Here is a 53,428-nt window from a genome sequence, read left to right on the forward strand (position 1 = left end):
GCAGACAGCCCCCCGGCGCTGGCCCCGGAAAACTCCCCCGCGATCATGAGCACCTGGCTCGTCTCGCTCGAAGGTACCGGCGCCGGTCACGACCTTGCGCTGGGTCTCGCACTCATGGCGGCCTTCCTGCACGCGGTCTTTGGCGCGTTGCAAAAGGGCCGACACGATCCCTGGCTCAGCCGGGGCGCCATCGACGGCGCCTACGCGCTGATGGCCGCACCCTTTGCTTTCTTCGTTGTCCCGTGGCCCGAGCCGCATATGTGGCCCATCTTCGCCACCGCCTGGCTGATCCATGTCTTCTACAAGCTGTTTCAGGCCATGGCCTATACCAAGGGCGCCTATACGGTGGTCTATCCGGTGGTGCGCGGCACCGGGCCACTTTTTACCGTGATCGGCGCCTATCTGCTCTTTGGCGAGACCTTCACCGGCCTGCAATGGCTGGGCGTCGGTGTCTTGCTGGCGGGAATCTTCGGGCTTGCCGTCTATAACATGGTCTTTCTCGACACCGCGCGCGAGACGCTGATGCCCGCGCTGGGTCTGGCGGCGATCACCGGCCTCTTCGTGGCGCTCTACACCACCTATGACGCCTATGGCATCCGGGCCACCGCCGATCCGTTCACCTTTCTGGCCTGGTTCTTCTTCATCGACGGGCTGGTGTTTCCGGTCATCGCGGGCCTGCGCTGGCGGTCGATGACCTTCCGCCCCGCCCCCGGTCCCCTGATCCTGCGCGGCTTTGCCGGGGGTATCACCGCCTTTCTCTCCTTCGGCGCCATCATGCTGGCCACGCGGCTCGACAAGGTGGGCGAGGCCGCGGTGCTGCGCGAGACCTCGACCGTGTTTGCCGCGCTCATCGGCTGGCTGGTGCTGAAAGAGACGGTCGGACCGCGCCGGATCGCTCTGATGGGGTTGATCGCAGCGGGTGCGGTGATAGTTGAGTTCGGAGGCTGAAGGAATGGACAGGAACGGCATGGCGGCGGAAAAGGACATCAACCCGATCATCAAGCAGGTGCTGGAACTGGGCCCGACGGTGGCCTTTTTCCTGATCTACCTCAGGCTCAAGGAAAAGACCTTTCAGATCGCCGGCGCCGAATACTCGGGGTTCATCGTGGCAACGCTGGTCTTCATCCCCATCCTGCTGGCGGCGATGGGGGTGCTCTGGGCCCTGACGGGCAAGCTCAGCCGGATGCAGATCTTCACCGCCTTCATGGTGATCTTCTTTGGTGGGCTGACCGCCTGGTTCAACGACGAGCGGTTCTTCAAGATGAAGACCACGCTGGTCTATGGCGTCTTCGCGATCCTGCTGGGCATCGGGCTGATGCGGGGACGCTCCTATCTGGCCTATGTATTGGGTGACGTGCTGCCCATGCGCGACGAAGGCTGGATGATCCTGACCCGTCGGCTGTGCGGCGCGTTCACCGGACTGGCGGTGGCCAACGAGCTTGTCTGGCGCAACATGTCCACCGATCTCTGGGTCAAGATCGAGACCTTCGGCTTTCCAATCCTGCTGATGGGCTTCATCATGCTGCAATTCGGCCTGTTGCAGGCCCATATGATCGACCCCGACCAGGATCAGGGCTGATCCACCGCGCCGCTTGAGTGTCGCTCATCCCCGGCTTAGGGTATTGACCTGAAGCCCGTGAAAGGTCCGCGACGCCATGATATCCCTGCCCGATACCGGCTTTCTGGCCGACGCCTCGCCAAGGCTGAAACAGATGCTGGCGGCCCAGGCCACCGAGATCGGGCTTGAGCGCGGCGCGGGGCTCTTCAAGCAGGGTGATCCGGGGGACGCGCTTTATGCCGTGCTGGCGGGTTCGATGGAAATATCGATCCTCTCGCTAGACGGGCGTAAGCTATCGCTCGATCTTGTCGGCCCCGGCGCTGTGTTCGGCGAGATCGCGCTGTTCGATCCCGGCCCGCGCACCGCGACGGTGACGGCGGTAGAGCCGTCGCGGGTGCTCAGGGTGCTCAGCGCCGACGTGATGGCCGAGCTTCACCGGCATCCGGAACTGGCCATCGACATGGTGCGGCTGGCCGGACAGCGCATGCGCTGGATGGGCGGACAACTCAACGAACAGGTGTTTCTGCCTGTTCCGACCCGGCTGGCGCGCAAGCTGCTGCACCTGGCACCGCATCACGACGCGGGCGGGGCAACGGTGCGACTGTCGCAGGCGGAACTGGCGGAATATGTCGGCGCGACGCGCGAGGCGATTTCCAAGACCCTGGCCACCTGGAAGCGGTTGGGCGTGATCGATGTCGGGCGCGGGACACTTGCGATCCGCGACCCGAATGCTCTGCGGGCGCTGGCCGACCCCGATCAGATCTGACCCGCGCCTGCGGCCTGGGAACCGTGGCCCCGGCACCGGATTTTCATCGCTTGTGACATGGGTCACAGACCCGAATCGTCACTGCCATCATACCTGTCCGTGGTTACCGTCCTGAGGTCGGGGAGCATCCCCAGTGTTCCGTCCCGTACTGACCTCTATTACCTCACTTGAGCCATGTGCCCTCGCACATGGCTCTTTTTCTCTGGCGCCTCAACCGACCGCGGGCGTGTCCTGACTGAACAGGTTGCGCCAGCCGCCCTCGCCATGCCGCCGCCAGATCGAGCTGACATACATCTCTTCGTCCGCCTTCCGCCCGACCCGGCGGTACCGTGCGCTATAACTCAGTACCGCACAGCCCGGAGCCAGTTCCAGCACCCGTGCCTGCGACAGGGTGAACCGTGCAACCGTCGGACCATTGGCAAGTTGCCCCGCATGTGCGTCGCGCCCGGCAAAGCCGTCCGGATAAACCCCCAGAAAACCCGGATCGAGCGCCGCGATATCGGCCGCGGCATCACCCGCGACGAGCGCTTGCCAGACCCGGGTTTCACATTCCAGAAGCGTTTCGAGCAAATCTCCCATCACGTCCTCTCGCCAAATGAAAAGCGGCCGGGATAACCGGCCGCCTTTTTGTCGTTGTTCGCGCGTGTCACTGATCGAGGCTCAAGGCCACGAATCTCGGCTCACCACCGCGCCGCACCAGCAGCAGCAGCGACTTGCGGCCCGCCTCGCGCGCCTCGTCGATACGGGTTTCCAGATCGGCCAGCGTGGCCACTTTCTGCTGCCCCGCCTCGGTGATCACATCGCCCGTGCGCAATCCCTTTTCAAAGGCTTCCGACGCTTCATCGACCGCGATGATTGCAAGCCCGGTCGCATCGTCGGCAAGGCCCAGCTCGGTTCGCATATCCGACGTCAGCACGCTGACCGTCAGACCCAGGAACTCTTTCTTGCTGGCTTCCGGCTCGGACTGGCCGCCATCGTTCTCGTCCTCGGTTCCCGAACCGGCGCGCTCGGCATCCTCGCGACGGCCAAGGGTCACCAGCACGGTCTGGGTGCCACCGTCGCGGAACACCACCACACGCACCGATTTGCCGACCTCGCTTTCGCCCACCCGGCGCACCAGGTCGCGGGTGTCGCGCACCTCGGCCCCATCAAAGCTCAGGATGACGTCACCGGCCTTGAGCCCGGCCTCCTTGGCGGGGCCGTCCGGCACATCGCTGATCAGCGCACCACCGGTCTTTTCCAGCCCCATCGCCTCGGCCATGTCCTCGGTCACATCCTGGATACGTACGCCCAGCCAGCCGCGGCGGGTCTCGCCATATTCGCGCAGTTGGCCCACCACCTTGGTGACCACGTTCGAGGCCATCGAGAAACCGATGCCGATCGAGCCGCCATTGGGCGACAGGATCGCGGTGTTCACCCCGATCACTTCGCCATCCATGTTGAACAGCGGACCGCCGGAATTGCCCCGGTTGATCGCCGCGTCGGTCTGGATGTAATCGTCATAGCTGCCGCTGAGCGCCCGGTTGCGGGCCGACACGATTCCGGCCGAAACCGAGAAGCCCTGCCCCAGCGGATTGCCCATCGCCATCACCCAATCGCCCACGCGGGCGGTGTCGGAATTGCCGAACTTGACATATTTCAGCGGCCCGTCCGCCTCGACCTTCAACAGCGCGATATCGGTGTTCTCGTCGGTGCCCACCACCTTGGCCGGCAATTCGCGCGCCGGCTGGCCGTCGCCGGGAAAGAACTCGATCAGGATCTCGTCGGCCTTGGCGATCACGTGATTGTTGGTGACGATATAGCCATCCTCGGAGATCACGAATCCCGAGCCCAGCGCCGAGCTGCGCCGGGGCCGGTCGCCACCGCCGTTGCGGTCCTGGAACTCGCGAAAGAAATCCTCGAAGGGCGAGCCTTCGGGCACGATTCCCTGCGGGCCGGTCGGGCCCTCGACCAGGGTCGAGGTGGTGATGTTGACCACCGCCGGGCTGACCTTGTCCGCCAGCGGCGCCAGGCTTTCCGGCCGGGCCTGGGCGATGAGGGTCTGGAGCAGCAGGAACAGCACGCTCAGTCCCGCCAACGCCATCAACCGGGCGTTGGTGATCATCCTGCTATCCTGCGTCCGGGCGATACTGCGTGCCTGTGGCTGCACTGGGGGTCTCCTTGTCACCTACCTGCCGACCGGGGGCGCCGCCTTGTCCGGTCACTGTCTCGACAACAATGTAGTCAGTTTGCCCCCGCCCGCAACTCGGGATCGCGGGGAAATGAGGGCGCAGGCACCCCGGCGCCCGCAAAACCTGTCAAAACCCGACCTGATAAGCGCCCCAGACCAGGATCAGACCGAACACCATGCTCAGCAGCCCGGTCTGCCGCCGCGCCGCCAGCGGCAGGCTGCGTAGAATCTCGAGCAGCCTTTCGACCATGCCGGGCGCCAGCGCATAGACCGCCCCCTCGGCGATCAGCACCAGCCCGAGGGCAAGCAAAACCAACCCGATCATATGTTTACGCCAGAACGTGTCCGAACACACAAGCTGGAATAGCTTCCCCCGCCAGCCGGATCGGGCACAAATACCGCAAGCATTTCGATGCATCGAAGCGCCCACGCATCAGCGCTGGATTGGCCGCACCTGAGCGATGTCCCAGCGACTACCGTCCTTCGGGCGCGCTGTGCCAAAGCGGTGTTACAGCTGTCGATCAAGCGCATATCAGGTTCCTACATCCGGTTTTGCCGTATTTGAGGGCATTCATAGCCACGGATCAAGGTGACTGTCAGAAGAACGCGAAAAGGGCCGGCACAGAGGCCGGCCCTTTCGGTATCCGTCGATGCCGCTTGGGTTATTTCGCGGCGCCCGAGGGCGATTTCAGATAGTTGAAGAACTCTGAGTCCGGGCTCATCACCATCGAGCTGTTGCCCCCTTGCAGCGCCTTTTCATAGGCCGAGAGCGAACGGTAGAATTCGAAGAACTCCGGGTCCTTGCCAAAGGCTTGAGCAAAGATGGCGTTTCTTTGCGCATCGGCCTCGCCTCGGACGATCTCGGCCTCGCGGCGCGCCTCGGAGACCAGTTCGACCACGGTCCGGTCGGCCTGCGCCCGGATCCGTTGCGCCGCCTCGTTACCGCGTGCCACCTCGTCGGCGGCTTCGCGTTCGCGCTCGGCCCGCATCCGGGCAAAGGTGGCGTTCAGGTTGGCTTCGGGCAGGTCGGTGCGTTTCAGGCGCACGTCGATCACCTCGAGCCCCAGATCGCGTGCCTCGGCGATGGCGCCGTTGCGGATGCGCAGCATCAGCGCGGCACGGTCGGAACTGAGGATGTCGTTCGAGCTGACCGAACCCAGGATCTCGCGGGTCTTGGCGCGCAGGATCGAGTCCAGACGCGTCTCGGCGGTTGCGATACCACCGGCACCCACCGCCTGACGGAACTGCCGCACATCGGTGATGCGATAGCGGGCAAAGGCGTCGACCACCAGTCGGCGGTCATCCAGCGGGGTGACTTCCAGCGGGCCGACCTCGCGGCTCAGGATGCGGTCGTCATAGCGCACCACTTCCTGGATCAGCGGGATCTTGAAGGCCAGTCCCGGCTCTTCCTTGACGTCGATCACACGACCGAATTGCAGCACCAGCGCCTTTTCGCGTTCATCCACGATGAACAGCGACGACAGGCCCAGCGCGACCAGCACCACGACGATGGGCAGGAGAAAGGTCGATTTCCGCATCAGTTGTTCTCCTTGTCGCCGGATTTGCGCAGTTCGTTGAGCGGCAGATAGGGCACCACGCCCTGGCTGCCCGCCCCGTCACTGTCCAGGATCACCTTGTCGATATCGCCCAGCACCTGCTCCATCCGCTCCAGATAGAGACGCTTGCGGGTCACGTCGGGCGCCTTGGAATATTCTTCGAGCACCGCCGAGAAGCGGCTGGCCTCACCCTGGGCCTCGTTGACCACGCGGGCGCGATAGCCTTCGGCCTCTTCCAGCACCTGCGCCGCTTCACCACGCGCACCGGCCAGAACCGTGTTGGCATAGGCATCGGCCTGTTTTTCCAGCCGGTCGCGTTCCTGACCCGCCGACTGAACCTCGCGGAAGGCATCCTTGACCGGCTCTGGCGGGTCGGCCCCGTCAAAGTTGACCCGGACGATGTTGATGCCCGAGTTATAGCTGTCCAGCGTCATCTGGATCAGCTCTTCGAGCCGCTCGGCGATGACCGCACGGTCCCGGTTGAGGATCGGCGCCAGTTCCGACTGCGCGATGATCTCGCGCATGGCCGATTCCGACACCGCCTGAATGGTCTGGCGCGGGTCGCGCAGGTTGAACAGGAAATTGGCCGGATCGGTGATGTTCCACACCACCTGGAAGTCGATATCGACGATGTTCTCGTCGCCGGTCAGCATCAGCCCGGCGTCGCTGCCGCGCCCGCCCGAGCCGATGGTCTCGGTCTGTTCGACCTTGACTGGGATCACCTCGGCGGTGACCAGCGGCCAGGGCGCAAAGTTCAGACCCTCGGTGCCGATGCCGGAAAACTCGCCCAGAAACAGTTCCACCGACTGTTCTTCGGGTTTGACGGTATAGAAACTTGCCATGCCCCAGAGACCGATCGCAACCACAAGGCCCAGACCCAGCGTGCCCCGGGTAAAGGCCGGACCACCGCCACCGCCGGTGCCGCGACCGTTGCCGCCGCCCCGATTGCCGGTACCGCCGCGCCCGCCCATCAGGACACGCAGCTGTTCCTGGCCCTTCTTGACCAATTCGTCGATCTCGGGGATCTGCGGGCCATCACCTTCGGGCGGCCGCTGACCGCCATTGTTTCCCCTGTTTCCGCCGCCACCGGAAGAGCCTCCGCCCCCCCAGGGGCCACCTGAGTTGCCCGCCATCTGGTTTCCGTCTCCTTGTTGTTCACACGGCCGTGACCGGCCTGTTCCTTAACCTGAGCATTTCGCTCCGTAAATCAAGCGCTGCGGACCGGTTGCCGCAGGGTGACCAGTTCTTCGGCCATTACCGGGTGAACCGCAACCGTCCGGTCGAAGTCCTCTTTGGTGGCGCCCATCTTGACCGCGATCCCGGCCAGCTGGATCATTTCGCCCGCGCCGGGTGCCACGATATGACAGCCCAATACCTTGCGCGTGGCCTTGGATACGATCAGTTTCATCAGCACCCGCTGGCTGCGCCCGGCAAAGGCGGTCTGCATCGGCTTGAACGAGGTCGCATAGATCTCGACCGGCTCCTGCGCCGCGGCGTCTTCCTCGCTCAACCCCACGGTGCCCATCTCGGGCTGGGTAAAGATCGCGGTCGGGATCAACTCGTGATCGACCGGTGTCGGCTTGCCCCGGAACACGGTGTCGACAAAGGCCATGCCTTCGCGGATCGCAACCGGCGTCAGGTTGACCCGGTCGGTCACATCCCCGATGGCATAGATCGAGGGCACGGCGGTCTGGCTGTAGTCATCCACCACGATCTGACCCTTGCGGCCCAGCTCGACGCCCAGCCCCTCAAGCCCCAGATCGTCGGCATTGGGCACCCGACCGGTGGCGAACATCACCTGGTCGAACAGCTCTTCGTCACCATTGGTGGCCTTGACCCGGATCCGGTCGCCCTCGCGTTCCATCTCCAGCACATTGGTGCCCAGATGCAGCCTGATGCCGTTCTGGCACATCTCCTCGCTGACCAGCCCGCGCGCCTCGTCATCGAAGCCGCGCAGGATCTGCGCGCCGCGATAGTACTGGGTCACCTCGACGCCCATGCCGTTCATGATGCCCGCAAATTCGCAGGCGATGTAACCGCCGCCGACGATCAGCATCCGTTCGGGCAGCTTTTCCAGATGGAAAATCTCGTTCGAGGTTATGCCCAGCTCTGCGCCCTTGATCTCGGGCTTGACCGGACGGCCGCCGGTGGCGATCAGGATATGTTTCGCGCTCTTGCGGGTGCCGTCGGACAGTTCGACCGTATGGGCATCGACCAGCCGCGCGCGGGTGTCGAAGGTCTCGACCCCGTTGTTCTTGAGGATGTTGCGATAGACGCCTTCCAGCCGGTCCAGCTCTTTGTACAGCTTGGTGCGAAACACGTCCCAGTCGAACGCGCCCGGCTGGATGTCCCAGCCATAGGCCTGCGCGTCCTCGACCATGCCGGCATATTCGCTGGCGAACACCATCAGCTTTTTCGGCACGCAGCCCCGGATCACGCAGGTGCCGCCATAGCGGTCCTCTTCGGCCAGTGCCACCTTGGCCCCGGTCTCGCCCGCCGCAACGCGCGCCGCGCGCACGCCGCCCGAACCGCCGCCGATGACAAAAAGGTCGTAGTCAAAACTCATCTGTTCGCCTCGTAGTCCCGCCGCTGCCCAGCCGGGCGGCAGCCTTTTGATCCTGTGCCGGCCCGCAGGCCCTGCATGAGTTGTTCACATATGGCCGACCCTGCCGAAAACAACGTCGATCACACCCGCGTGAGCGCTCGCTCAATCCGCCAGATCGGTAAAAAGGTTGTCGCTTTCGACAAAATCCAACCGGTCATGTTCCACCGTGCCCTGGTTGATGTCGCGGATTTCCACCCGCCCGTCACCATGGCCCACCACGACCGTGTCACAAATGTCGATGAACAGGCCATTTTCCACCACGCCGGGGATCTGGTTCAGCACCAGCGCCACCTGACGGGCATTGCCGATCCGTTGCAGGTGCAGGTCCAGGATATGGTTGCCCTCGTCGGTGATGAACGGTGTGTCGCCGTTCATCCGCAAGGTCGCCGTCCGCCCCAGCACGTCCATCGAGATCAGCGTCTCCTCCAAAAGCGCCTGGGTGGTCTGCCAGCCAAAGGGGATCACCTCGACCGGCAGGGGAAAGGCGCCCAGACGGCCCACTTCCTTGCCGACATCGGCAATCACCACCATCTGGTCCGAGGCTGTCGCCACGATCTTTTCGTGGAGCAGCGCGCCGCCGCCGCCCTTGATCAGGTTCAGATCGCCATCGAATTCGTCGGCTCCGTCGATGGTGATATCAAGCCAGCGCGCCTCGTCCAGCGTGATGATCTCGATCCCCACCTCGCGCGCCAGCTGCGCGGTGCGGGTCGAGGTCGGAACGCCGCGCATCTTCAACCCTTCCTTGCGCACCATCTCGCCTAGGCAGCGCACCAGCCAGGCGGCTGTGGACCCTGTCCCGAGGCCGACCCTCATACCATCCTCGACCAGATCCGCCGCCCGCTTGGCGGCAACGAATTTCGCCTTGTCGATGGGCGAGAGTTCTCCGGTCATGGCAGTATCCCCTGTCGATGATTGCCAGCGTTATACGCAACGCCCCGCCCAACTGCGAGACCAAATCCGGCCGTCAGCCCCAGACCCGCCCCTCAGCCCCGTTGCATATTGCCGATCACCCGGCGCATCAGTGAGATGAATGTCGCGCGCTCTGCCGCGTCCAGACCCGCCAGCGCCTGCGCATTCTGCGCCCCTGCCGCCGCCTTGGCCTCTGCCTCCATCGCGCGGGCGCGGTCGGTCAGATGGATCAGCCGGGCGCGGCGGTCCTCCTCGGAGGGCAAGCGCCGGATCAGCCCGTCCCGCTCCATCCGCTTGAGCGTATTGGCCATGGTCGCCTGCTCCACATCCAGCGCCGCCGTCAGGTCGGCCTGGGTACGCCCGTCGCTGTGCCACAGTTCCAACAGCACCATGAACTGTGCCGGGGCGAGCCCCAGCGGCTGGATGCGCCGCGCCAGCCCCGCCGCAAAGAGCCGCGCCATGTGATTGGCCAGATACCCGGCCGAATTGTGCTGAAACTGGTCCATGGCATCGGTTTACTCCTTGCATAGCGTGCTATTCAATATTATTTAAATAGCATGCTATACTAATAGGGATCTTGCCATGAAACTCAAACTGCACGCGCTGAGCGGCGGCATCGCCCTGCTCACCATTGCCTGTTTCTGGGCCGCGACCGCGCTGGTCGAGCTGTTTGGCTCCCATGGCCAGATCGCGCAGGTCAAGACCGCGATCCTTTACGGCATGGCGCTGCTGATCCCGGCCATGGCCACCGCGGGCGCCACCGGTGCGGCCTTGGGCAAAGGCTGGCGCCTGCCCGAGGTCGCCGCCAAATCGCGGCGGATGAAGTTGATCGCCGCCAACGGGTTGCTGGTCCTGCTGCCCAGCGCCGTGTTCCTCGCCCTCCGCGCCAATGCGGGCCAGTTCGACACGCTCTTTTATGCGGTGCAGGCGCTGGAACTTCTGGCTGGGGCCACCAACATCACCCTGCTGACGCTGAACCTGCGCGCCGGTCTGGCCTTGCGCCGCCGCCGCGCGGGGTGACACCGAACCGGGCAAGGCCCTGCCGGACCCCGCCGTTTTTGGGCCACTTCCCTGAATGTGCTATGGTCGCGGTAAGGGACCAAACGCATGCTGCAATTCGACGACGACACCGCCCGCATTCTGGAGGATGCCTATCAGGGTGCCGATATCACCCGCCGCCGCCGCGCCAGTTTCGACGCACTGGCCCCGGCCCCGGGCGAGCACCTGCTGGATCTGGGATGCGGCAACGGCCTCCTGACGCTCGACCTGTCCCGCGCGGTGGGCGACATCGGTCATGTGCTGGGTCTTGATCCCAGCACCGACATGCTCGACCTCGCGCGGGCCCGCTGCGCCGATCGCGGCAATGTCGCCTTCCTGGAGGGCCACGCCGAGGCCCTTCCTTGCGATGAAAACAGCCTCGACGGCGCGGCCTCGCTGCAAGTGTTCGAGTATTTCGACGACATGCGCCCACCGCTGGCCGAACTCTTTCGCGTTCTGAAACCCGGTGGCCGGCTGGTGATCGGCGACATGCATTGGGACACACTGACCTGGCACAGTGACCGGCCCGCGCGCATGGCCGAGATGTGCCGCATCTGGGACCGCCACCTTGCTTGCCGCGATGTGCCCGCGCGCCTCCCGGCGCTGCTGACCGAGGCCGGGTTTCGCGCGGTCAGCACGACGCCGCTTGCCTTTTGCGACACGCAACTGCGCCCGGACGGGCTTGCCGCGATGATGATCCGCCTGATGACCGCCTATGCCGTCCAGACAGACGCAATGCCCGAACCCGAGGCGCGATCCTGGGCACAGGAGCAGCAGGAGCTGGCACGCGCGGGGCGGTTCTTCTTTTCCCTGACCCATTTCGTCTGTCAGGCGCAGAAACCGTGACTCGCGGCAAGCTTACGCGTTTCCGATGGGAAACGTCGCAATCGGTGAATGCAGAATCGCCCGTGCATCTTATATCGGGGGCATGACCGCGCCCTATCGCCTGCATTACGCCCCTGACAACGCCTCGCTGGTGATCCGGCTGGCGCTGGAGGATATGGGTCTGCCCTATGAAACCATGCTGGTCGACCGCGCCAGCCGGGCACAGGACAGCGCCGCCTATCGCGCGCTCAACCCCGCCGGGCTGATCCCGGTGCTGGAGACCCCGCAAGGCCCGATCTTTGAAACCGCCGCCATCCTGCTCTGGCTTGCCGATACGCATGGCCAACTTGCCCCCGCGCCTGCCGATCCGGCACGCGGCGCCTTCCTGAAATGGCTGTTCTTCGCCTCGAACACGCTGCATGCGGATATGCGGATGTTGTTCTATCCCGACAAATACATCGCCGAGGCTCAGGTCGAGACGCTGCGCACGGGCCTGCGCCCGCGCCTGCGCACCCATCTGGCCCTGCTCGATGCCGTGGCGGCAGGGGCGCCGGACTGGCTGTCGCCCGCCACCCCGTCCATCCTGAGCTGGTATCTCGCCTGCCTGATGCGCTGGCTGGCGCTCTATCCGCAGGACAGCGACCGCTCCTGGTTCGCCGCCACCGACACGCCGCATCTGCACCGCATCCTCGCAGCGCTGGAAACCCGCCCCGCCACCCGTGCCGCTCAAGTGGCCGAGGGGCTGGGCGACACCCCGTTCACCGCCCCCCATCACGCAAACCCGCCAGAAGGTTCGGCTACCTGATATGTTCCTCTCCGTCTTCGACATGTTCAAAGTGGGCATCGGCCCGTCCTCGTCGCACACCATGGGGCCGATGGTGGCCGCCGCGCGCTTCCTTGACATGATGCGCGCCTCACCCTTCGAGTTTCATGGGGTCAAGGGCTCGCTACATGGCTCGCTGGCCTTTACCGGCGTGGGCCATGCCACCGACCGCGCCACCATCCTTGGCCTCGCGGGCTTTGTCCCCGATAGCTATGACAACGACAAGGCAGAGGAAGCGCTGGCCGCGATCCACGCGACACATACAGTGACGCCCGAGGGGCTGCCGGAGCTGGCCTTCGACCCCAAGCGCGACCTTGTCTTCGACTATGACCACACCCTTCCGGGCCATGCCAACGGCATGATCCTGATGGCCACCGACGCCCAGGGCGACGTGATCCTGCGGCAGGTGTTCTATTCCGTCGGCGGCGGCTTTGTCCTGACCGAAGAGGAACTGGCCCAGGGCAAGGACAGCAATGACGGCCCGCCGGTGCCCTATCCGTTCAAATCCGCAGCCGAGATGCTGGAGATGGCCGCCGCCTCGGGCAAGTCCATCGCCCAGATGAAACGCGCCAACGAAATCGCGCGTGGCTGCGAGACCTCCTTTGCCAAGGGCACCGCGCGGCTCTGGGAAGTGATGAACAACTGTATCGAACGCGGACTGGCCACCGATGGCATCCTGCCCGGGGGCCTCAATGTGCGCCGCCGCGCCAAGGGGATCCATGACGCGCTGGTGGCCGAACGCGGCATGAACCTGAACGCGCCGCACACGATCAACGACTGGATGAGCGTCTATGCCATGGCGGTGAACGAGGAAAACGCCGCTGGCGGCCAGGTTGTGACCGCCCCCACCAACGGTGCGGCGGGCACCCTGCCCGCGGTGCTGCGCTACTACCTCGACCACGTGCCGGGCGCGGCGCCCAGCCATGTCGAGGATTTCCTGCTGACCGCCGCCGCCATCGGCGGGCTGGTCAAGTACAATGCCTCGATCTCGGGCGCCGAAGCGGGATGTCAGGCCGAGGTCGGCAGCGCCGCCGCCATGGCGGCGGCAGGCCTCTGCGCGGTGATGGGCGGCACGCCCGAACAGGTGGAAAACGCCGCCGAAATCGCGCTGGAACATCACCTCGGCATGACCTGCGATCCGGTCAAGGGTCTGGTTCAGGTGCCCTGTATCGAACGCAACGGTCTGGCCGCGATCAAGGCGGTCTCGGCAGCTTCGCTGGCCTTGCGCGGCGACGGCAAGCATTTCGTGCCGCTGGATGCGGTGATCGAGACCATGCGCCAGACCGGTGCCGACATGCACGAGAAATACAAGGAGACCTCGCTGGGCGGGCTCGCAGTCAATGTTCCGAACTGCTGAGGCGGGCGCCATTTTCTGACACAGAAAATGGCCCAGAAAATCTGCGATTTTCTGTCCCGGAATTTTGCAAAAATTCCGCTTCTTGTGAGCGACGTTACGCTTGTATCACCCTGAACGGGAAACTAGCGTCGCACAATGACCGCCGACCGCCCCCTTCTGGGCATCGTCCTGATGCTCGGTTTCTGTGTGCTCGCCCCGATGGGCGACGCGCTGGCCAAGCTGCTGGGCGGTACCATGCCCACCATGCAGCTCTTGCTGGTGCGCTTTGCCATTCAGGCCGTGGTCCTGATCCCGCTGGTCCAGGCCACCGGGCGTCCCTGGCAATTACGCGGGCGGCTGTTGCGCCTGACCGCCCTGCGCACCGCGCTGCACATCACCGGCATCTGGGCGATGTTCACCGCCTTGCGCTATCTGCCGCTGGCCGATGCGGTCGCCATCGCCTTTGTCATGCCCTTCATCATGCTGCTCCTGGGCAAATACGTTCTGGGCGAAGAGGTCGGCCCGCGCCGCCTTGGCGCCTGTATCGTGGGCTTTGTCGGCACGCTTCTGGTGATCCAGCCCAGCTTTGCCGAGGTTGGCCTGCCCGCCCTTCTGCCGCTTGTGGTCGCCGTGGTCTTTGCCCTCTTCATGCTGGTCACACGGCAACTGGCCAAGGACACCGACCCGATCGCGCTTCAGGCGGTCTCGGGCGTCATGGCCTGCGTGGCCTTGACGCCGGTGCTGCTGATCGGTCACGCCGTCGGGGTCGAGGCGCTGACTCTGGTAACAGCCTCGGGCACGACACTCTGGCTGCTTCTGGCCATCGGCGTACTCGGCACGGCGGCGCATCTGTTGATGACCTGGTCGCTGCGCTATGCGCCTTCGGCCACGCTGGCGCCGATGCAGTATCTGGAGATTCCCGTCGCCACCGCCATCGGCTGGCTGATCTTCCACGACCTGCCCAACGGGCTGGCGGCCCTCGGCATCCTGATCACCATGGCGGCGGGCCTCTATGTCATTCTGCGCGAGCAGGCCAGCGCCCGCAGCGCGGCGACAGGAACCAGCGGATAACCCCGTCCAGCGCGCCGCGCGGCACCATCACCAGCAAGCCCGGCCCGTCTGACTCGATCTGCACCGGCCCGGTCGCCCGGTTCGAGGTGCCGATCTGACCGTCGGGTGCCATCACGAACCCGTCGAGCGGCCAGAACAGCCCCTCGGACCGCGCCGTCACCGGCACCAGCGGGAACAATGACACGACATCGCCCGGCACCAGATCCAGCTCCAGCCGGGGCGGCAGGTGAAAGACCGCCTCGGACGCGCCGAGCAGCACGCAAGGACGATCCGCATGTCGCACCATCGCATTGAATGTGGCCAGCTGATGATCCACCCGTGCACCCAGAAATCCGACCCCCAGCACAAGTGGGGCCGAGATATGGCGCAGAGCCTTGTCGAAATCGGTGCTGTCCTGCTCGGAAATCGAATGAAGCCGCTCGTCAGGGATGCGGACGCGGTGCAATGCCGGCAGGCTATCCATATCCCCGATGACAGCATCGGGCATCCGCCCTTGCGCCAGCGCCACCAGCGCGCCACTATCGGCGGCGACCAGTGTTCTGGCGCGCTCTAGCGCCAACTCCAGGTCCTCCGGACCAATATCCCCGCCCCCAACAAGGGTAACCGGTTCCGATTTCTCAACAATCGCGGTATTCATGGCTGGATTGTCGCCCCCTCAGGAAACAGGACATATTGTAGTCACAAAATGATACGCTCATTTGCACAGAATCGGGCCGAAATTGACGCCCAAGGGATGGTAAACGCTTAGGCACAACTATGTAGAGGACGAGCATCCCATGGTACAGAACAACAAGGTCTTGACCGTCTCGTATGGGACATTCTCCTGTACGCTCGAAGGGTTCGACGATTCTTTCGACACGATGAAGGCCATTGCCGAGTACTTCCGGGATCTCGCTGCCGACGACCGCTATTTCGGCGCTGAACCGCCGCAGCCGGATGCCGATATGCTTGCCCGGATCGCCGAGCGCGAGATCGCCCGTCAGGTCGAAGCGCGGCGGGATGAAAAGGGGATCGTGCTGCGCGCCGCAGCCCCCGCTGCACTGGTGTCCGCTTCGGTTTCAGAGCCGGTTCCCGCAGACCCTGCTCCGGCCACCTCCTTGACGGAGGCCCCCGCGGCCGAGGTCGCCCCGGCCCAACCTGAGGTTACAGCGCCGAAAGTAGCAGAAATGCAGCCCGAACCGTTCGGCGAAGCGCAGGTCGAAGAGGCAACCGAAGAGACCTCGGCTGAGGCGCCGTTGGTAGACCAAACAGCCGAAGCCGAAATCGACGAGGGAATGGTGGAGGACACGGACGAAGATGACAGCGAAGCAATGCTCGCCAACATCTCCGCACAGTTCGAAGACCTGGCCAAGGATGAAGAGGACAGTTGGGACGACGCCGAAATTAATACCTTGGCCGAGGCTGAACCGGTTGACAGCGCCCCTGAAACGCCGGCAGCCCCCGACTCCATCGCTGCCAAGCTGCAGCGCATCCGGGCCGTAGTGTCTCGGAATGAACAGGGCAGCCCTGCACAGACGCCCTATACCGAGGACGAACATGCCAGCAACCTAGCCGAACTCGATACGCTCGAGGCAGAGGTCGCACCACTCGAACAGGTCGACAGCGGACTTGCCGCGCGTTTCGTCTCGGACATGAATGAGCCCGACGAAGAAGCGGCCGAAGAGGCGATTGCCGACGAGACGTCACAGACGGTCGAAGACATCCATCCGCGTGTTGCTGTCCGCGTCACCAAGATCAAGCGCAGCGAAATCGAGATAGCGGAAGAAGAGGCCGACCTCCCGATGACCGGCTCGCTTTCTCCGGAAGACGAGGACGATCTGCTGCGCGAGCTGGCCGCGGTCGAGGCGGAATACCTTGCCGAGCGCAACTCGGATCAGGCTTACGACGACGAAGAGGACGATGAGATCGACCTGCTCAACCTCGACGAAGAAGACGAAGACACCTCGGACGTCGACGGTTCGCTCTTTAGCGAATTCGATGAGGTTGATGACAACGACACCGAAGAGGACACCGCCTTTCCGAACGAGGCTGCCATCTCCGGTGGCAACGACGATATTTCCCGACTGTTGGCTGCAGCAGACGAGAAACTGGACGACCCGGATCTGTCCCACACCCGCGAAACCTATTCGCGGATGCGGGCAGCAGTTGCCGCGACCCGGGCCGAGCGGTCAGCGGGCGGCACGATGGGCACCCATTCCAATGACGACGAGTACCGTTCCGATCTGTCCGAGGTGGTGCGCCCGCGTCGTCCGGTTACCAGCGGGAACACACCGCGCGCTCAGGTCGCAGACCGACCCGCTCCGCTGAAACTGGTGGCCGAGCAGCGCATCGATACCAAGCGCGCCGCAACAAGTGGCCCAGTCCGCCCGCGCCGGGTGGCTAACCTTGTGCCGGGCGAACGCGCTGCCGAAGCCATCGAAGGCGGCTTTGCCAAGTATGTCGCGGAGACCGGCGCCAGCGGCCTGCACGAGTTGCTGGAGGCGGCGGCCTCGTACCTGTCTTTTGTCGAGGGTCACGACCAGTTCTCTCGCCCGCAACTGATGAACAAAGTACGACAGCTTGACGATCAGGAATTCAATCGCGAGGACGGGCTGCGCTCATTCGGGCAACTTCTGCGCGAGGGCAAGCTGAAAAAGACCGCCAGCGGTCAATTCACTGCCTCGGGTCAGATCGGGTTCCGCCCCGATAACCGAGCTGCGGGCTGACCCGCTAAATAGCTCAAAAGCGCAAAACGGCACCCCGATATCGCGGTGCCGTTTTGCACTTCAAGGGCCTTGCCTCACTCATCCACGTCATCGACATCGGATTGCCCGGCCAAGTGTCGCCGTACATGGCTCCAGCTCAGGCCAACCCCCAACACAACCGACAAAGCAAAGATACCAAGCCATACATTCACAGTTGTATTATCGAGATGCAGCAGGCCGAAATCGAAAAGGACCCAGAGCAACGAGGCGATGACCGACAACACCAGTGCCATACCGAACGGGCCGATCGAGCGCAGGGTCGCACGCAAGTAGATGATATAGCCAATCGTCAGAAGTAGCCCCATGAATACGGCCACAGACAGATGGGTCTGGTAGTTCCAGTATGCCCATCTGACATAGTTAATCTCCGTCGGGTTGTAGGTCAGCGCCAACAACCCGAAGGCAAACATCCATCGCAGGAAAACGCCCATGTCCCGAACCGCCTGTTCTTTTTTTTGCCGCTAGGAATCGCCCATATAGACGAATCTGTCCAGTGATTCAGATCACATGCGGCGAAAATGCGGTTTCCCTGCCGCGCGCGCACCGGTATATGGGCGCGGGTTTGTAACACCAGCAAAGGACCAGATATGGCCAACGTCGTCGTTGTCGGCGCCCAATGGGGCGACGAGGGTAAGGGCAAGATCGTGGATTGGCTCAGCGAGCGTGCCGATGTGATCGCGCGCTTTCAGGGCGGCCACAATGCCGGCCATACGCTGGTGATCGACAGCAAGGTCTACAAGCTGCACGCGCTGCCCTCGGGCGTGGTGCGCGGCGGCAAGCTGAGCGTGATCGGCAATGGCGTGGTGCTGGACCCCTGGCACCTGATGGGCGAGATCGAGACCGTGCGGGCGCAGGGTGTCGAGATCACCCCCGAGACGCTGATGATCGCCGAGAACACGCCGCTGATCCTGCCCTTTCACGGCGAACTTGACAGGGCCCGTGAAGAGGCGGCCAGCAAGGGAACCAAGATCGGCACCACGGGCCGCGGCATCGGCCCGGCTTACGAGGACAAGGTGGGCCGCCGCGCCATTCGCGTTGCCGATCTGGCAGACGAGGCCACGCTGGTCGCCCGCGTCGACCGCGCATTGCAGCACCACAATCCGCTGCGCAAGGGCCTGGGCGTCGAGCCGGTCGATCGTGACGCGCTGATCGCAAAGCTGCGGGAGATCGCGCCGCAGATCCTGCCCTTTGCCGCACCGGTCTGGAAAGTGCTGAACGAGAAGCGCAAAGCCGGAAAGCGCATCCTGTTCGAAGGCGCCCAGGGCGCGCTTCTGGATATCGACTTTGGCACCTATCCCTTTGTCACCTCGTCGAACGTGATTGCCGGGCAATCGGCCACAGGGGTGGGCATCGGCCCGAACTCGATCGACTTCGTTCTGGGCATCGTCAAAGCCTATACCACCCGCGTCGGCGAAGGCCCCTTCCCCACCGAACTGCACGACGCCGATGGCGAACGGCTTGGCACGCGCGGCCATGAGTTTGGCACCACGACCGGGCGCAAGCGGCGCTGCGGCTGGTTCGACGCGGCGCTGTTGCGCCAGACCTGCGCCACCAGCGGTATCAACGGCATCGCGCTGACCAAGCTTGACGTGCTCGACGGGTTCGAGACGCTGAAAATCTGCGTCGGCTACGATCTGGACGGTACCCGGCTCGATTACCTGCCCACCGCCGCCGACCAACAGGCGCGCTGCACGCCCATCTACGAGGAAATGCCCGGCTGGTCGGAATCGACCGAGGGCGCGCGCAGCTGGGCCGACCTGCCCGCCAATGCGATCAAATATGTCCGCCGTGTCGAGGAACTGATCGACTGCCCGGTCGCCATGCTCTCGACCAGCCCGGAGCGGGAGGACACCATCCTGGTGACCGACCCGTTCGCCGACTGATGGCGCTGTCGCACAAGGCGCGCCGCCGCTGGTCGCTGGTCGTCCTGCTGGTGGCGCTGCCGCTTTACATCGTGGTGGCGGTCACCCTGACGGATTGGCTGCGCGCCCGGTTCGACGGGTTGCCTGTGCTAGTCGAACTGGTGATTTTCGTCGGCCTCGGGATCCTCTGGATCCTGCCGTTCAAGGCCGTGTTTCGCGGGGTCGGTCAGGCCGACCCCGACGACAGGGGCTGATCACTCGGCCAGCCGCACCGGCTGGCCATGTGGCGTTGTCAGATAGGCACGCTCCCAGGCCGCGCGCATTTCGGCGCGTTCCTCGGGGGCGGCCTCGCCTGCCTCACTCAGAAGCCTCTCCAACGTCTCCAGCCACGCGTTGAAGTAATCCTCGCCCCCGTCCAGATCGCGCGACAGCCCGTGCCGTTTCAACGTGGCGGAAAACCGGTCCACCCACTCGGCCCAGGTGAACCGCCCCGCCTCGTTCAGATGCACCGTCAGGGCAAAGACCTGCGCATGCCAGGGCTCGGCAAAGACCGGCTCGGGGGCCGCGATATCGGGGCACTCGCTCATGCCGGCTCCATATAGCTCTGCCAGAGATCCAGCACCACCTCGTCCCCCGGCGCCTCGGGATCGGCCCAAAGCTCCGAGGCCGGAAAGGCCACCGCATAAAGCGGCTCGGGCGCCTCGCCCAGCCGGTGCGCATTGCTGTCCGGCAACACATGGCTGCCATGTTTCAGCACGATCCGCCCGCGCGCGCCCGCCGCATAGGCGGGCAGCCGCGTATGGCCGCCATCGACCAGCCGGTTGGCCGCCGGGCGCAGCGTGCGCACTGCCTGCCCCACCTCGAACCGGGGCGCGACATTCGACGGGCGGTCCGCCGGACCGCCGCGCGCCAGCACAGCGGCCACCGCCTCGGCCTTCATCGCGCGTTCGGCCAGCGGGTGAGCCCCCGCCGAGCCGTCTCCACGCAGGTCTTCCTCGGTCAGCACTCCGGTCTCGACCAGCAGATCGGCCAGCGCCGCGATCCACTTCTCGAAATAGCTGAAGCGGCCATAATCCGCCGGTGACAGCCGCTCGCGCGCATGGCGCGAGACGTCTATGTTCCACTGTCCCAGCGCCCCCGCCGCCAAGGTCAGCGCCAAGGCCCGCGCCTGCCAGTCGCCCAGCTGCGGGATACCGTCGGCCTCGGGCGTAATCGCGCCATCGCCAAACCGTCCGCCCATGTCATGCACGCGGGTCATGCGGGCACCCTCGGCAGGCCGGTGCCGATCATGCTGTCGCGCGTCACCAGTTCGGCCAGCGCCTCCTCGTCCAGTCCCTCGCTCCCCTCGGGCCGCATCGGCAGCACCAGATAGCGGATCTCGGCCGTCGAATCCCAGACACGCACGGCGGACCCCTCGGGCAGGCTGACCCCGAATTCGGCCAGCACCTTGCGCGGCTCGCGCACCGCGCGCGACCGATAGGCGTCGGACTTGTACCAGCCCGGCGGAATGCCCAACAGCGGCCACGGGTAACAGCTGCACAGGGTGCAAACGACCATGTTATGGGTCTCGGGCGTGTTCTCGACCACGACCATGTGTTCACCCTGCCGCCCGTAATATCCCATCTCGGTCAACAGCGGCATGGCATCGGCCAACAGCGCCGCCTTGAACACCGGATCGGCCCAGGCGCGCGCCACCACACGCGCCCCGTTCTGCGGGCCGATGCGATTCTGATAGGTGTCGATGATCTCGTCCAGCGCGGCGGGGTCGATCAGCCCCTTGCGGGTCAGGATCGTCTCCAACGCCTTGACGCGCAGCGCCGGGTCCGGAGGAAGAAGGGAATGCGGGTGGTCGTGATGGTCATGTGGCATGCGGCGGAGATTGCCGCGCCGCCCCAACCCTGTCCAGCCTCTTTGCGGTGATGAATGGCATTACCGAAGGTGATCCAAACTCGCGACTTGCCCCTGCGGGCAAACTTGCATAGATACCACGCGGTACACGCCACCGGCCGCAGGAACACCATGGAAAACGTCGTCCTCATCATTCACCTTCTCCTGGCTCTGGGCCTGATCGCCGTCGTCCTGATGCAGCGGTCCGAAGGTGGCGGCCTGGGCATGGGTGGCGGCGGCGGCGCGATGACCGGCCGCGCGGCCGCAACCGCGCTCAGCAAGGTGACGTGGGTTTTGGCCATCGCGTTCATCGTGACCTCGATCACCCTAACCGTGATCGCGGCGCAAAAGGCATCGGGCACCTCGGTCATCGACCGTCTGGGCGTTCCGGCGCCCGAAGCATCCGAGCCCGCCACACCCAACGTTCCGGCAGGCAGCGACCTGTTGCCGCCCAGCGCGGGCGACAATGCACCCCTGGTGCCCAAGGCCGACTGATCTACAACAGTTTGCATTCCTGGTGAGGGCCGCAACAGCATCTTGCGGTTCTCTTGCGCAATTGGCGCGAATCCTCTATACGTGAAGTCCCGTGATGCTGCGGTTTTTCCGAAACCGCCGGGCAGCTGATTTATGACTTCTCACGGGGGCAGCCGAACACTCATGGCACGTTTTATCTTCATCACCGGCGGTGTCGTTTCTTCGCTTGGCAAAGGTCTGGCCTCGGCCGCATTGGGCGCGTTGCTGCAAGCGCGCGGCTTCTCAGTCCGCCTGCGCAAGCTCGACCCCTATCTGAACGTCGATCCGGGCACCATGTCGCCTTTTGAACATGGCGAGGTCTTCGTCACCGATGACGGTGCCGAGACCGACCTGGACCTCGGCCATTACGAACGCTTCACCGGGGTGGCGGCGCGCAAGACGGACTCGGTCAGCTCGGGCCGGATCTATTCCAACGTGCTCGAAAAGGAACGCCGCGGCGACTATCTCGGCAAGACCATCCAGGTCATTCCCCACGTCACCAACGAGATCAAGGATTTCATCTCGATCGGCGAGGACGAGGTCGATTTCATGCTCTGCGAGATCGGCGGCACCGTCGGCGATATCGAGGGCCTGCCCTTCTTCGAGGCGATCCGCCAGTTTTCCCAGGACAAGCCGCGCGGCCAGTGCATCTTCATGCACCTGACGCTGCTGCCCTATATCAAGGCCAGCGGCGAGCTGAAGACCAAGCCCACCCAGCACTCGGTCAAGGAGCTTCGCTCCATCGGCATCGCCCCCGATATCCTGGTCTGCCGCTCCGAAGGGCCGATCCCGCAGAAAGAGCGCGAGAAACTGGCGCTCTTCTGCAACGTCCGCCCCGAGGCGGTGATCGCCGCGCAGGATCTCTCGACCATCTACGACGCGCCGTTGGCCTATCACGCCGAGGGGCTGGATCAGGCGGTGCTGGACGCGTTCCAGATCAGCCCGGCACCCAAGCCGGATCTGACGAAATGGGAAGACGTCAGCGACCGCATCCACAACCCCGAAGGCGAGGTCAAGGTCGCCATCGTCGGCAAGTACACCCAGCTGGAAGACGCCTATAAATCCATCGCCGAGGCGCTGACCCATGGCGGCATGGCCAATCGCGTGAAGGTCAGGATCGAATGGGTCGATGCCGAGATCTTCGACCGCGAGGATCCCGCGCCCTATCTCGAGGGCTTCCATGCCATCCTGGTGCCCGGCGGCTTTGGCGAACGCGGCACCGAGGGCAAGATCAAGGCGGCGCAATATGCCCGCGAACACCAGGTGCCCTATCTGGGCATCTGCCTGGGCATGCAGATGGCGGTGATCGAGGCGGCGCGCAACGTGGCCGGCATCGCCGGAGCTGGCTCCGAGGAATTCGACCACGAGGCCGGCAAGAAACGGTTCGAACCGGTAGTCTATCACCTCAAGGAATGGGTGCAGGGCAATTACAAGGTCAGCCGCAAAGTCGATGACGACAAGGGCGGCACCATGAGGCTGGGCGCCTATGACGCGGTTCTCAAGGAAGGCTCCAGAGTGGCCGAGGTCTATGGCGGCACCGCGATCGAAGAACGCCACCGCCACCGCTACGAGGTGGATATCAAATACCGCGAACAGCTGGAAAAGGCGGGCCTCTGCTTCTCGGGCATGTCGCCCGATGGACGCCTGCCCGAGATCGTCGAATGGACGGATCACCCGTGGTTCATCGGCGTTCAGTACCACCCCGAGCTGAAATCGAAACCCTTCGACCCGCACCCGCTATTTGCCGATTTCGTGCGCGCGGCCAAGGAAAGCTCGCGCCTGGTCTGAACGGCGGTTGGGGGCTCTGCCACCGTCCCCTGCGGTGACTCCCCCAGAGATATTTGGAACCAGAAAGAAGCAGGACGGGATTTAGGCTTCTTTCTGGTCCGCAATACTCCGGAGCGCGAGGCAGCGCCTCGCATGCCGCGCCGCAGGCGCGAAAAAAGGCGGGCGCGCCGCAGGCGCTCATTTTGTGAACAGTCAGGCGGCCTCGCCCCAGGTCTCGGCCAGCACCCGCATCCAGTTGCCCCAGCAGATGCGCTCGATCCGGGCCGCAGGATAGCCGTGCCGCTCCATTGCCTCGATCAGGGCCGGCAACTTGTCGACCGAATTGAGCCAGCAAGGCGGCGTGCAGCCATCGTAATCCGAGCCGATTGCCACGCCCTCCTCGCCCAGCCTGTCCAGCAAGTGGTCGAATTGCGACATCAGCCACGCTGCGGGAATGTCATCGTCCGGGCGCCCGTCGGGGCGCAGGAAGGTGGATTCGAAATTCACCCCCGCCAGGCCTCCGCTCTCGGCCATGATCCGCAGCTGTTCATCGGTCAGGTTGCGCGCATGCGGTACCCGTGCATGGGCGTTGGAATGGGTCGCCACCAGCGGGCGCGTCGATATCGCCGCCACGTCACGGAACCCGGCCAGGTTCAGATGACTGAGATCGACCAGAATCCGCATCTCCGCGCAGCGCGCGATCAGGGCGCGGCCACGCTCGGTCAGGCCCGGCCCGATATCGGGGCCGGAAGGATAGCAGAACGGCACTCCGTGACCAAAGGCGTTGGGCCGGCTCCAGACCGGCCCGAGCGAGCGCAGACCCAGCGCGTATAGCTCCTCGAGTTCATAGAAATCGGAGCCGATTCCCTCGGCCCCTTCCAGATGCAGGATTGCAGCCAACAGCCCTTCGTCCCGAGCCCGCGCGATCTGGCCAGTGCTGGTACAGATCCGCAGCGCGCCTGCCTCTTCCAGCGCCACCAGCGTGTCGGCCTGGGCCCGGATCATCTCCCAGGCCTGCGGTTCGGGCACCGGTTCGGGCAGAGGCAGATCGTATTCCGGGCCCAGCGCGCTGAAATCCGTGGCACCGTCAGAACGCGCCCAAAGCGCGAAGAAACCGCCGCCAAACCCGCCAGCCCGCGCGCGCGGCAGGTCGAGTTGCCCCGGCAGCCCGGTCAGGAACCCACCCGCGGCAGCCCGGCCGCCGGCGCGGGCGAGCTCGGTCAAGACATCGTTATGGCCATCGAAGACAATCATGCCAGCAAGTTTGCCCGATTTCCGCGCCTGCACAAGCGGGATTGCATCGCCGCGCGTTGCGGGCCACCCTGCGGCCTGAACGACGAGGAGACAGTCATGCCCAAAGGATACTGGGTCGCCCATGTGGATGTGGACGACATGGAGATCTACAAGAGTTATATCGCGGCCAACGCGGCGCCCTTTGCCGAATATGGCGCCCGGTTCCTGGTCCGCGGTGGCGGGCGCGAGACGCGCGAGGGCCAGGCCCGCGCGCGCACCGTGGTGATCGAGTTTCCCAGCTATGAGGCGGCGCTGGCCTGTTACGACAGTCCCGGCTATCAGGCGGCCAAGGCCCTGCGTGACCCGGTCTCGACCGGCGATCTGGTTATCATCCAAGGCTATGACGGGTAGAACACGCTTGGCCAGACGCAACATATGGGATAGATTGCGCCCATGCTGAAAAAGTTCCTTCAGGCCTTTCGCCCGCCTTCTCCGACGCCGCTGCCCGACCCCGATGCCGAGCTTGCGCTGGGTGCGCTTCTGGTGCGCGTGGCCAAGGCGGACCGCGAATACCAGGTCGAGGAGATCAGCCTGATCGACCGGATCCTGGCCCGGCTCTATGGTCACAACGCCATAGAGGCGGCCAAGGTGCGCGCAACCTGCGAAAAGCTGCACGCCGCCGCGCCCGACACCGATACCTTCGGCAAGCTGATCCGCGAGACCACGGGCCTCGAAGAGCGGCTTGCCGCGCTGGATGCGCTTTGGGAAGTGGTGCTGGCCGATGGTCTGCAACGCGAGGGTGAGCTGAAGATCGTCGAAGAGGCGCGGATTGCCATGGGTCTCAGCCGCAAGGACAGCGACGGCGCCCGCGACCGCATACTGGCGCGCGCGGGCTAGGTCCGTCGCCACCAACGACCAGACCCGGATGGAGTCGCCATGTTCCGAGAGTTTCTGACCCGGCTGACACAGCCGCAGCCCGCGCCGCTTGACGATGGAGATGCGCGTCTGGCGCTGACCGCGCTCTTGGTGCGGATCGCCCGCGCGGACAATGACTATGCCCAGGCCGAGCGCGACCGGATCGACCGGATCGCAGCCGCCCGCTATGGGCTGAGCCCGTTCGAGGCGGCGCAGCTGCGCGCCCGCGCCGAAGAGCTGGAGGCCGAGGCACCCGATACCGTCCGCTTTACCCGCGCGATCAAGGAGGCCGTCGCCTATGAGGAGCGCCGCGCCGTGGTCGAGGCGTTGTGGTCGGTGGTACTGGCCGATGGGGAACGCGCCCAGGAAGAGGACGCGCTGTTGCGGCTGGTGGCAAACCTGCTGGGCGTCAACGACCGTGACTCGGCCCTGGCACGGCAAAAAGCGGCAAGCCGATGACCGCCATGCTGGGCATGTATGACATGCCGCCCCTGCGCGCCGCCAATGACCGGTTCTGGGCCTTGGTCCGCGCCGAACTGGGATATGGCCCCGAAACGCTCGACCGGACACGCGATGTCTGGGCGATTTGGCGCGATCCCGAAATGGTGCTGGCGCAGACCTGCGGCATGCCCTATCGCACCCGTTTGCATGGCCATGTGCAGCTGGTGGGCACTCCCGATTACGGGCTGCCGGGCTGCGCGCCGGGGCATTACCGATCCGTCTTTGTGGCGCGGGTCGACGATACGCGCGACCTGCCCGAGCTGGCGACTGGCACCTTTGCCTATAACGAGGCGCTGTCGCAGTCGGGCTGGGCGGCGCCTGTAACCCATCTGCAAGGGGCCGGGCTGGCCCCTGCCGCGCTGCTGGAAAGCGGCGCGCATGCGGCCTCGGCCGCGGCCGTGGCCGAGGGGCGGGCCGATCTGGCGGCGCTGGATGCGCTGACCTGGACGTTGCTCTGCGAACACACCGATCTGGGTGCGCGGCTGCGCGAGGTGGCCCATACCACGCCCACCCCGGTGCTGCCCTATATCACTGCGCCGGGACGGGATGCCGCCGCTATTGCCGCCGCCGTCCGGACGGCGATTGCGAATCTGGACCCGGCCGATCGTGCGGCGCTGCATCTCAAGGGGCTGGTTGACATTCCTGCCTCGGCTTATCTGAGCATCCCCAATCCGCCGGCACCGTCTGCTATTTGTTCCGCAGACTGATCATTTCGTCGGGTTAACCGGTACAAACCGTCGATTTGAACATTGCAATGTGTCGGTTTTTCCGACCTAGTACCGCCCTAACACGCAAAACAAGACATCGGGACACCACGTGACAGAAACCGCCCCCGTTATCCAGATCAAGAACCTGCACAAGAGCTTTGGCCAGCTCGAAGTCCTCAAAGGTGTCGATATCACCGCCCATCGCGGCGACGTGGTGTCGTTGATCGGCTCATCGGGATCGGGCAAATCCACGCTGCTTCGTTGCTGCAACCTGCTCGAGGACAGCCAGCAGGGCGAGATCCTGTTCAACGGCGAACCGGTCCGCTGGACCGGCAGCGGCAGTTCCCGCCGCCCGGCCGACCCCAAACAGGTGCTGCGCATTCGCACGAACCTCAGCATGGTGTTCCAGCAGTTCAACCTGTGGGCCCATATGACCATCCTGCAAAACGTGATGGAGGCGCCGATCCACGTGCTGGGCCGCGACCGGGCCGAGGTCGAGGAGAGCGCGCGGCGCTATCTCGACAAGGTGGGGATCGGCGACAAATGCGACAATTACCCGGCCCAGCTGTCGGGTGGCCAGCAGCAGCGCGCTGCCATCGCGCGCGGCCTGTGCATGGAGCCGCAGGCGCTGTTGTTCGACGAGCCGACCTCGGCGCTCGACCCCGAGCTGGAGCAGGAAGTCATCAAGGTGATCCGGGACCTGGCCGCCGAGGGCCGCACCATGATCATCGTTACCCATGACATGAAGATGGCCGCCGATATCTCGTCCCATGTCATCTTCCTCCACCAGGGGCTGGTCGAGGAAGAGGGCACCGCCGAAGATATCTTTGCAGCGCCGAAATCCGAGCGTTTGCAGGGCTTTCTTTCCGTCACCAAGGCCGCATAATCAAAATACCAACGACAATGGGAGTCTCTCAATGAAGAAACTGATTCTGACCACCGCCGCGCTGGCGCTGACCGCCGGCATGGCCATGGCCGACACCGTGCGCATGGGCACCGAGGGCGCGTATCCTCCGTACAACTTCATCAACGACAAGGGCGAGGTCGACGGCTTCGAGCGCGAACTGGGCGACGAGCTGTGCAAGCGCGCCGGCCTGACCTGCGAGTGGGTCAAGAACGACTGGGATTCGATCATCCCCAACCTGGTGTCGGGCAACTACGACACCATCATCGCCGGCATGTCGATCACCGACGAGCGTGACGAGGTGATCGACTTCACCCAGAACTACATCCCGCCGACCGCCTCGTCCTATGTCGCGGCCTCTGATGGCGCCGACCTGTCGGGCATCGTCGCGGCCCAGACCGCCACCATCCAGGCCGGATACATCGCCGAAAGCGGTGCGACGCTGGTGGAATTCGCCACGCCCGAGGAAACCATCGCCGCCGTCCGTAACGGCGAGGCCGATGCGGTCTTTGCCGACCGGGACTATCTGGTTCCGATCGTCGAAGAATCGGGCGGCGAGCTGATGTTCGTGGGCGATGACGTGCCGCTGGGCGGTGGCGTCGGCATGGGTCTGCGCGAAAGCGACGGCGAGCTGCGCGGCAAGTTCGACGCGGCCATCACCTCGATGAAAGAGGACGGCACGCTGAACGCGATGATCAAGAAATGGTTCGGCGAAGACGCCGCCGTTTACGAATAAACCCTGCGGGCGGGCCTGCCGATCGCGGCAGGCCCGATCCCATGCGGCCACCATTGCCGCGCCCTGCCCCGCAAAGGCCCGCCGATGTTCTCCTACTGCACCGATCCCGACACGCTGGACACGGTCCGCTGGTTCTCCTGCTTTCTGACCAACGGCGTGCACCTGTCCTTCTACATGTCCTTCCTCAAGGTTCTGGTTCTGCTGCTGGTCACCGCCCCGGTGGCGCTGGCGGTGGGCTTTGCCGGGGCCATGGCCACGCGGGCCACGCTGCCGCCGCTGCGCTGGCTGGGCGAGGGCTATATCGCGATCATGCGCGGCGTGCCCGACATTGCCTTCTTCCTGTTCTTCGTGATCGCGCTGGATCAGGCGTTCGAGTGGACCCGGCATCAGATCCTGTGCCCCGACTGGACCGATCCGATCCGGCAGGGCAACGATTTTCTGGTCTGCCCCGATGCCAAGCTGCCGCTGGGCCGGGCGGCGGAATGGGTGCATCAGACCTATTCCTTTTTCCTGGCGGTGGTGACCTTTGCCATCGTTTTCGGCGCCTTCGCGGCCAACGTGTTGCGCGGTGGCATGCGCGCCGTGCCCCATGCCCAGCTTGAAACCGCCGCCGCCTATGGCATGTCCCGGCGCCAGACCTTTTGGCGCATCCTGGTGCCGCAGATGTGGATCTATGCCCTGCCCGGCCTGTCGAACCTGTGGCTGATCCTGATCAAGGCAACCCCGCTGCTGTTCCTGCTGGGGATCGAGGATATCGTCTATTGGGCGCGCGAGATTGGCGGCACCAAGACCTCCAAGTTCACCGACTATCCCCATGGCGACTGGCGCATGTGGTATTTCCTGTTCCTGCTGGTCTTCTACCTGAGCTTCACCCGCATCTCGGAAATTCTGCTTGAGAGGCTGACCGTCCGCCTCAGCCACGGCCAGGCCACCACCGGCGGTGAGGCCCTGCGCAAGGAGGCCGCGGCATGAAATCCTGTATCGACACCATCCAGGACTATGGCCTGCGCGCGATCGGTATCGGCGAGCGACTGTTGCCCCGGTCCGACTTTACCCTGTGCGAGCAGTTCACCCTGATCGGCTCTGGCATGATCTGGAACATCTATTTCGGCCTGATGGCGCTGGTCACCGGCTATTTCCTGGCCGTCACCCTGGCACTGGGCAAAAGCGCGTCCAACCCCTGGGCGCGCAAACCGGCGGAATGGTTCATCTTCATCTTCCGCGGCTCGCCCCTCTTCATCCAGTTCTTCTTTGCCTATTTCTTCTTCCTGTCGCTGAAGAAGAGCTATCCGATGTTCGACATGCTGACCTCGGCATGGGCGGGTGCGCTGATCGTGCTGTTCATGAACACCGCCGCCTATTCTGCCGAGATCTTCTATGGCGCGCTGCGCACGATCCCCAAGGGCGATGTCGAGGCCGCTGACGCCTATGGCATGAGCGGCTGGCCCCGGTTCCGCCGCATCGTCTGGCCCACCATGATGCGGCTGGCATGGCCCGCCTATACGAACGAGGCGATCTTTCTGTTTCACGCCACCACGCTGGTGTTCTTTTCGGCCTTCCCGGCCTGGCAACAGCGTGGCGATGCGCTGTATTACGCCAGCTATTTCGCGGACAAGACGTTCAACCCGTTCGTCCCCTACCCGATCCTCGCCTTTTATTTCATCCTGCTGACCCTGGCGGTGGTGGGCGTGTTCGGTGTGATAAACACGCGGCTGAACCGGCACCTGCCCGCCGAACGCCGGCCCAAGATGCGCCTGCGCCCCAACCTGATGCGGTGACCCTTTCCCGTGGGGGTCACGGGGTGCTGGTCTGGCTGCTACTCCCAACCTGCCGCCTTGGTTGTCTGGACATGGTTTGATCCATGACCGGCTTGCCATGACACGCGGTCGGACAAGACCGTGGAAATATCGCTTGCCAGCCCCCCACGGCTAGTAGTAGAAATTTGATCAAATCTAACAGACATCGCGTGAGAAGGGCCCATGCAAGCCAAAAACTGGCTGCGGAAGAACCCGCAGGTAAGAACAATTCGTGTGGCCGCTGCCGACCTGAACGGCCAGCCGCGCGGCAAGCGCGTGCCCGGACGTTTTGCTGACAAGGCGATCGAGGGCGGCACCCGCTTTCCATTGTCGGTGATGAATCTCGACATCTGGGGCGAGGATATCGAGGACAGCCCGCTGGTGCTGGCCTCGGGTGATCGCGATGGCGTTCTGCAACCGACCGAGCGCGGTTTCATGCCGATGCCATGGCTCGACACGCCCACCGGCCTGCTGCCGATCTGGATGTTCCACGAAGATGGCCGCCCTTATGAGGGCGACCCGCGCCACGCCTTGAACACCGTGGTCAAACGCTACAGGGCGCGCGGCCTGAAACCGGTCGTCGCGGTCGAGCTGGAATTCTTTCTGATCGACGACAGCGGCCGCCATTTGCAGGTGCCGCAATCACCGCGCTCGGGCAAGCGGCGCAAGGCGGGCGAGATCCTGTCGCTGCGCGCACTGGACCAGTTTGATCATTTCTTCACCGAGCTTTACGACGCTTGCGAAGTCATGGATATCCCCGCCGATACCGCCATCTCCGAGGCCGGGGTCGGCCAGTTCGAGATCAACCTGATGCATCAGGACGACGCCCTGCGCGCCGCTGACGATGCCTGGCTGTTCAAGATGCTGGTCAAGGGCTTGGCCCGCAAGCATGGCTTTGCCGCCAGTTTCATGGCCAAACCTTACGAGGATTACGCCGGGTCGGGCATGCATATGCATTTCTCGGTGCTGGATGATGAGGGCAACAACATCTTTGACGACGGCACCGAGCGTGGCAGCGATGCGTTGCTGCACGCGGTGCGCGGCTGTCTGGACGCCATGTCGGGCAGCACGCTGATCTTTGCCCCCCACGACAACAGCTATGCCCGGCTGGTCCCCAATGCCCACGCGCCGACCGGCGTCGCCTGGGCCTATGAGAACCGCACCGCGGCCATCCGCATCCCCTCGGGCAGTCCGGTCGCACGCCGGATCGAACACCGGGTCGCGGGCGGCGACGTCAATCCCTATCTGATGATCGCGGCGGTTCTGGGCGCGGCACTCAACGGGATCGAGGATGGCAAGATGCCGCCCGAACCGATCTCGGGCAATGCGTACAAGGCGGATCTGCCCCAGATCCCCGATCGTTGGGACGCAGCGATTGACGCATTCGAATCCGACCCGGCTGTCGCGCGGATTTTCGCGCCCGAGCTGATCCGCAACTATGTCATGACTAAGCGGCAGGAGTTCCGCTATTTTCAGGAGATGACCGAGAAGGAAAAAACCGAAGTCTATCTGGACACGGTCTGACCTGATCACGACATGGGCACTGCCGGAGCCCCGATCCGGCAAATTTGATGACTGGTGACACATGAAGATCGGTATTCTCCTCACGGGCCACGCCCCGGATACGCTCATCGACGCGACCGGCGACTATGACGCGTTCTTCGTCCGCCTGCTGGGGCCACAGAGTTTTGAGTTTGAAACCTTTGCGGTGGTGGACGGTCAGTTCCCCAGCGGCGCCGAGGCCGCCGACGGCTGGCTGATCACCGGCTCGCGCCACGGCGTGTACGAGGACCACCCCTGGATCCCGCCGCTCGAGGCCCTGATCCGCGAGATCCGCGACAAGGGTCAACCTCTGATCGGCGTGTGCTTCGGCCACCAGATCATCGCCCAGGCCCTGGGAGGCAAGGTCGAGAAATTCAAAGGCGGTTGGGCCATCGGCCCCACAGAATACGACATGGGCGGCGAGCGGGTGACCGTGAACGCCTGGCACCAGGATCAGGTCGTGGCCCTGCCAGACGGGGCCGAGGTTCTGGCCTCGAACGACTTTTGCCGAAATGCGATGGTGGCCTATGGCGACACCATCTGGACCATTCAGGCACATCCGGAATACGACAACGAGTTCATCGGCGGGCTGATCCGGACCCGTGGTCGCGGCGTGGTGCCCGACCCTGTACTCGACGACGCGACCGGGCGGCTCGACAGCCCGCTCGACAGCCCCGCCATCGGCAAGCGCATGGCGGATTTCTACAAGAAAGCGAGGGCCTGACATGGCCGACTGGACAGACAATCTCCCCGAGGCCGCGCAGGCCTATCTGGAAAACCGCCGCCTGGACGAGGTGGAATGCATCATCTCGGACCTGCCCGGCATTGCCCGCGGCAAGGCGGTTCCGGCAAGCAAATTTGCGCGGCAGGACTATTTCCACCTGCCCGACAGCATCTTTTACCAGACCATCACAGGTGACTGGGGCGATGCCGCCGGAGACGAGGGCTTTATCGAGCGGGACATGATCCTGCGCCCCGATTACTCGACCGCGACCGCCGCGCCCTGGACCGGCGACTGGACGCTTCAGGTGATCCACGACGCCTATGACCGCGACGGCGACCCGATCCCGTTCAGCCCGCGCAACGTGCTGAGACATGTGGTCTCGCTCTATCATGCGCAGGGCTGGAAACCGGTCGTAGCCCCCGAGATGGAATTCTATCTGGTGGCCCGCAACCTGGACCCGGCCAAGGAGATCGAGCCGATGATGGGCCGCTCGGGCCGTCCCGCCGCCGCGCGGCAGGCCTATTCGATGACCGCGGTCGACGAATTCGGCCCGGTGATCGACGACATCTATGACTTTGCCGAGGCTCAGGGCTTCGAGATCGACGGCATCACCCAGGAAGGCGGCGCCGGCCAGCTGGAAATCAACCTGCGTCACGGCAGCCCGGTGCGGCTGGCCGACGAGGTGTTCTATTTCAAGCGGCTCATTCGCGAGGCGGCGTTGCGCCACAATTGTTTCGCCACTTTCATGGCCAAGCCGATCGAGAACGAGCCGGGCAGCGCCATGCATATCCACCATTCGATCGTCGATATGGAAACCGGCGAGAACATCTTCTCGGGCCCGCAGGGGGGCGAAACCGACGCCTTCTATCACTTCATCGCGGGTTTGCAGAACCACCTGCCCTCGGGTCTGGCGGTGATGGCACCCTATGTGAATTCCTATCGCCGCTACGTGAAGGACCATGCCGCGCCCATCAACCTGGAATGGGGCCGCGACAACCGCACCACCGGCATTCGCGTGCCGCTCTCCGGCCCCTCGTCGCGGCGGATCGAGAACCGGCTCGCGGGCATGGATTGCAACCCCTATCTGGGCATCGCGGTCTCGCTGGCCTGCGGCTATCTGGGCCTGATGGAAGAGGCGCGCCCGCGCAAGCAGTTCCGGGGCGATGCCTATGACGGCGAGGGCGATATCCCGCAGGTGATGGGCGACGCGCTGGACATGTTCGACGAGGCCAAGGCCCTGCACCAGGTGTTGGGCCCCGAATTCGCCCGCGTCTACAGCATCGTCAAACGCGCCGAATACAACGAGTTCCTGCAGGTGATTTCACCCTGGGAACGCGAACACCTGCTGATGAACGTCTGAGCGGTCAAAACCGTTCTCCTTGACTGGCGGGAAAGGTCACCCTTTCCCGCCTTTTTCCTGTCTGCAATCCTGAATGGCCGTTCAAGTTGGTCTTGGTTCTGTTACGCAACTGTTTTACAATTCTCAAAGGTTGAATTCGGGAATCTCAAATATGACACTGCCGCCCAACGTTCACGACGCCGAACCAATCCCCGCCGCCGCGCGCGAGGCCATCGACGCGCTGATGCAATCGGGTGATCTGTTCCGCTATACCGCACCGCAGGATGCGCCGGTGGCCCTGCTCGAGGCGGAGTTCGCCGCGCTGCTTGGGTCGAAATACGCGCTGGCAGTGTCGTCCTGCTCGGCGGCGCTGTTCCTGTCGCTCAAGGCCTTGGGCCTGCCGCGCGATGCGCGGGTGCTGATCCCGGGCTTCACCTTTGCCGCCGTGCCCTCGTCGGTCGTACATGCCGATTGCGTGCCGGTCCTGTGCGAGGTCGGCGCCAATTACCGGATCGACATGGCAGATTTCGAAGCCAAGCTGGACGGCGTGCAGGCGGTGATCATCAGCCATATGCGCGGTCATACTTCGGACATGGACGCGATCATGGCGCTCTGCGATGCGCGTGGAATACCGGTGGTCGAGGACGCGGCGCATTCGCTGGGCACCACCTGGCACGGGCGCAATATCGGCACCATCGGCCGGGTCGGCTGTTTCTCGTTCCAGTCCTACAAGATGATCAACGCGGGCGAAGGCGGCATCCTGGTGACCGACGACGCCGATCTGGTGGCGCGCGCGGTGATCATGTCGGGCGCGTATGAGCATAACTGGAAGAAGCACAAAGGGCCCGAGGGGCAGAACTCGCCCGAACTGGCCGAGGCCTTTGCCCACTGGCAGAACATGCTGCCGCTTTACAATCTGCGCATGTCGAACCTGAGTGCCGCGGTGATCCGCCCGCAAATCCCCGAACTGGCCCGCCGGGTGCGCGACGGGTTGACCAACCACGACTATGTAGCGGACCGCCTCAACACCTCGCCCTTCATCGACGTCCCCGCCCCGCTTGCTCCGGAACGGCGCGCCCCGGATTCGATCCAGTTCAACCTGATCGGGCTGGACGAGGCCGAAACCCGCGCCTTTGCCGCCGCCGCCGAGCGACGCGGGGTCAAGGTGCAGGTCTTTGGCCTAAGCGAGGACAATGCCCGCGCCTTCTGGAACTGGCAGTTTCTGGGAGAGGTGCCCGATCTGCCGCAGACCCGCGCCATGCTGATGCGCGCCTGCGACGTACGACTGCCGGTGCGGCTAAGCCGCGCCGAACTGGATGTGGTGGCCGATATCCTGCTGGCCGCGATGGCAGAGGTAACCGGCCCTGCGCGCGCCTATGGAACCTAAGGCGCGCCGCGCTTAGCTGAGCTTGGACAGTTTGCGTTGCAACTCGGCAAGCTGTTTTTTAATGTCGTCCAGGTCCTCGCCCTGTTCACTCTTGTCGCCCTCTCCCTCCTTACCGGGTCCGCTCCAAGTGTTGCCCAGGCCGCCGGTCATGGCGCGGATGAAGGCCTCCTGCTGGGCCTTGAGCGCTTCAAAACCCGGCATCTGCGCCATCGGGTTAATGGCGTTCATGTTCTCCATCAGCTTGGACTGGCTTTCGCGCAACATGTCGAACGAGCTTTGCAGGAATTGGGGCATCATGCCACCACCCGGCACCATATAGCTGCGCACCAGATCGTTCAGGACGTTGACCGGCAGCACATTCTCGCCACGGCTTTCATGCTCGGCGATGATCTGGAGCAGATATTGCCGGGTCAGGTCGTCACCGGTCTTGAGATCGACGATCTGCACCTCGCGCCCGGCCCGGATGAAGCCGGCGATATCCTCGAGTGTGACATAGTCGCTGGTCTCGGTATTGTACAAACGCCGGCTGGCATAACGCTTGATCAGCAGCGGTTTTTCCTGTTCGGCCACGACGTTACTCCCCATTATTGTCGCATTGCAGCGAGCCTATGCGAGCGCAGAACAAAAGAAAAGAGAAACGGCGCGGCATGCTGCCGCCCAAGGGGCGGCCCCGGAATTTGAACAAATTCCGGGAGAGAAAATTCTACGAATTTTCCAGGCCGTTTTCCGGGTCGGAAAACGGCGCCCCGCAACAAGAAAGGGCAGGTCTTTCGACCTGCCCTGCGGTATCGCACCAAAGGGGGAGGAGAGCGGTGCGCCCCGCCTGTCGTCTTACTTCGCGGCTGCGGCCTTCTTAGCGGCAGCGGTCACGTCGTTGGTGGCTTTCTTCACTGCGGCAGTCGCATCCTCGGTGATATCCTTGCCGGCAGCCATCAGCAGCTCGACGGTGTCCATCTGCACTTTCTTCGCGATTTCGGCGAAGGCGGCCATGTTCTCGGCGGCAACTTCAGCCGATGCGCTGGCGAAATCGGTCATCGCCTTGGCATAGTCTGCCGGCTCTGCCTTTGCTTTCGACATGTCGCTCAGCTTGGCCAGGGTTTCCTTGGTCCACTTGCTCGAGATCTCGGCCGATTTCTCGGCGGCTTCCAGAGCAACGCCCGACAGTTTCTCGTTCAGGGCTGCGGTCGACTTGAACGCGTCTTCCATTGCCTTGGTGTCAACGGGGAATGCGCCCATCATGTCTTTCATGATCGCGGAAAAGTCTTGGGTCTTTGCCATTGTCTCAATCCTCATTGCCGGGTCCGGGCCCACCCCGTTTCCTGCGGCTTGAGAGGAATATGCTTTCTGCGACGCAGCATTTCAAGGAAAATAATGCTGCGCCGCAGAAAAAATTTAGGAATGGCGAAAAATCAGGTACTTGCCTTGGCCACCACGTAGGTGCCCGGGGCCGGGCACAGGCGAGGATGCTCCGAATCGCCGGTGTCGCGCGCCGGAATTTGCTTGCCCGCGCGCGGTTTCAGCCAGGCCGCCCACATCGGCCACCAGGACCCTTCGTTGAAATCGGCCTCGGCCAGCCAGGTTGCGGCATCGGCCTTCAGGTCGGGGTTGGTGTAATGGCCATATTTCTTCTTGGACGGCGGGTTCACGATGCCCGCGATATGGCCGGATTCGGACACCACAAAGGTTTTCGAGCGCGACCCCATCTTCTGCACTCCGCGATAGCAGTCCTTCCAGGCGGCGATATGGTCGGTCTCGCAGGTGATTGCCATCAACGGCACATCCACATCGCGCACATGCAGCGTGTGGCCCATCAGTTCGAACCCATCGCCCGCGAATTCATTACGCTGGCAGAGCCCGCGCAGATATTGCACGGCCATCTTGGCCGGCAAGTTGGCGCCATCACCGTTCCAATAGAGCAGATCGAAGGCGGGCGGCGTTTCGCCCAGCATGTAGCTCTGGATCGCGGGTTTGTAGATCAGGTCGTTCGAACGCAGATAAGAGAAGGTCCGCGCCATGATCCACGAGCGCAGCACGCCCTCGCGGGTGACCTCTTCCTCGATTCCGTCGATGAAATCGTCTTGCAGGAACGGGGTGAACTCTCCCTGATCCGAGAAATCGGTGAGCGCAGTAAAGAAGGTCGCGGATTTCACCGACTTGTCGCCGGTCTGTTTCATCAGCGACAGCGTCAGGCTCAGCGTGGTGCCCGCGATGCAATAGCCCACCGCGTTGACCTGCTTGACCTTGCAGATCTTCTTGACCTCGTCGATGGCGGCCAGGAACCCGTCCTGGATGTAATCCTCCATCCCCACGTCGGCATAACTGGCGTCCGGGTTGATCCAGCTGACCACAAAGATGGTGAACCCCTGCTCTGTCACCCACTTGATGAAGCTGTTCTGCGCCTTCAGGTCGAGGATGTAGAACTTGTTGATCCAGGGCGGGAACAGCACGATCGGGATCTCGTGCACGGTATCCGTAACCGGCTTGTACTGGATCAGTTCCATCATCCGGTTGCGATAGACCACGTCGCCGGGCGTGGTGGCGATATTGCCGCCCACCTGAAACGCCTTTTCATCGGCCAGCTTGACCACCAGTTCACCATTGTTGGCCTCGAGATCGGTGATCAGGTTCTCCAGCCCCTTGAGCAGCGAGCGGCCCTCGGTCTCGACCGCGCGTTCCAGCGCGTCGGGATTGGTGGCGAGGAAATTGGTAGGGGCCATCATGTCGATGATCTGCTGCGAGAAATACTTGAGCCGCTTGAGATCCTTGTCCGGCAGGTCATCGACCGAGGCGACAGCCTGGGCCAAGGCGGCGGCGTTGGTTTGATATTGCTGGCGAATGAAGCGGAAATAGGGGTTGTTCTCCCACATGGGGTGCGAGAAGCGGCGATCCTTGGGGGCCGCGTCATCATCCTCGACCCCGCCGGTCATCAGCGCCTGCTGCGCCTCGGCGAAATTCATGACCGACTTGCCCCAGAATTCCAGCTGCTGTTCCAGCAACTTGGCGGGATTCTGCCAGGCCTCGGCCCAATAGGCGGTTGCTGCCTTTGCAAAAAGCTCTTGATTCGGGGCATCCAGTGCCGGGGTATGGGGCTTCTTACCGGCCATGATCTCGACCAGACGCTTCGAGAGTTCCTCGACCTTGGTCATGTTTTCCTTAAGCTGTTCAAATTGTTCGGCTGTCAAATGCGTCGACATATCTTCACTTGTTGTCATTTTAAGGAATCCCCCCTAACCTCGCTGCTATGCAGAATAACGTCGTGCATTGCGGGGGGCAAAGCGACGAATGGTCCGAAATCTCCAGGTGTGGCTTAGGAGGCCCGTTTCATGCGTTACATGATGACCTACGACTGGATGGAAACCGTTCGTAATACCAATCAATGGTTGGGGGCGACTGCCAATTCGATGGCATCCTACCCGCTGTTTTCCATGGTTCCGAACCCCGTCTTCAACTGGATGTCCGCCTGGGGTGAGGTGACCGAGCGCACGTTCCAACGCATGGTGGTCAAGCCCGACTGGGGCATTCGCACCTTTACCTGCGAGGATGGCAAGGACCACCTGGTCGAGATCAAGACCGTGGTCGAGCGTGACTTTGGCGATCTCATCCATATCAACGTCACGGGGCGCGAGACGCAGCCGCGTAAGGTGCTGTTGGTGGCGCCGATGTCGGGTCACTACGCGACGCTCCTGCGCTCGACCGTCAAGAGCCTGCTGGTCAATTGCGAGGTCTATGTCACCGACTGGCACAACGCCCGTGATATCCCGGTCTCGGCCGGCAAGTTCGATGTCGAGGATTACACGCTCTATCTGGTCGATTTCATGCGCGAACTGGGGCCTGACACCCATGTGATCGCGGTCTGCCAGCCCGCCCCGCTGACGCTGGCCGCCACCGCCTATCTGGCCGAGCTTGACCCAAAGGCGCAGCCCAGCACGCTGACCCTGATCGGCGGTCCCGTCGACCCCGACGCCACCCCGACCGAAGTGACCGATTTCGGCCGCCGCGTCACCATGGGCCAGCTGGAACAGTCGATGATCCAGCGCGTCGGTTTCAAATACCAGGGCGTTGGCCGCATGGTCTATCCGGGCCTGTTGCAGCTGGCCTCGTTCATGTCGATGAATGCCGACCGCCACTCCAAGGCCTTCAGCGACCAGATCCACCGGGTCATGCGCGACGAGGCCTCGGACCATGACGCGCACAACCGGTTCTACGACGAATATCTGGCCGTCATGGACATGACCGCCGAATTCTACCTCTCGACCGTCGAGCGAGTGTTCAAGAAGCGCGAGATCGCGCGCAACGCATTCATCGTCGATGGTCACAAGGTCGATATCAGCAAGATCACCGATGTCGCCGTGATGACCGTCGAAGGCGCCAATGACGATATCTCGGCCCCCGGCCAGTGTATCGCCGCGCTCGACCTGTGCACCGGGCTGGCCGACAGCAAGAAGGCCAATCATCTGGAGCCGGGCGCGGGCCATTACGGCATCTTTGCCGGGCGCAGCTGGCGCGACAATATCCGGCCGCTGGTGATCGACTTCATGAACACAAACAGCCGCAAAGGCAAATCGCTGCGTCCCGCCAACAAGAACAGCGCCGCCTGATCATGGCACGGGCCAAGGCGACCGAGCTTGCCTTTGCCTGTTCCTGCGGGGCGCTGGCGGGGCATCTGACCGCGGACGCGGTCCGCGCCGGAACCCGGGTCGGGTGCCACTGCCCGGATTGTCGCGCGGCCGAGCTCTACTTCGATCAGCCGGACCCGGCGCCGGGTCCGGTGGATATCTTCCAGACCAGCCCCGACGGTTTCGTGATCGACCGCGGCGCAGAACATCTTGCCCTGATGCGCCTTTCGCCCAAGGGCCTGTTCCGCTGGTACGCCAAATGCTGCAACAGCCCACTGGCCACGACGCTCAATTCCGCCAAGAAGCCCTTTGTCGGGGTGAATGTGCGTCGGCTGGCCGATCCCGATGCGTTGGGCCGCACCCGCGCCTATGGATTTGTGCCCCAGCCCGATGGCAGTCGCAAACACCGCAACATCGCCCCCGCCGTCTATGGCTTGCTGACGAGGATGCTGGCCGGGCGGCTGTCGGGGCGCTGGCGCAAGACGCCGTTCTTTGATAGCAAGACCGGTGAACCGGTGGCCAAGCCGGAGGTGCTGGACAAGGAAACGCGCGCAGCGCTTTAACGCTGAGGCTCGGCCAGCCAGGCCTGCAATGCTTCGGTCACCACGTCAGGCGTTTCGAGGGTGGGCAGGTGACCAGCCTCGTCGATCACAGTCAATCGCGCATGAGCGACCAGATCCGCGATAAAGCTGTGTCGCTTGACCGGGGTCAACCTGTCATGTGCACCGCACAGGATCAGGGTCGGTACCCGGATCTGGCGTAAGGCGCTCTGCTGATCTGGACGGCGCTGCAGCGCCCGCATCTGCCGCACGAACTGGTCCGGTCCAGCCTCGAGCCCCATTTGACGCACGACCTCGAGCACCTGCAACCGGCCTGGCCCCGGCGCCAGGCTTTCAGGGCGCAGCACCTGGCCCAGCGCCTGTTCCAGTTTGCCGACCCGGGCGCTGATTATCAGCGGCTCCCGCGCTGCGGCGATTTGGGGCGTGTCGGTCTGGGCATCGGTGGACATCAGGCATAGCCGACTGACCCGCTTGGGCGCGCGCCTGATCATCTCCATCGCCACGATACCACCCATGCTGAGCCCTGCCAGCGCAAAGCGCGCGGGCAGATGCGGCAGCAGGTCCTCGACGATCCGGCTGATCTGATCAGCCTGTCCTACGGGGCAGACGGTCACGGCGCGCGAACGCGAGAGAACCGCCAGTTGCGGTGCAAACAGCCGCGCATCGCAGCACATGCCCGGCAGGAAAACCAGTGGCTCGCCCATATGTCTCCCTTTCGCCCCAGAACCGTCACTCACCGGCAGAATGGGCAGTTATCGGCTACAGGACAAGCCCTGTCTAGGGATAGGCGATGCCGCGAAAGGCGGGAAAATCGGAATAGGCCGCGCGCCGCGCCGCCAGCGGCATCGGCGGCTCCTGCCCGGCCACCACCAGCCGTCCGCGTGGCGCGATATAGCTGTCGATCCGGCGCAAGGGCACGGGCCGCCACACCAGGTTAAAGGCGCAGAGCTTGGGAAAGAACCAGATCTCGGAATAGTCCAGGTGATCGTGCAGCCACCAGGCCAGATCGCGCCAGTCGCGCCCCTGCACATAGCGGTCGGCAAACCAGGGGATCACCACTGACGCCCCGGCAATCCGCGCCTCTCCCCGGCCCCGGTCCCATATGTGGCATTCCAGCGGATGATCGTTGCGGGCACAGTTCAGGCGGTTCTCATTGCCGAACCGGTTGAGCGATGCCGAGCGATAACCCGAGCGCACCGCGATACGGCCGAACGTCTCCTCCAGCGGGTCCATCAGCGTCTCGCAAAAGGCCCTCCCGGTCTCGATCGCCAGATCGGGATCGTCGGGAATGTTCTGACGGGCATGGAAATTGCCGATCTCGGAATAGAGAAAATCGCGCATGAAAAAGTGGCGCGACAGGCGCACGCGGCCCAGGGTCTCCAGGCTCCACATGCTGCCCGGGCGGCGCATCAGCCGTACCCGTTCCAGCGAAACTCGCCATTGGGTCCCAGTGCCGAAAACGGGTTATGGGCGATTTCCCAGATGCTGCCATCCGGCGCACGGAAATAGCCGTGATAGCCGCCCCAGAACACCTCTGAGGCGGGTTTGAGGATCTCGGCCCCCGCCGTCTGCGCACGCTCCAGTAACGCATCAACCGTTTCCCGGTCGCGGCAATTATGGCTCAGCGTCATCGCCCCCTGCCCCAAATGCTCTACCGGCAGGCCGATATCATCGGCCAGCGCCGCCAAGGGATAAAGGCCCAGAACCTGCCCGATCAGGTCAAAGGCGATCACCCCGTCCGGCGTCTCGACCCGGCGCCATCCCAGCGCCTCATAAAAGGATGCCGCCGCCTCGACATCCTCGGCGCCGATAGTGATCAGGCTCACCCGCTGGTCCATCATTCCATTCCCTGTTCCCGCAGCCAGGCGAGCATGCCCGCAACCGCGATATCGGTCTGCCCCGGCGACATGATATCGCCCGCGATCACATGCGAGGACGGGTCGTCGCCCGGCCCCATGGTGACGGTGCGCATCTCGGCCGGTCCGCCCCAGCGCCGGGCGACCTCGCCCGTCAGATCGGGGCGCACCACCCTGTCGTCGGGTGAATACCAGAACAGCGCCGGCACCCGGGCCTGTCCGAAATCGAGCCCCACCACTGCCTTGACCAAGGCCGCCATCGGCACCAGCGCCGACCAGCTGTAACGGGTGGTCCAATAGGTGTTCTTGTCCGGATCGGGGCTGCTGGCATCCCGCTCGCCACCCATGACCGCGGGCAACCAATAGCGCGCGCCCGGCAGGGTCGGAACAAAGGCCATTGGGTCGTTCACCCCGAAATTGGGCGAGACAAGGATCATCGCGGCCACATCGGCCGACATGCCGGGGTCCAGCGCCGCCGCCGCCGCCAGCGTGCCACCGGTCGAGGTGGCCATGACGATCACACGCTCGCCAACCGCACGGCCCGCTGCCAGCGCCTCGGCCGCATCCCGCATCCAGCCCGATGCGCTGCCCTGTTCCATCGCATCGCTGCCGCGTCCATGACCTTGCAACCGGGTATAGACCAGATTGGCGCCCAGCGCCTGGGCAATGCGATCGGGCACCGGGCGGATTTCCTCGGAAGTGGCCGAGAACCCGTGCAGGTAGACCAGCGCATAGGGCGTCCGGCGTTCATATCCGTCCGGCGCCCAGACCACACGTTTTTCGACACCCGGCGTGATATCGGCAAAACGCGACTCGATACTCTCGAAATAGACCTGCACACCCTCGCCGAACTTGCGCGGATCGAACCGGGCCTTCAGATCGACGGTTTCATAGGGGCCAAACCACCAGGCCAGCCCCCCCGCCAGCGCAAGAACAGCCAGGACACGCCCCAGAAACTTCCCAAACCGTCGCATCAGCCAACTCCCCGCACGTCGATCACCGCGTCCTCGATGATCTTCAGGCAGGTCTCGTCCGAAAAGCGGTGATCGGCATCCTTGACCAGCAAGAGGCGCATGTCGGGCCCGGTGGCATGGTTCAAGAGGCGCACCGCCGTATCGACCGACACCGCCGTATCGGCGGTGCCTTGCAGGAAGCGCACCGGGAACGGCAGATGCAGCGGCGCGCGCAGCACCAGATGGTTGCGCCCATCCTCGATCATCCGGCGGGTGACGATATAGGGTTCCATATAGTCCGAGGGCAGCTCCACCCGGCCCTCGGCGGCCAACTGCGCCTTTTGGCCCGCGTCAAACCCGGCCCACCAGCCATCCTCTGTGAAATCCGGCGCGGCGGCGATGGTCACCATGCCCGCGATCCGCCCTGGCCGCGCCCGCGCCAGCAAGAGCGCCTGCCAGCCGCCCATCGACGAACCCACCACGATCAACGGCCCCTCGGTCAGGCTATCGACCGCGGCCAGCGTGTCCTGATGCCAATCCCCGATCGCGCCCTCGTCGAATATGCCTGAGCTTTCGCCATGCCCCGAGTAATCGAACCGCAAGAACCCATACCCTCGCCCACGCGCCCAGGCCTCCAGATGCACTGCCTTGGTGCCCTCCATGTCCGACTTCAACCCGCCCAGGAACACGATGCAGGGACCGTCGCCCGGGGTGAGATGATAGGCGAGGCTGCGCCCCTGGTCGGTTGTCAGAGTATCGCTCACCGGGCTTTTCCTTTGCTGGTCGTTTTCCCAAGCCTCCATCGCTTTGCAGGCGGGTGCAAGGCTCATTAAGTTACCATATTGTCACGTGACTATAGAATCACATATAGTCGCAACATGGACATACTTTTCAAAGCTCTCAACGACCCCGCCCGCCGCGCCATTCTGGATCAATTGCGCCAGAAGGACGGGCAAAGCCTGAGCGAGTTGGAAAGCAAGTTCGACATGACCCGGTTCGGGGTCATGAAACACCTCAAGCTGCTGGAGGAGGCGCATCTGGTCCTCACCCGTCGCGAGGGGCGGTTCAAATACCATTACCTCAATCCCCTGCCCTTGCAGGACATGATCAACCGCTGGGTGGCGCCCTTCCTGCAACCGCAGGCACAGGGGCTGGCCGCGCTGAAAGAGAAATTGGAAACGGAGAACAGAATGGGAAAGCCCGATTTCATGATGCAGACATTCATCCGCTGCACACAGGATGCGCTCTGGGCGGCGCTGACCGAGACCGAGCAGATGGCGGCCTATCACTTCCTCTGCAACGAGGTACGCGGTGCGGTCTCGCCCGGCGAGACGGTCGAGTTCATCACCCCCGCCGGCGGCGCGATGTTGCGACAGGTGACCCGGAGGCTTGACCCGAAATCCCGCATCGAGATGAGCTTCGAGCCGCTTTTCATGGGGCCGGGCGCCGTGGCCTCGGAAATGGTCTATCTGATCGAGCCGCAGGGCGAGATCTGCAAGCTGACCATCGAACACTACAACCTCGCCGTCGGGCAAGAGGGCATCGGCGAAGGCTGGGCGCGACTGGCCGCCTCGCTCAAGAGTTATCTGGAGACCGGAACCGCGCTGAAAGGGGCCGCATGATGGAGAGCTTTCCCACCGAACTGGGCATTCTCACCTGCCTGATGATCCTCGCCGCCTCGCTCTGGATCCCCTACGTGATCGGGATCTCCACCGATCCCTCGCATGAAGAGGCCTTCGCCCGGCCCGCGCAGATCTCCAATCTGCGCCCCTGGGTGCAGCGCGCCCACCGGGCGCATCTGAACCTCTTGGAACAGGCGATGCCCTTTGCGGTGCTGGTGCTGATCCTGGCGCTTATTAACGGGTTCTCGACGCTGACCTATTGGACCGCGATCGCCTTTTTCTGGATCCGGGTGCTGCATGCGGCGGGCATGATCTCGGGCTATGCCCGGATGCCGCTGCGCCCCATCCTGTTCAGTGCAGGCTGGGTCTGCACCCTGTTGATGGCCTATGCCCTCTTTGCCGCGCGCTGACCGCGCGGCCGGCCCAAAGTTTCGCGAAACTTTGGGCACAGACTTTCTGCGAAAGTCTGCTGCCTTGACTTCGTCTGCGGCCCCTGCCAAATCGGGCGGACACCATAACCCGCAACCGGGCGTTCAGTGGGCGCCAAACCGACGAGGAGCCGCCAGTCATGGCCCAGATCTCTCTCACCTTTCCCGATGGCAATGCACGATCCTATGACGCAGGCGTAACGCCCGCGCAGATCGCCGCAGACATTTCCACCTCGCTCGCGAAAAAGGCCATCTCGGCCACCGTCGACGGCAAGCACTGGGACCTGCAATGGCCCATCTCGGCCGATGCGCAGATCGCCATTCACACCATGGCCGACGAGGCACAGGCCAACGAGCTGGTGCGCCACGACCTCGCCCATATCATGGCCCGCGCCGTACAGGAGATCTGGCCCGCGACCAAGGTGACCATCGGCCCGGTCATCGAGAACGGCTGGTATTACGATTTCGACCGTGCGGAGCCCTTCACTCCCGAAGATCTCGGCCTGATCGAGAAAAAGATGAAAGAAATCATCAACAAGCGCGAGCCCGTGACCACCGAGGTCTGGGAACGCACGCGCGCGATCGAATTCTACAAGGCCAACAACGAACCCTACAAGGTCGAGCTGATCGAGGCCATTCCCGGCACCGAGCCAATCCGCATGTACTGGCACGGCCATTGGCAGGATCTGTGTCGCGGCCCACACCTGCAACACACCGGCCAGGTCCCCGGCGACGCGTTCAAGCTGATGTCCATCGCCGGCGCCTATTGGCGCGGGGACAGCAAACGCCCGATGCTGCAACGCATCTATGGCGTCGCCTTCACCGGCAAGGAAAAGCTGAAAGCGCATTTGCACATGCTGGAAGAGGCCGCCAAGCGCGACCACCGCAAGCTGGGTCGCGAGATGGACCTGTTCCACATGCAGGAAGAGGCGCCGGGCCAGGTGTTCTGGCACCCCAACGGCTGGACGATCTATACCGAGTTGCAGGACTATATGCGTCGCCAACAGCGCCGCGGCGGCTATGTCGAGGTGAACACGCCCCAGGTCGTCGACCGCAAGCTGTGGGAGCGTTCGGGTCATTGGGAGAAATACCAGGAGAACATGTTCATCGTCGAGGTGGACGAGGAACATGCCCGCGAAAAGGCGGTCAATGCGCTCAAGCCGATGAACTGCCCCTGCCATGTCGAGATCTTCAAGGTCGGGCTGAAATCCTACCGTGACCTGCCGCTCAGGATGGCCGAGTTCGGCTCGTGCAACCGCTATGAGCCCTCGGGCGCGCTGCATGGTATCATGCGGGTGCGCGGATTTACCCAGGATGACGCGCATATCTTCTCGACCGAGGAACAGATCGAGGCGGAAACCGCCGAATTCATTCGCTTCCTCAGCGCCATCTACAAGGACCTCGGTTTCGAAAGCTTCAAGGTCAAGTTCTCGGACCGGCCCGAAACCCGCGCCGGATCGGACGCGGTCTGGGACAAGGCCGAAAGCGCCCTCTTGTCCGCCACCCGCGCCGCCGGGATCGAGCCAGAGCTCAATCCGGGCGAGGGTGCCTTCTATGGCCCGAAACTGGAATTCGTGCTGACCGACGCCATCGGGCGCGACTGGCAATGCGGCACTTTCCAGGTCGATTTCGTGCTGCCCGAGCGGCTGGACGCCACCTATATCGGCGCCGACGGGGCCAAGCATCGCCCTGTGATGCTGCACCGCGCAACGCTGGGCTCCTTCGAGCGTTTCATCGGCATCCTGATCGAGGAACACGCGGGCAAGCTGCCCTTCTGGCTGGCGCCGCGTCAGGTGGTGGTCGCATCGATCACCTCGGAGGCGGACGACTATGTGCATCAGGTGGTGGCCGAACTGCGTGCCGCAGGCGTTCGGGCCGAAGCCGACACCCGCAACGAGAAGATCAACTACAAGGTCCGCGAGCATTCGGTGGGCAAGGTTCCGGTGATCCTGGCCGTCGGTCAACGCGAGGTCGAGGAGCGGACAGTATCTGTCCGGCGGCTGGGCGAGAAACAAACCAGCGTGCAGAGCCTGGCGGATGTTACAAAAGAGCTGGGACAGGCCGCGACGCCCCCCGATCTTCTGTAACAATTCTCACGAAAACAGCGCAGGCCAGACCCCGGACCGGGGGCTGGCCTGTAACATTTCCGGCCCACGCCGCAAGAATCCCTTTGTTTATCGCAACACTTGCCCAAGAATTCTGACGGGAATGTGAGACACGGGGTCGTGAATTCAAACGACGCCCACCGCACACTACCTTTGACCTGTCCAAAGCAGACATATCACACGATCACGAAGGGATGACCGACATGTCGAACACCGCAAAGACCCTGGCCATCGCAGGCGCCGTCGCAGCAGCACTGGCCGGTACCACCACCACCGCCAGCGCCCAAGCCAAGGAGAAATGCTATGGCGTTTCGCTGGCCGGCAAGAACGACTGCGCCGCCGGACCCGGCACCACCTGTGCCGGCACCTCGACCGTCGACTATCAGGGCAACGCATGGACTCTGGTCGATGCCGGCACCTGCGAAAGCATGGAACTGCCGGCCCAGGCCGATGGCTCGGCCCGCAAGGGTTCGCTGGAAGCGCTGGAGCGCGACCTGCCCGCATAAGCCGGCACCAGATCGCGGGGCGGGCCGGAGCATCGGCCCGCCCCTATTCTTTCTATCCCCTTGCCCATCCCCCATTGCCGCAAAGGATTGGACAGATGCTGGACACTTCCCGGACCAACAACCAACTGCCTGCCTTGCCGGGCGTCGGGTACAAGCCGCAGCATTTTGCCGAAATCCTCGAAGCGCCCGGCCCGGTGGGCTGGCTGGAAATCCATGCCGAGAACTACATGGGCGATGGCGGCCGCCCGCTGGCGCAGCTGCGCCACCTGTCCGAACGGTTCCCGATCTCGGTGCATGGGGTTGGCCTGTCGATTGGCGGCGAAGGTGCGCTGGATGCCGACCATCTGGCCCGGCTGAAACATCTGGTGGGCTGGCTGAACCCGGCCAGTTTCTCGGAACATCTGGCCTGGTCCACCCATGACAGCCATTTCCTGAACGACCTGCTGCCGCTGCCCTATACCGACGCCACGCTGACGCGTGTCTGCAATCACATCGAGCAGGTGCAGGATTTGGTCGGGCGGCGGATGCTGCTGGAAAACCCCTCGTCCTACCTGGCTTTTGCCGAAAGCAGCTGGTCCGAGCCCGATTTCCTGCGCGAGATCGCCCGGCGCACCGGCTGCGGACTGCTGCTTGACGTCAACAACGTCTTTGTCTCGGCCACCAATCTCGACTTTTTGCCACAGGGCTATATCGACGCCTATCCGCTGGAGCATGTGGGCGAGATTCATCTGGGCGGCCATGACGAGGATACCGACGACCACGGACACCCGCTGTTGATCGACAGCCACGGGCGCGAGGTGGTGGATCCGGTCTGGGCGTTGCTCGACTACGTGCTCGACCGGTCCGGCCCGAAACCGATCCTGATCGAATGGGATACCGATGTGCCGGACTGGTCCGTGTTGCGGGCCGAGGCCGCGCGCGCGCAAAGGGCGCTGGAGCGCATCCCGGCATGAGCGTCTCGCAAACCCAGTTTCACACCGCGCTGCTGGATCCGGCCAGTGCGGTGCCGCAGGGCCTGTGCGACGCGCGCGCGCAGCCGGCGGGCCGGCGGTTCGACGTCTATCGCAACAATGTCGCGGTCTCGCTGACCGAGGCGATGCACCAGGCCTTTCCCGTCATCGCCAAACTGCTGGGCACGCAGAACATGGACGGGCTTGCAGGCATCTACCTGCGCCAGCATCCCCCCACATCGCCGCTGATGATGTTCTATGGCGAGACATTCCCCGAGTTTCTGGCCGGGATGCAGCAGCTGTCGCATCTGGGCTATCTGCCGGATGTGGCGCGGCTGGAACTGGCGTTGCGCCATGCCTATCACGCCGCCGACAGCACGCCCATCGACCCGCAGATGCTGGCCATCGACCCTGAGGCGCTGATGGCTGCGCGGCTGGAATTCGCCCCCGCAATGCGCTTGTTGCGCTCGCCCTGGCCGATCCACGCGATCTGGCGGTTTAACACCGAAGACGACGCGCCCAAACCCGCACCCGAGGCGCAGGACGTGCTGATCACCCGGCCCGAATATGACCCGATCCCGCAGCTGCTGCCCCCCGGCGGCGCCGACTGGATCATCGCGCTGCAAGGCAGCGCCACCATCGGCGCGGCCTATGAGGCCGCCGCCGAACAGACCCCCGATTTCGACCTTGGCGCCACGCTCGCCCTGCTGCTCCAGGGCGGCGCCATCACCTCACTCACAGAGCAAGGACAAGACAATGAACCCACTCGTCTCGATCCATAACCGTGTCTTCGGCCTGGTGGAAACCGCCGGAGATTGGCTGTTGCCACTGTTTGCCCGTTTCACCTTTGCCGCCGTGCTGCTGGTCTATTACTGGAATTCCGGCCTGACCAAGCTGGGGGACGGGATTTTCGGCCTCTTCAGCCCCTCGATCGGCGCCTATAGCCAAATTTTCCCCAAACAGCTCGAAGCGGTCGGCTATGACGTATCGCAACTGGGCCTGTTTCACTGGGCCGTGGTCATGGCGGGCACCTATGCCGAATTCATCCTGCCGCTGCTGATCGTCATCGGCCTGTTCACCCGTCTGGCCGCGCTCGGCATGATCGGTTTCGTGGTGGTGCAGTCGCTGACCGACGTTTATGGCCACGGCGCCACCGATCTGGCCACGCTGGGCGCCTGGTTCGACAATCAGGCCAGCAGCGTGATCATGGACCAGCGCCTGTTCTGGGTGTTCACCCTCAGCCTGCTGGTGATCAAGGGCGCCGGGGCGCTGTCGGTCGATGCGCTGATGCGCGGTCGCACCCAGGCGGCCATGGCCTGAACACCTTGCTGGCCCGCGCTCCCGGCGTGGGCCAGAAGCTTCAGAAATGCGCCTTGGGCTCGTCCGGCTTGCCCGCGGCCACGCCCAGAACCCCGCCCACCGCGGCAAAGGCGATGGGGAACATGGTGAACACGTTGAAGCCAAAGGCGTGATACATCCCCGCCGCCGACACCAGCAGCAGCACCCCGCCCCACAGCGCCCGTGACCGCGCCATGGCACCGCCCGCAATCGCCAGCATCGGCGCGATGATCGAGGTCATCTGCACCAGATCGGCATTCTCGACCTGCTCGGCCAGCCCGTCGATTTCGCCAAAACGCTCGATCGCCTCGACATAGCCAAAGCTGAAAAAGCCGACCAGCATGCCGATCAGACCGGCGATGATCCCGAGAACAAGGGCGGCATTGCGCATCTTGGGTTCTCTCCTGCGTTTCCCTACAGGCCCGACATAAGGCCGGTCCTAGTCCAGACCAAGGGCCTGACGGGTGCCGGGGGTCCAACCGAGGTAAAATTCCCCTCCGGCTTCGATCAGCGGCCGTTTCATCAACGCGGGATGCTCGGCAATGAGATCCAGCGGCGCGCGCGCGCGCTCGTCCTCGTCCAGCCCACGCCATGTGGTCGAGCGAGTGTTGAGAAGATCGCCGCCAAATCGCGCCCAGGCCCGGTCCAGAACCGCCGGATCGATCCCGTCGGCGCGCACATCGACAAGCCGCGCATCCGGCAGGGATTTCAACGCCTTGCGGCAGGTATCGCAATTCTTCAGACCATAGATCAGCATGGCGCCCCCTTCTTTTTACTGCGGAAATATCGCGCATTTTGTGCCTCGACACCCCCTTTTTCTTGATTTTTGCACGCACCGTGCAATCTTGTGGCCGGAGCTTCCGGCCTCTCGGCGTCCGGCATGGTCATGCTGGACCGCGCGCCGCCTGACCGGTCGCCCGTTCGCGACCCCGCCAATTAAAGGGGTGACCTGGAAGGTAGAAGGAGACACGGGACATGCCTACCGGCACCGTGAAATGGTTTAACGCAACAAAAGGTTACGGGTTCATTGCCCCCGATGACGGGGGCAAGGACGTTTTTGTTCATATCTCGGCTGTCGAACGGTCCGGCCTTACCGGACTTGCCGACAATCAGAAAGTGTCCTTTGAGATGCTGGACGGACGTGACGGCCGCAAGATGGCCGGAGACATCAAGCCACTGTAACGGGACCACCCGGAACGTTCCGGGTCATGCAACCGACGGCGGCCGGCCTGCGCGGCCGCCGATCCCTTGTTATGACCCCGCATTGCAGGGCGGCAGAATTCAGGCTCCGCCTTCGCTATGACTGATAACCTCTTGAAATTCTCGCCATTCTCGCGCTGAGAGGCCCGAGGCCTCTTGTGTCACCGCCTCGCCCGCCAGCATCCGGCGCAGGCTGTCGACCATCTGTGCAGACAGGTTCACCGCACCCAGCCGGTAATCCTCGAACGCCTTATAGGCAAAGGGGACCCAGTCGGCGACCAGGCGGCACATGGTTTCTGCATAGACCCGGATCTCGTATTGCGCATGAGGGTCGGCGCGCAGGCGCAGGAAATGAAACAGGTTGTGCAGATCGACCTTCCAGTACCATTGGGTATAGATATTCGCCGGCAGGTTCATTCGCGCCAGTTCGCGCGCCAGACCCTGCTGGCCCTCCTGCCCGATCATCGCTTCGTAGTTGTCATAGCAGCGGGCGCTGTCGGCCTTGAGAATCTCCAGCACGCGCGCCGCCTCTTTCCCTTGCAGAGCCTCACCCCGGCCCTGGTTGTTGACCGCCGATTGCGCCGCCACATGTTCCGGTGCCGGGATATAGAATTCGCGGTCCAGGATTGAGTAGCGCGCCGAATATTCGTTCACATTCGCGGTCCGGTGCCGGATCCACTGCCGCGCGACAAAGACCGGTAGTTTCACGTGCAGCTTGATTTCGCACATCTCGAACGGGGTCGAATGCCAGTGCCGCATCAGATAGCGGATCAGCCCCTCATCGTTCTGCACTGACTTGGTGCCCGTGCCATAAGACACCCGCGCCGCCTGGCAGATGGCCGCATCATCGCCCATATAGTCGATCACCCGGACAAAACCGTGATCCAGCACCGGATGCGCGGAATAGAGTTGCGCCTCCATCCCCGGCGACACTACACGGCGGGTCGGCGCGGTCTGCGCCCGCTGGGCGTCGATCTCGGCCAGTTGCTCTGGAGATAGCGGCATCAGGGTCCCTTTCACTAGATGAGTCGCAGCGCCACTATATATTGCATTGCTCCACACAAAAACCGCCATATCAGGTATGGCTTTTTAGACACCCTATTTGGCTTTCCCCAGACCCGTTCAGGTTGCGATTGACTTTCACCGTTTCAGCCGGGACTATCTCTCAAAATGATCTGACAAAGAGCAGAGGCAGGCAGTTATGAAATCCTATCTCGTTGCAGCCGCAACGTGCGCTTTTTTGACAGCGTGCGGCGGCTCTGATGCCGTATTCGGGACAGGCGATGGCTCTGATACCGGTTCTGGGACCGATGGCGGAACTGATGGTGACACCGGGACACCAATTCAGGGTGATCGCGTCGTACCCCCTGGAACCCCCTCGCCGACCCCTGCCGCTGGCATTTTTAGAAGCGAGCCAACAAGCACCGAAGACCCCTATACCGGCAACGGCTTTGCTCGAGATGTAAGGTACAACGCCGCCGACGACACATTCTCGGTCGACAACCTCGGCTTCGACGGCGACAACACCTATTCCCGTGGCGCAGCTGTCAGCAGCCTAGGACCCTACGCCGTATACGAGGCCGACGCACAATTCCTGGACAGCTTCGACGGTGAACCGGTGAACCAGTTCCGTCACCGTGCCATTTATGGCGTTTCGACCTCGAGCAACACGCAATTCGCGATTGTCCGGACCGGCGCCTATGTCGACTATGGCTTTGGTGGCTTTATCTATCAGCGCAACAACAACGTGAATCTACCGACCACGGGCCAGGCCCTCTTCACCGGCAAGGTTGCCGGTCTGCGAGACTATAACGGGGTTGGTGCGCTGGAATACACCACAGCCGATATTCGCATCGCAATTGATTTCGACGATTTCAATGATGCCACCGGAACACGGGGCGATGCTGTTCGCGGCGTGATGGACAACCGCCGCATTCTGAATATGGACGGCGAAGACGTCACTACCAGCACGCTGAGCAGGATCAATACGCAGAACAATGTTTCCTTGACCGAAATTCCCACTGCCACCTTTACCGTGGGCCCCGGTGTGATGGACGACAATGGCGAGTTGCTGGGTAAG

Annotated in this window: 61 protein-coding genes (1 of these 61 cut by a window edge); 36 read left to right on the forward strand and 25 right to left on the reverse strand. The window is 63.6% G+C overall.

What is annotated here, in order from left to right; genetic code table 11:
- The first annotated feature begins 45 nt into the window (after positions 1-45).
- From AC2FNY_RS07645 to AC2FNY_RS07655, 3 genes are all read left to right on the forward strand, one after another.
- Complete coding sequence (locus AC2FNY_RS07645; protein ID WP_496802240.1) at positions 46-948, forward strand: EamA family transporter; 903 nt, start codon at positions 46-48, stop codon at positions 946-948.
- A 19-nt stretch (positions 949-967) separates the two neighbouring features.
- Positions 968-1,579: an inner membrane-spanning protein YciB gene (locus tag AC2FNY_RS07650; protein WP_234138104.1), complete on the forward strand. Its 612-nt coding sequence runs from the start codon at positions 968-970 to the stop codon at positions 1,577-1,579.
- A 76-nt stretch (positions 1,580-1,655) separates the two neighbouring features.
- Positions 1,656-2,324: a Crp/Fnr family transcriptional regulator gene (locus AC2FNY_RS07655; RefSeq protein WP_234184093.1), complete on the forward strand. Its 669-nt coding sequence runs from the start codon at positions 1,656-1,658 to the stop codon at positions 2,322-2,324.
- Positions 2,325-2,534: 210 nt separating this feature from the next.
- On the opposite strand, the gene AC2FNY_RS07660 is transcribed toward AC2FNY_RS07655, so the two are convergent.
- From AC2FNY_RS07660 to AC2FNY_RS07695, 8 genes are all read right to left on the reverse strand, one after another.
- Positions 2,535-2,903, reverse strand: coding sequence for a nuclear transport factor 2 family protein (locus tag AC2FNY_RS07660; RefSeq protein ID WP_234137812.1), 369 nt, complete (start codon positions 2,901-2,903; stop codon positions 2,535-2,537).
- 67 nt (positions 2,904-2,970) lie between these two features.
- Positions 2,971-4,428, reverse strand: coding sequence for a DegQ family serine endoprotease (locus tag AC2FNY_RS07665; RefSeq protein WP_234137811.1), 1,458 nt, complete (start codon positions 4,426-4,428; stop codon positions 2,971-2,973).
- Positions 4,429-4,621: 193 nt separating this feature from the next.
- On the reverse strand, positions 4,622-4,819 hold the full coding sequence (locus tag AC2FNY_RS07670; RefSeq protein ID WP_496802103.1) for a DUF2065 family protein: 198 nt from the start codon (positions 4,817-4,819) through the stop codon (positions 4,622-4,624).
- Between the two features lie 337 nt (positions 4,820-5,156).
- Positions 5,157-6,032, reverse strand: a complete 876-nt coding sequence (hflC, locus tag AC2FNY_RS07675; RefSeq protein WP_234137810.1) for a protease modulator HflC — start codon at positions 6,030-6,032, stop codon at positions 5,157-5,159.
- Entirely contained in the window at positions 6,032-7,183 is a 1,152-nt protein-coding gene (gene hflK, locus AC2FNY_RS07680) for an FtsH protease activity modulator HflK (protein ID WP_234162976.1), read from the reverse strand. The genes hflC and hflK overlap by 1 nt, the downstream gene beginning before the upstream one ends.
- Positions 7,184-7,257: 74 nt before the next feature.
- Positions 7,258-8,616 (reverse strand): glutathione-disulfide reductase, encoded by a 1,359-nt coding sequence (gor, locus tag AC2FNY_RS07685; RefSeq protein ID WP_496802104.1) that lies wholly within the window; start codon positions 8,614-8,616, stop codon positions 7,258-7,260.
- Positions 8,617-8,757: 141 nt separating this feature from the next.
- On the reverse strand, positions 8,758-9,546 hold the full coding sequence (rpiA, locus tag AC2FNY_RS07690) for a ribose-5-phosphate isomerase RpiA (protein WP_234137807.1): 789 nt from the start codon (positions 9,544-9,546) through the stop codon (positions 8,758-8,760).
- Between the two features lie 92 nt (positions 9,547-9,638).
- A complete protein-coding gene (locus AC2FNY_RS07695; protein ID WP_496802105.1) occupies positions 9,639-10,070 on the reverse strand; it encodes a MarR family winged helix-turn-helix transcriptional regulator in 432 nt (143 codons plus the stop codon).
- 76 nt (positions 10,071-10,146) lie between these two features.
- On the opposite strand from AC2FNY_RS07695, the gene AC2FNY_RS07700 reads away from it, so the two are divergent.
- The 5 genes from AC2FNY_RS07700 to AC2FNY_RS07720 all read left to right on the forward strand — a co-directional run bounded on the left by AC2FNY_RS07700 (position 10,147) and on the right by AC2FNY_RS07720 (position 14,657).
- Positions 10,147-10,584, forward strand: a complete 438-nt coding sequence (locus tag AC2FNY_RS07700) for a hypothetical protein (protein WP_496802106.1) — start codon at positions 10,147-10,149, stop codon at positions 10,582-10,584.
- A gap of 87 nt (positions 10,585-10,671) precedes the next feature.
- Positions 10,672-11,448 carry a methyltransferase domain-containing protein gene (locus tag AC2FNY_RS07705; protein WP_496802107.1) on the forward strand — a complete coding sequence of 259 codons (777 nt, stop codon included), beginning with the start codon at positions 10,672-10,674 and terminating at the stop codon, positions 11,446-11,448.
- A gap of 82 nt (positions 11,449-11,530) precedes the next feature.
- Positions 11,531-12,232: a glutathione S-transferase family protein gene (locus AC2FNY_RS07710; protein WP_496802241.1), complete on the forward strand. Its 702-nt coding sequence runs from the start codon at positions 11,531-11,533 to the stop codon at positions 12,230-12,232.
- A gap of 1 nt (position 12,233) precedes the next feature.
- Entirely contained in the window at positions 12,234-13,607 is a 1,374-nt protein-coding gene (locus AC2FNY_RS07715) for an L-serine ammonia-lyase (RefSeq protein WP_496802108.1), read from the forward strand.
- A 135-nt stretch (positions 13,608-13,742) separates the two neighbouring features.
- Complete coding sequence (locus AC2FNY_RS07720) at positions 13,743-14,657, forward strand: DMT family transporter (RefSeq protein ID WP_496802109.1); 915 nt, start codon at positions 13,743-13,745, stop codon at positions 14,655-14,657.
- On the opposite strand, the gene AC2FNY_RS07725 is transcribed toward AC2FNY_RS07720, so the two are convergent.
- The gene (locus AC2FNY_RS07725) at positions 14,602-15,294 is read right to left on the reverse strand and encodes a thiamine diphosphokinase (protein ID WP_496802110.1); all 693 of its coding nucleotides are present in this window, start codon (positions 15,292-15,294) and stop codon (positions 14,602-14,604) included. The two genes, AC2FNY_RS07720 and AC2FNY_RS07725, sit on opposite strands and share 56 nt — an antisense overlap.
- A 139-nt stretch (positions 15,295-15,433) precedes the next feature.
- Here AC2FNY_RS07725 and AC2FNY_RS07730 point away from each other — a divergent pair, with 139 nt between their 5' ends.
- Positions 15,434-17,362 carry a chemotaxis protein CheA gene (locus tag AC2FNY_RS07730; RefSeq protein WP_496802111.1) on the forward strand — a complete coding sequence of 643 codons (1,929 nt, stop codon included), beginning with the start codon at positions 15,434-15,436 and terminating at the stop codon, positions 17,360-17,362.
- A gap of 74 nt (positions 17,363-17,436) precedes the next feature.
- Here AC2FNY_RS07730 and AC2FNY_RS07735 read toward each other — a convergent pair whose 3' ends face one another.
- Positions 17,437-17,832 (reverse strand): DUF6524 family protein, encoded by a 396-nt coding sequence (locus tag AC2FNY_RS07735; RefSeq protein ID WP_234137798.1) that lies wholly within the window; start codon positions 17,830-17,832, stop codon positions 17,437-17,439.
- A 156-nt stretch (positions 17,833-17,988) separates the two neighbouring features.
- Between AC2FNY_RS07735 and AC2FNY_RS07740 the strand changes: the two genes are divergently transcribed.
- On the forward strand, positions 17,989-19,284 hold the full coding sequence (locus AC2FNY_RS07740; protein WP_234216259.1) for an adenylosuccinate synthase: 1,296 nt from the start codon (positions 17,989-17,991) through the stop codon (positions 19,282-19,284).
- Complete coding sequence (locus AC2FNY_RS07745) at positions 19,284-19,517, forward strand: DUF2842 domain-containing protein (protein WP_234137796.1); 234 nt, start codon at positions 19,284-19,286, stop codon at positions 19,515-19,517. Before AC2FNY_RS07740 ends, AC2FNY_RS07745 begins: the two co-directional genes overlap by 1 nt.
- On the opposite strand, the gene AC2FNY_RS07750 is transcribed toward AC2FNY_RS07745, so the two are convergent.
- Genes AC2FNY_RS07750 through nthA form a run of 3 tightly spaced genes read right to left on the reverse strand, consistent with a single transcriptional unit; the run spans position 19,518 to position 21,132 of the window.
- Complete coding sequence (locus AC2FNY_RS07750; protein WP_234166943.1) at positions 19,518-19,850, reverse strand: nitrile hydratase accessory protein; 333 nt, start codon at positions 19,848-19,850, stop codon at positions 19,518-19,520.
- Positions 19,847-20,521 carry a nitrile hydratase subunit beta gene (gene nthB, locus AC2FNY_RS07755; protein ID WP_496802112.1) on the reverse strand — a complete coding sequence of 225 codons (675 nt, stop codon included), beginning with the start codon at positions 20,519-20,521 and terminating at the stop codon, positions 19,847-19,849. The genes AC2FNY_RS07750 and nthB overlap by 4 nt, the downstream gene beginning before the upstream one ends.
- Entirely contained in the window at positions 20,518-21,132 is a 615-nt protein-coding gene (gene nthA / locus AC2FNY_RS07760) for a nitrile hydratase subunit alpha (protein ID WP_496802113.1), read from the reverse strand. The genes nthB and nthA overlap by 4 nt, the downstream gene beginning before the upstream one ends.
- 150 nt (positions 21,133-21,282) lie before the next feature.
- Here nthA and secG point away from each other — a divergent pair, with 150 nt between their 5' ends.
- Both secG and pyrG read left to right on the forward strand, forming a co-directional pair.
- Positions 21,283-21,645 (forward strand): preprotein translocase subunit SecG, encoded by a 363-nt coding sequence (gene secG, locus AC2FNY_RS07765; RefSeq protein WP_234166946.1) that lies wholly within the window; start codon positions 21,283-21,285, stop codon positions 21,643-21,645.
- A gap of 162 nt (positions 21,646-21,807) precedes the next feature.
- Positions 21,808-23,451: a CTP synthase gene (pyrG, locus tag AC2FNY_RS07770; RefSeq protein ID WP_496802114.1), complete on the forward strand. Its 1,644-nt coding sequence runs from the start codon at positions 21,808-21,810 to the stop codon at positions 23,449-23,451.
- 192 nt (positions 23,452-23,643) lie between these two features.
- Here the strand turns inward: pyrG and AC2FNY_RS07775 are convergent, their stop codons facing one another.
- Positions 23,644-24,684: a dipeptidase gene (locus AC2FNY_RS07775; RefSeq protein ID WP_496802115.1), complete on the reverse strand. Its 1,041-nt coding sequence runs from the start codon at positions 24,682-24,684 to the stop codon at positions 23,644-23,646.
- Between the two features lie 96 nt (positions 24,685-24,780).
- On the opposite strand from AC2FNY_RS07775, the gene AC2FNY_RS07780 reads away from it, so the two are divergent.
- The 12 genes from AC2FNY_RS07780 to AC2FNY_RS07835 all read left to right on the forward strand — a co-directional run bounded on the left by AC2FNY_RS07780 (position 24,781) and on the right by AC2FNY_RS07835 (position 35,214).
- On the forward strand, positions 24,781-25,074 hold the full coding sequence (locus tag AC2FNY_RS07780; RefSeq protein WP_234144819.1) for a DUF1330 domain-containing protein: 294 nt from the start codon (positions 24,781-24,783) through the stop codon (positions 25,072-25,074).
- Positions 25,075-25,116: 42 nt separating this feature from the next.
- The gene (locus tag AC2FNY_RS07785) at positions 25,117-25,560 is read left to right on the forward strand and encodes a tellurite resistance TerB family protein (protein ID WP_234162981.1); all 444 of its coding nucleotides are present in this window, start codon (positions 25,117-25,119) and stop codon (positions 25,558-25,560) included.
- Positions 25,561-25,599: 39 nt separating this feature from the next.
- Positions 25,600-26,037 carry a tellurite resistance TerB family protein gene (locus AC2FNY_RS07790; RefSeq protein ID WP_234144817.1) on the forward strand — a complete coding sequence of 146 codons (438 nt, stop codon included), beginning with the start codon at positions 25,600-25,602 and terminating at the stop codon, positions 26,035-26,037.
- Positions 26,034-26,786: a phosphate/phosphite/phosphonate ABC transporter substrate-binding protein gene (locus tag AC2FNY_RS07795; RefSeq protein WP_496802116.1), complete on the forward strand. Its 753-nt coding sequence runs from the start codon at positions 26,034-26,036 to the stop codon at positions 26,784-26,786. The genes AC2FNY_RS07790 and AC2FNY_RS07795 overlap by 4 nt, the downstream gene beginning before the upstream one ends.
- 109 nt (positions 26,787-26,895) lie before the next feature.
- Complete coding sequence (locus AC2FNY_RS07800; protein ID WP_234137785.1) at positions 26,896-27,672, forward strand: ABC transporter ATP-binding protein; 777 nt, start codon at positions 26,896-26,898, stop codon at positions 27,670-27,672.
- 31 nt (positions 27,673-27,703) lie between these two features.
- The gene (locus AC2FNY_RS07805) at positions 27,704-28,426 is read left to right on the forward strand and encodes a transporter substrate-binding domain-containing protein (RefSeq protein ID WP_234166950.1); all 723 of its coding nucleotides are present in this window, start codon (positions 27,704-27,706) and stop codon (positions 28,424-28,426) included.
- A gap of 84 nt (positions 28,427-28,510) precedes the next feature.
- Complete coding sequence (locus AC2FNY_RS07810) at positions 28,511-29,398, forward strand: ABC transporter permease (RefSeq protein WP_234137783.1); 888 nt, start codon at positions 28,511-28,513, stop codon at positions 29,396-29,398.
- Positions 29,395-30,204, forward strand: coding sequence for an ABC transporter permease (locus tag AC2FNY_RS07815; RefSeq protein WP_234137782.1), 810 nt, complete (start codon positions 29,395-29,397; stop codon positions 30,202-30,204). Before AC2FNY_RS07810 ends, AC2FNY_RS07815 begins: the two co-directional genes overlap by 4 nt.
- Positions 30,205-30,405: 201 nt before the next feature.
- Positions 30,406-31,746 carry a glutamine synthetase family protein gene (locus AC2FNY_RS07820; RefSeq protein WP_234137781.1) on the forward strand — a complete coding sequence of 447 codons (1,341 nt, stop codon included), beginning with the start codon at positions 30,406-30,408 and terminating at the stop codon, positions 31,744-31,746.
- Positions 31,747-31,807: 61 nt separating this feature from the next.
- Entirely contained in the window at positions 31,808-32,488 is a 681-nt protein-coding gene (locus tag AC2FNY_RS07825) for a type 1 glutamine amidotransferase (protein ID WP_496802117.1), read from the forward strand.
- 1 nt (position 32,489) lies between these two features.
- On the forward strand, positions 32,490-33,848 hold the full coding sequence (locus AC2FNY_RS07830; RefSeq protein ID WP_234137779.1) for a glutamine synthetase family protein: 1,359 nt from the start codon (positions 32,490-32,492) through the stop codon (positions 33,846-33,848).
- A gap of 151 nt (positions 33,849-33,999) precedes the next feature.
- A complete protein-coding gene (locus tag AC2FNY_RS07835; RefSeq protein ID WP_238904779.1) occupies positions 34,000-35,214 on the forward strand; it encodes a DegT/DnrJ/EryC1/StrS family aminotransferase in 1,215 nt (404 codons plus the stop codon).
- A gap of 12 nt (positions 35,215-35,226) precedes the next feature.
- Here the strand turns inward: AC2FNY_RS07835 and phaR are convergent, their stop codons facing one another.
- The 3 genes from phaR to AC2FNY_RS07850 all read right to left on the reverse strand — a co-directional run bounded on the left by phaR (position 35,227) and on the right by AC2FNY_RS07850 (position 38,426).
- On the reverse strand, positions 35,227-35,784 hold the full coding sequence (gene phaR / locus AC2FNY_RS07840; RefSeq protein WP_234138099.1) for a polyhydroxyalkanoate synthesis repressor PhaR: 558 nt from the start codon (positions 35,782-35,784) through the stop codon (positions 35,227-35,229).
- Positions 35,785-36,045: 261 nt separating this feature from the next.
- Positions 36,046-36,492 (reverse strand): phasin family protein, encoded by a 447-nt coding sequence (locus AC2FNY_RS07845; RefSeq protein ID WP_234138096.1) that lies wholly within the window; start codon positions 36,490-36,492, stop codon positions 36,046-36,048.
- Between the two features lie 131 nt (positions 36,493-36,623).
- On the reverse strand, positions 36,624-38,426 hold the full coding sequence (locus AC2FNY_RS07850) for a class I poly(R)-hydroxyalkanoic acid synthase (protein ID WP_234177195.1): 1,803 nt from the start codon (positions 38,424-38,426) through the stop codon (positions 36,624-36,626).
- Between the two features lie 111 nt (positions 38,427-38,537).
- Here AC2FNY_RS07850 and phaZ point away from each other — a divergent pair, with 111 nt between their 5' ends.
- A complete protein-coding gene (gene phaZ, locus AC2FNY_RS07855) occupies positions 38,538-39,812 on the forward strand; it encodes a polyhydroxyalkanoate depolymerase (RefSeq protein ID WP_234172214.1) in 1,275 nt (424 codons plus the stop codon).
- 2 nt (positions 39,813-39,814) lie between these two features.
- Complete coding sequence (locus AC2FNY_RS07860) at positions 39,815-40,393, forward strand: DUF6151 family protein (RefSeq protein WP_496802118.1); 579 nt, start codon at positions 39,815-39,817, stop codon at positions 40,391-40,393.
- Here AC2FNY_RS07860 and AC2FNY_RS07865 read toward each other — a convergent pair.
- From AC2FNY_RS07865 to AC2FNY_RS07885, 5 genes are all read right to left on the reverse strand, one after another.
- On the reverse strand, positions 40,390-41,094 hold the full coding sequence (locus AC2FNY_RS07865) for an alpha/beta fold hydrolase (protein ID WP_234162985.1): 705 nt from the start codon (positions 41,092-41,094) through the stop codon (positions 40,390-40,392). The two genes, AC2FNY_RS07860 and AC2FNY_RS07865, sit on opposite strands and share 4 nt — an antisense overlap.
- 73 nt (positions 41,095-41,167) lie before the next feature.
- A complete protein-coding gene (locus AC2FNY_RS07870; protein WP_496802242.1) occupies positions 41,168-41,782 on the reverse strand; it encodes a hypothetical protein in 615 nt (204 codons plus the stop codon).
- Between the two features lie 17 nt (positions 41,783-41,799).
- Positions 41,800-42,228, reverse strand: a complete 429-nt coding sequence (locus AC2FNY_RS07875; RefSeq protein WP_496802243.1) for a VOC family protein — start codon at positions 42,226-42,228, stop codon at positions 41,800-41,802.
- A complete protein-coding gene (locus tag AC2FNY_RS07880) occupies positions 42,228-43,220 on the reverse strand; it encodes an alpha/beta hydrolase (protein ID WP_496802119.1) in 993 nt (330 codons plus the stop codon). Before AC2FNY_RS07880 ends, AC2FNY_RS07875 begins: the two co-directional genes overlap by 1 nt.
- Positions 43,220-43,963: an alpha/beta hydrolase gene (locus tag AC2FNY_RS07885; RefSeq protein ID WP_496802120.1), complete on the reverse strand. Its 744-nt coding sequence runs from the start codon at positions 43,961-43,963 to the stop codon at positions 43,220-43,222. The genes AC2FNY_RS07880 and AC2FNY_RS07885 overlap by 1 nt, the downstream gene beginning before the upstream one ends.
- Before the next feature lie 114 nt (positions 43,964-44,077).
- Between AC2FNY_RS07885 and AC2FNY_RS07890 the strand changes: the two genes are divergently transcribed.
- From AC2FNY_RS07890 to AC2FNY_RS07920, 7 genes are all read left to right on the forward strand, one after another.
- Positions 44,078-44,821: a metalloregulator ArsR/SmtB family transcription factor gene (locus AC2FNY_RS07890; RefSeq protein ID WP_234216269.1), complete on the forward strand. Its 744-nt coding sequence runs from the start codon at positions 44,078-44,080 to the stop codon at positions 44,819-44,821.
- Positions 44,821-45,231 carry an MAPEG family protein gene (locus tag AC2FNY_RS07895; RefSeq protein WP_496802121.1) on the forward strand — a complete coding sequence of 137 codons (411 nt, stop codon included), beginning with the start codon at positions 44,821-44,823 and terminating at the stop codon, positions 45,229-45,231. Before AC2FNY_RS07890 ends, AC2FNY_RS07895 begins: the two co-directional genes overlap by 1 nt.
- Before the next feature lie 158 nt (positions 45,232-45,389).
- Positions 45,390-47,336: a threonine--tRNA ligase gene (thrS, locus tag AC2FNY_RS07900; protein ID WP_234137769.1), complete on the forward strand. Its 1,947-nt coding sequence runs from the start codon at positions 45,390-45,392 to the stop codon at positions 47,334-47,336.
- Positions 47,337-47,557: 221 nt separating this feature from the next.
- Complete coding sequence (locus tag AC2FNY_RS07905) at positions 47,558-47,860, forward strand: BufA1 family periplasmic bufferin-type metallophore (protein ID WP_234138090.1); 303 nt, start codon at positions 47,558-47,560, stop codon at positions 47,858-47,860.
- A 95-nt stretch (positions 47,861-47,955) separates the two neighbouring features.
- The gene (bufB, locus tag AC2FNY_RS07910; protein ID WP_496802122.1) at positions 47,956-48,813 is read left to right on the forward strand and encodes an MNIO family bufferin maturase; all 858 of its coding nucleotides are present in this window, start codon (positions 47,956-47,958) and stop codon (positions 48,811-48,813) included.
- The gene (locus AC2FNY_RS07915) at positions 48,810-49,592 is read left to right on the forward strand and encodes an HvfC/BufC family peptide modification chaperone (RefSeq protein WP_496802123.1); all 783 of its coding nucleotides are present in this window, start codon (positions 48,810-48,812) and stop codon (positions 49,590-49,592) included. Before bufB ends, AC2FNY_RS07915 begins: the two co-directional genes overlap by 4 nt.
- Positions 49,567-50,130 carry a DoxX family protein gene (locus AC2FNY_RS07920; protein WP_234137766.1) on the forward strand — a complete coding sequence of 188 codons (564 nt, stop codon included), beginning with the start codon at positions 49,567-49,569 and terminating at the stop codon, positions 50,128-50,130. Before AC2FNY_RS07915 ends, AC2FNY_RS07920 begins: the two co-directional genes overlap by 26 nt.
- Before the next feature lie 40 nt (positions 50,131-50,170).
- On the opposite strand, the gene AC2FNY_RS07925 is transcribed toward AC2FNY_RS07920, so the two are convergent.
- Positions 50,171-50,539, reverse strand: a complete 369-nt coding sequence (locus tag AC2FNY_RS07925) for a hypothetical protein (protein WP_234137765.1) — start codon at positions 50,537-50,539, stop codon at positions 50,171-50,173.
- Positions 50,540-50,587: 48 nt separating this feature from the next.
- Positions 50,588-50,905, reverse strand: a complete 318-nt coding sequence (locus AC2FNY_RS07930; protein ID WP_496802124.1) for an arsenate reductase family protein — start codon at positions 50,903-50,905, stop codon at positions 50,588-50,590.
- Positions 50,906-51,123: 218 nt separating this feature from the next.
- On the opposite strand from AC2FNY_RS07930, the gene AC2FNY_RS07935 reads away from it, so the two are divergent.
- A complete protein-coding gene (locus AC2FNY_RS07935; RefSeq protein ID WP_011047016.1) occupies positions 51,124-51,330 on the forward strand; it encodes a cold-shock protein in 207 nt (68 codons plus the stop codon).
- A gap of 99 nt (positions 51,331-51,429) precedes the next feature.
- On the opposite strand, the gene thyX is transcribed toward AC2FNY_RS07935, so the two are convergent.
- Positions 51,430-52,353: an FAD-dependent thymidylate synthase gene (gene thyX / locus AC2FNY_RS07940; RefSeq protein WP_234166964.1), complete on the reverse strand. Its 924-nt coding sequence runs from the start codon at positions 52,351-52,353 to the stop codon at positions 51,430-51,432.
- Between the two features lie 196 nt (positions 52,354-52,549).
- Between thyX and AC2FNY_RS07945 the strand changes: the two genes are divergently transcribed.
- Positions 52,550-53,428 carry the 5' portion of a hypothetical protein gene (locus AC2FNY_RS07945; RefSeq protein WP_234166965.1) on the forward strand. It continues 180 nt past the right edge of the window, so the window shows 879 of its 1,059 coding nt (coding positions 1-879); the start codon lies at positions 52,550-52,552; its stop codon lies off the right edge, out of view.

Source organism: Ruegeria sp. BHSC223, assembly GCF_059613025.1.

Excerpts from the sequence above, each read along its gene's own strand:
- AC2FNY_RS07645 (WP_496802240.1), top strand. The coding sequence starts at position 46 with ATGAGCACCTGGCTCGTCTCGCTCGAAGGTACCGGCGCCGGTCACGAC.
- AC2FNY_RS07650 (WP_234138104.1), top strand. The coding sequence starts at position 968 with ATGGCGGCGGAAAAGGACATCAACCCGATCATCAAGCAGGTGCTGGAA.
- AC2FNY_RS07655 (WP_234184093.1), top strand. The coding sequence starts at position 1,656 with ATGATATCCCTGCCCGATACCGGCTTTCTGGCCGACGCCTCGCCAAGG.
- AC2FNY_RS07660 (WP_234137812.1), bottom strand. The coding sequence starts at position 2,903 with ATGGGAGATTTGCTCGAAACGCTTCTGGAATGTGAAACCCGGGTCTGG.
- AC2FNY_RS07665 (WP_234137811.1), bottom strand. The coding sequence starts at position 4,428 with ATGATCACCAACGCCCGGTTGATGGCGTTGGCGGGACTGAGCGTGCTG.
- AC2FNY_RS07670 (WP_496802103.1), bottom strand. The coding sequence starts at position 4,819 with ATGATCGGGTTGGTTTTGCTTGCCCTCGGGCTGGTGCTGATCGCCGAG.
- hflC (WP_234137810.1), bottom strand. The coding sequence starts at position 6,032 with ATGCGGAAATCGACCTTTCTCCTGCCCATCGTCGTGGTGCTGGTCGCG.
- hflK (WP_234162976.1), bottom strand. The coding sequence starts at position 7,183 with ATGGCGGGCAACTCAGGTGGCCCCTGGGGGGGCGGAGGCTCTTCCGGT.
- gor (WP_496802104.1), bottom strand. The coding sequence starts at position 8,616 with ATGAGTTTTGACTACGACCTTTTTGTCATCGGCGGCGGTTCGGGCGGC.
- rpiA (WP_234137807.1), bottom strand. The coding sequence starts at position 9,546 with ATGACCGGAGAACTCTCGCCCATCGACAAGGCGAAATTCGTTGCCGCC.
- AC2FNY_RS07695 (WP_496802105.1), bottom strand. The coding sequence starts at position 10,070 with ATGGACCAGTTTCAGCACAATTCGGCCGGGTATCTGGCCAATCACATG.
- AC2FNY_RS07700 (WP_496802106.1), top strand. The coding sequence starts at position 10,147 with ATGAAACTCAAACTGCACGCGCTGAGCGGCGGCATCGCCCTGCTCACC.
- AC2FNY_RS07705 (WP_496802107.1), top strand. The coding sequence starts at position 10,672 with ATGCTGCAATTCGACGACGACACCGCCCGCATTCTGGAGGATGCCTAT.
- AC2FNY_RS07710 (WP_496802241.1), top strand. The coding sequence starts at position 11,531 with ATGACCGCGCCCTATCGCCTGCATTACGCCCCTGACAACGCCTCGCTG.
- AC2FNY_RS07715 (WP_496802108.1), top strand. The coding sequence starts at position 12,234 with ATGTTCCTCTCCGTCTTCGACATGTTCAAAGTGGGCATCGGCCCGTCC.
- AC2FNY_RS07720 (WP_496802109.1), top strand. The coding sequence starts at position 13,743 with ATGACCGCCGACCGCCCCCTTCTGGGCATCGTCCTGATGCTCGGTTTC.
- AC2FNY_RS07725 (WP_496802110.1), bottom strand. The coding sequence starts at position 15,294 with ATGAATACCGCGATTGTTGAGAAATCGGAACCGGTTACCCTTGTTGGG.
- AC2FNY_RS07730 (WP_496802111.1), top strand. The coding sequence starts at position 15,434 with ATGGTACAGAACAACAAGGTCTTGACCGTCTCGTATGGGACATTCTCC.
- AC2FNY_RS07735 (WP_234137798.1), bottom strand. The coding sequence starts at position 17,832 with ATGGGCGTTTTCCTGCGATGGATGTTTGCCTTCGGGTTGTTGGCGCTG.
- AC2FNY_RS07740 (WP_234216259.1), top strand. The coding sequence starts at position 17,989 with ATGGCCAACGTCGTCGTTGTCGGCGCCCAATGGGGCGACGAGGGTAAG.
- AC2FNY_RS07745 (WP_234137796.1), top strand. The coding sequence starts at position 19,284 with ATGGCGCTGTCGCACAAGGCGCGCCGCCGCTGGTCGCTGGTCGTCCTG.
- AC2FNY_RS07750 (WP_234166943.1), bottom strand. The coding sequence starts at position 19,850 with ATGAGCGAGTGCCCCGATATCGCGGCCCCCGAGCCGGTCTTTGCCGAG.
- nthB (WP_496802112.1), bottom strand. The coding sequence starts at position 20,521 with ATGACCCGCGTGCATGACATGGGCGGACGGTTTGGCGATGGCGCGATT.
- nthA (WP_496802113.1), bottom strand. The coding sequence starts at position 21,132 with ATGCCACATGACCATCACGACCACCCGCATTCCCTTCTTCCTCCGGAC.
- secG (WP_234166946.1), top strand. The coding sequence starts at position 21,283 with ATGGAAAACGTCGTCCTCATCATTCACCTTCTCCTGGCTCTGGGCCTG.
- pyrG (WP_496802114.1), top strand. The coding sequence starts at position 21,808 with ATGGCACGTTTTATCTTCATCACCGGCGGTGTCGTTTCTTCGCTTGGC.
- AC2FNY_RS07775 (WP_496802115.1), bottom strand. The coding sequence starts at position 24,684 with ATGATTGTCTTCGATGGCCATAACGATGTCTTGACCGAGCTCGCCCGC.
- AC2FNY_RS07780 (WP_234144819.1), top strand. The coding sequence starts at position 24,781 with ATGCCCAAAGGATACTGGGTCGCCCATGTGGATGTGGACGACATGGAG.
- AC2FNY_RS07785 (WP_234162981.1), top strand. The coding sequence starts at position 25,117 with ATGCTGAAAAAGTTCCTTCAGGCCTTTCGCCCGCCTTCTCCGACGCCG.
- AC2FNY_RS07790 (WP_234144817.1), top strand. The coding sequence starts at position 25,600 with ATGTTCCGAGAGTTTCTGACCCGGCTGACACAGCCGCAGCCCGCGCCG.
- AC2FNY_RS07795 (WP_496802116.1), top strand. The coding sequence starts at position 26,034 with ATGACCGCCATGCTGGGCATGTATGACATGCCGCCCCTGCGCGCCGCC.
- AC2FNY_RS07805 (WP_234166950.1), top strand. The coding sequence starts at position 27,704 with ATGAAGAAACTGATTCTGACCACCGCCGCGCTGGCGCTGACCGCCGGC.
- AC2FNY_RS07810 (WP_234137783.1), top strand. The coding sequence starts at position 28,511 with ATGTTCTCCTACTGCACCGATCCCGACACGCTGGACACGGTCCGCTGG.
- AC2FNY_RS07815 (WP_234137782.1), top strand. The coding sequence starts at position 29,395 with ATGAAATCCTGTATCGACACCATCCAGGACTATGGCCTGCGCGCGATC.
- AC2FNY_RS07820 (WP_234137781.1), top strand. The coding sequence starts at position 30,406 with ATGCAAGCCAAAAACTGGCTGCGGAAGAACCCGCAGGTAAGAACAATT.
- AC2FNY_RS07825 (WP_496802117.1), top strand. The coding sequence starts at position 31,808 with ATGAAGATCGGTATTCTCCTCACGGGCCACGCCCCGGATACGCTCATC.
- AC2FNY_RS07830 (WP_234137779.1), top strand. The coding sequence starts at position 32,490 with ATGGCCGACTGGACAGACAATCTCCCCGAGGCCGCGCAGGCCTATCTG.
- AC2FNY_RS07835 (WP_238904779.1), top strand. The coding sequence starts at position 34,000 with ATGACACTGCCGCCCAACGTTCACGACGCCGAACCAATCCCCGCCGCC.
- AC2FNY_RS07845 (WP_234138096.1), bottom strand. The coding sequence starts at position 36,492 with ATGGCAAAGACCCAAGACTTTTCCGCGATCATGAAAGACATGATGGGC.
- AC2FNY_RS07850 (WP_234177195.1), bottom strand. The coding sequence starts at position 38,426 with ATGACAACAAGTGAAGATATGTCGACGCATTTGACAGCCGAACAATTT.
- phaZ (WP_234172214.1), top strand. The coding sequence starts at position 38,538 with ATGCGTTACATGATGACCTACGACTGGATGGAAACCGTTCGTAATACC.
- AC2FNY_RS07860 (WP_496802118.1), top strand. The coding sequence starts at position 39,815 with ATGGCACGGGCCAAGGCGACCGAGCTTGCCTTTGCCTGTTCCTGCGGG.
- AC2FNY_RS07865 (WP_234162985.1), bottom strand. The coding sequence starts at position 41,094 with ATGGGCGAGCCACTGGTTTTCCTGCCGGGCATGTGCTGCGATGCGCGG.
- AC2FNY_RS07870 (WP_496802242.1), bottom strand. The coding sequence starts at position 41,782 with ATGTGGAGCCTGGAGACCCTGGGCCGCGTGCGCCTGTCGCGCCACTTT.
- AC2FNY_RS07875 (WP_496802243.1), bottom strand. The coding sequence starts at position 42,228 with ATGGACCAGCGGGTGAGCCTGATCACTATCGGCGCCGAGGATGTCGAG.
- AC2FNY_RS07880 (WP_496802119.1), bottom strand. The coding sequence starts at position 43,220 with ATGCGACGGTTTGGGAAGTTTCTGGGGCGTGTCCTGGCTGTTCTTGCG.
- AC2FNY_RS07890 (WP_234216269.1), top strand. The coding sequence starts at position 44,078 with ATGGACATACTTTTCAAAGCTCTCAACGACCCCGCCCGCCGCGCCATT.
- AC2FNY_RS07895 (WP_496802121.1), top strand. The coding sequence starts at position 44,821 with ATGGAGAGCTTTCCCACCGAACTGGGCATTCTCACCTGCCTGATGATC.
- thrS (WP_234137769.1), top strand. The coding sequence starts at position 45,390 with ATGGCCCAGATCTCTCTCACCTTTCCCGATGGCAATGCACGATCCTAT.
- AC2FNY_RS07905 (WP_234138090.1), top strand. The coding sequence starts at position 47,558 with ATGTCGAACACCGCAAAGACCCTGGCCATCGCAGGCGCCGTCGCAGCA.
- bufB (WP_496802122.1), top strand. The coding sequence starts at position 47,956 with ATGCTGGACACTTCCCGGACCAACAACCAACTGCCTGCCTTGCCGGGC.
- AC2FNY_RS07915 (WP_496802123.1), top strand. The coding sequence starts at position 48,810 with ATGAGCGTCTCGCAAACCCAGTTTCACACCGCGCTGCTGGATCCGGCC.
- AC2FNY_RS07920 (WP_234137766.1), top strand. The coding sequence starts at position 49,567 with ATGAACCCACTCGTCTCGATCCATAACCGTGTCTTCGGCCTGGTGGAA.
- AC2FNY_RS07925 (WP_234137765.1), bottom strand. The coding sequence starts at position 50,539 with ATGCGCAATGCCGCCCTTGTTCTCGGGATCATCGCCGGTCTGATCGGC.
- AC2FNY_RS07930 (WP_496802124.1), bottom strand. The coding sequence starts at position 50,905 with ATGCTGATCTATGGTCTGAAGAATTGCGATACCTGCCGCAAGGCGTTG.
- AC2FNY_RS07935 (WP_011047016.1), top strand. The coding sequence starts at position 51,124 with ATGCCTACCGGCACCGTGAAATGGTTTAACGCAACAAAAGGTTACGGG.
- thyX (WP_234166964.1), bottom strand. The coding sequence starts at position 52,353 with ATGCCGCTATCTCCAGAGCAACTGGCCGAGATCGACGCCCAGCGGGCG.